The 57,546-nt window shown below is 42.4% G+C and carries 60 protein-coding genes (2 of these 60 only partly in view); 26 read left to right on the top strand and 34 right to left on the bottom strand.

Annotated elements, in window-relative coordinates; genetic code table 11:
* The 6 genes from DIU38_RS04965 to DIU38_RS04945 all read right to left on the bottom strand — a co-directional run.
* On the bottom strand, positions 1 to 356 hold the 5' portion of the coding sequence (locus DIU38_RS04965) for a VOC family protein (protein ID WP_112655756.1). It extends 70 nt beyond the left edge of the window; the window shows 356 of its 426 coding nt (coding positions 1-356); it begins with the start codon at positions 354 to 356; the stop codon falls past the left edge of the window.
* A 64-nt stretch (positions 357 to 420) separates the two neighbouring features.
* Positions 421 to 1,038: a pyridoxamine 5'-phosphate oxidase family protein gene (locus tag DIU38_RS04960; RefSeq protein ID WP_112655758.1), complete on the bottom strand. Its 618-nt coding sequence runs from the start codon at positions 1,036 to 1,038 to the stop codon at positions 421 to 423.
* Between the two features lie 90 nt (positions 1,039 to 1,128).
* Positions 1,129 to 1,668, bottom strand: a complete 540-nt coding sequence (locus DIU38_RS04955; protein WP_112655760.1) for a carboxymuconolactone decarboxylase family protein — start codon at positions 1,666 to 1,668, stop codon at positions 1,129 to 1,131.
* Positions 1,669 to 1,764: 96 nt separating this feature from the next.
* Positions 1,765 to 2,628 carry a helix-turn-helix domain-containing protein gene (locus DIU38_RS04950; protein ID WP_112655762.1) on the bottom strand — a complete coding sequence of 288 codons (864 nt, stop codon included), beginning with the start codon at positions 2,626 to 2,628 and terminating at the stop codon, positions 1,765 to 1,767.
* A gap of 34 nt (positions 2,629 to 2,662) precedes the next feature.
* Positions 2,663 to 2,845: a hypothetical protein gene (locus DIU38_RS33795; protein WP_243770810.1), complete on the bottom strand. Its 183-nt coding sequence runs from the start codon at positions 2,843 to 2,845 to the stop codon at positions 2,663 to 2,665.
* Positions 2,845 to 3,387 (bottom strand): DUF2071 domain-containing protein, encoded by a 543-nt coding sequence (locus DIU38_RS04945; protein ID WP_243770811.1) that lies wholly within the window; start codon positions 3,385 to 3,387, stop codon positions 2,845 to 2,847. The genes DIU38_RS33795 and DIU38_RS04945 overlap by 1 nt, the downstream gene beginning before the upstream one ends.
* A 190-nt stretch (positions 3,388 to 3,577) precedes the next feature.
* On the opposite strand from DIU38_RS04945, the gene DIU38_RS04940 reads away from it, so the two are divergent.
* On the top strand, positions 3,578 to 4,402 hold the full coding sequence (locus DIU38_RS04940; RefSeq protein WP_112655764.1) for a sterol desaturase family protein: 825 nt from the start codon (positions 3,578 to 3,580) through the stop codon (positions 4,400 to 4,402).
* Between the two features lie 14 nt (positions 4,403 to 4,416).
* Here DIU38_RS04940 and DIU38_RS04935 read toward each other — a convergent pair whose 3' ends face one another.
* From DIU38_RS04935 to fdhD, 12 genes are all read right to left on the bottom strand, one after another.
* Positions 4,417 to 4,860 (bottom strand): DUF7684 family protein, encoded by a 444-nt coding sequence (locus tag DIU38_RS04935; protein ID WP_112655766.1) that lies wholly within the window; start codon positions 4,858 to 4,860, stop codon positions 4,417 to 4,419.
* 22 nt (positions 4,861 to 4,882) lie between these two features.
* On the bottom strand, positions 4,883 to 5,323 hold the full coding sequence (locus DIU38_RS04930) for a DUF695 domain-containing protein (RefSeq protein WP_112655768.1): 441 nt from the start codon (positions 5,321 to 5,323) through the stop codon (positions 4,883 to 4,885).
* Positions 5,324 to 5,466: 143 nt separating this feature from the next.
* The gene (locus DIU38_RS04925) at positions 5,467 to 7,884 is read right to left on the bottom strand and encodes a glycoside hydrolase family 3 N-terminal domain-containing protein (RefSeq protein ID WP_112655770.1); all 2,418 of its coding nucleotides are present in this window, start codon (positions 7,882 to 7,884) and stop codon (positions 5,467 to 5,469) included.
* A 384-nt stretch (positions 7,885 to 8,268) separates the two neighbouring features.
* Positions 8,269 to 9,291, bottom strand: a complete 1,023-nt coding sequence (locus tag DIU38_RS04920; protein WP_112655772.1) for an alpha/beta hydrolase family protein — start codon at positions 9,289 to 9,291, stop codon at positions 8,269 to 8,271.
* A gap of 68 nt (positions 9,292 to 9,359) precedes the next feature.
* A complete protein-coding gene (locus tag DIU38_RS04915) occupies positions 9,360 to 9,929 on the bottom strand; it encodes a Crp/Fnr family transcriptional regulator (protein WP_112655774.1) in 570 nt (189 codons plus the stop codon).
* Between the two features lie 129 nt (positions 9,930 to 10,058).
* Entirely contained in the window at positions 10,059 to 10,574 is a 516-nt protein-coding gene (locus DIU38_RS04910; protein WP_112655776.1) for an O-acetyl-ADP-ribose deacetylase, read from the bottom strand.
* Between the two features lie 47 nt (positions 10,575 to 10,621).
* Complete coding sequence (locus DIU38_RS04905) at positions 10,622 to 11,350, bottom strand: esterase family protein (RefSeq protein ID WP_112655778.1); 729 nt, start codon at positions 11,348 to 11,350, stop codon at positions 10,622 to 10,624.
* Positions 11,351 to 11,393: 43 nt separating this feature from the next.
* Positions 11,394 to 11,999, bottom strand: coding sequence for a GDSL-type esterase/lipase family protein (locus DIU38_RS04900; protein ID WP_112655780.1), 606 nt, complete (start codon positions 11,997 to 11,999; stop codon positions 11,394 to 11,396).
* A gap of 108 nt (positions 12,000 to 12,107) precedes the next feature.
* Positions 12,108 to 12,422, bottom strand: coding sequence for a ferritin family protein (locus tag DIU38_RS04895; RefSeq protein ID WP_112655782.1), 315 nt, complete (start codon positions 12,420 to 12,422; stop codon positions 12,108 to 12,110).
* Positions 12,423 to 12,492: 70 nt separating this feature from the next.
* Positions 12,493 to 14,808, bottom strand: coding sequence for an FdhF/YdeP family oxidoreductase (locus DIU38_RS04890; RefSeq protein WP_112655784.1), 2,316 nt, complete (start codon positions 14,806 to 14,808; stop codon positions 12,493 to 12,495).
* Entirely contained in the window at positions 14,805 to 15,161 is a 357-nt protein-coding gene (locus DIU38_RS04885) for a DUF7009 family protein (protein WP_112655786.1), read from the bottom strand. Before DIU38_RS04885 ends, DIU38_RS04890 begins: the two co-directional genes overlap by 4 nt.
* Before the next feature lie 14 nt (positions 15,162 to 15,175).
* On the bottom strand, positions 15,176 to 16,057 hold the full coding sequence (fdhD, locus tag DIU38_RS04880) for a formate dehydrogenase accessory sulfurtransferase FdhD (protein WP_112655788.1): 882 nt from the start codon (positions 16,055 to 16,057) through the stop codon (positions 15,176 to 15,178).
* A 313-nt stretch (positions 16,058 to 16,370) separates the two neighbouring features.
* Between fdhD and DIU38_RS04875 the strand changes: the two genes are divergently transcribed.
* From DIU38_RS04875 to DIU38_RS04865, 3 genes are all read left to right on the top strand, one after another.
* Positions 16,371 to 16,613, top strand: coding sequence for a MoaD/ThiS family protein (locus DIU38_RS04875; RefSeq protein WP_090526447.1), 243 nt, complete (start codon positions 16,371 to 16,373; stop codon positions 16,611 to 16,613).
* 117 nt (positions 16,614 to 16,730) lie between these two features.
* Positions 16,731 to 17,165, top strand: a complete 435-nt coding sequence (locus DIU38_RS04870) for a GNAT family N-acetyltransferase (protein ID WP_112655790.1) — start codon at positions 16,731 to 16,733, stop codon at positions 17,163 to 17,165.
* A 12-nt stretch (positions 17,166 to 17,177) separates the two neighbouring features.
* Positions 17,178 to 17,597 carry a molybdenum cofactor biosynthesis protein MoaE gene (locus tag DIU38_RS04865; protein ID WP_091162201.1) on the top strand — a complete coding sequence of 140 codons (420 nt, stop codon included), beginning with the start codon at positions 17,178 to 17,180 and terminating at the stop codon, positions 17,595 to 17,597.
* Between the two features lie 167 nt (positions 17,598 to 17,764).
* Here DIU38_RS04865 and DIU38_RS04860 read toward each other — a convergent pair whose 3' ends face one another.
* From DIU38_RS04860 to moaA, 6 genes are all read right to left on the bottom strand, one after another.
* Complete coding sequence (locus DIU38_RS04860; RefSeq protein WP_146750296.1) at positions 17,765 to 18,187, bottom strand: hypothetical protein; 423 nt, start codon at positions 18,185 to 18,187, stop codon at positions 17,765 to 17,767.
* A gap of 10 nt (positions 18,188 to 18,197) precedes the next feature.
* Positions 18,198 to 19,256, bottom strand: a complete 1,059-nt coding sequence (locus DIU38_RS04855) for a HesA/MoeB/ThiF family protein (RefSeq protein WP_112655794.1) — start codon at positions 19,254 to 19,256, stop codon at positions 18,198 to 18,200.
* A complete protein-coding gene (locus DIU38_RS04850; RefSeq protein WP_208057581.1) occupies positions 19,231 to 20,442 on the bottom strand; it encodes an NTP transferase domain-containing protein in 1,212 nt (403 codons plus the stop codon). Before DIU38_RS04850 ends, DIU38_RS04855 begins: the two co-directional genes overlap by 26 nt.
* Positions 20,423 to 20,893, bottom strand: coding sequence for a cyclic pyranopterin monophosphate synthase MoaC (gene moaC / locus DIU38_RS04845; protein ID WP_112655796.1), 471 nt, complete (start codon positions 20,891 to 20,893; stop codon positions 20,423 to 20,425). Before moaC ends, DIU38_RS04850 begins: the two co-directional genes overlap by 20 nt.
* Positions 20,894 to 20,992: 99 nt before the next feature.
* Positions 20,993 to 22,198 (bottom strand): molybdopterin molybdotransferase MoeA, encoded by a 1,206-nt coding sequence (locus tag DIU38_RS04840; protein WP_208057583.1) that lies wholly within the window; start codon positions 22,196 to 22,198, stop codon positions 20,993 to 20,995.
* A gap of 17 nt (positions 22,199 to 22,215) precedes the next feature.
* Positions 22,216 to 23,205: a GTP 3',8-cyclase MoaA gene (gene moaA / locus DIU38_RS04835; RefSeq protein WP_112655800.1), complete on the bottom strand. Its 990-nt coding sequence runs from the start codon at positions 23,203 to 23,205 to the stop codon at positions 22,216 to 22,218.
* 435 nt (positions 23,206 to 23,640) lie between these two features.
* Between moaA and DIU38_RS04830 the strand changes: the two genes are divergently transcribed.
* Complete coding sequence (locus tag DIU38_RS04830) at positions 23,641 to 24,231, top strand: nucleotidyltransferase family protein (protein WP_112655802.1); 591 nt, start codon at positions 23,641 to 23,643, stop codon at positions 24,229 to 24,231.
* A 5-nt stretch (positions 24,232 to 24,236) separates the two neighbouring features.
* Here DIU38_RS04830 and DIU38_RS04825 read toward each other — a convergent pair whose 3' ends face one another.
* Complete coding sequence (locus tag DIU38_RS04825; protein ID WP_090526427.1) at positions 24,237 to 24,680, bottom strand: KTSC domain-containing protein; 444 nt, start codon at positions 24,678 to 24,680, stop codon at positions 24,237 to 24,239.
* A gap of 276 nt (positions 24,681 to 24,956) precedes the next feature.
* On the opposite strand from DIU38_RS04825, the gene DIU38_RS04820 reads away from it, so the two are divergent.
* From DIU38_RS04820 to DIU38_RS04805, 4 genes are all read left to right on the top strand, one after another.
* The gene (locus tag DIU38_RS04820; protein WP_112655804.1) at positions 24,957 to 25,682 is read left to right on the top strand and encodes an RluA family pseudouridine synthase; all 726 of its coding nucleotides are present in this window, start codon (positions 24,957 to 24,959) and stop codon (positions 25,680 to 25,682) included.
* A 20-nt stretch (positions 25,683 to 25,702) separates the two neighbouring features.
* Positions 25,703 to 25,930 (top strand): hypothetical protein, encoded by a 228-nt coding sequence (locus DIU38_RS04815; RefSeq protein ID WP_149354033.1) that lies wholly within the window; start codon positions 25,703 to 25,705, stop codon positions 25,928 to 25,930.
* Positions 25,931 to 26,066: 136 nt separating this feature from the next.
* Positions 26,067 to 27,215: a hypothetical protein gene (locus DIU38_RS04810; RefSeq protein ID WP_149354032.1), complete on the top strand. Its 1,149-nt coding sequence runs from the start codon at positions 26,067 to 26,069 to the stop codon at positions 27,213 to 27,215.
* 335 nt (positions 27,216 to 27,550) lie between these two features.
* On the top strand, positions 27,551 to 28,561 hold the full coding sequence (locus DIU38_RS04805) for a glutamine synthetase beta-grasp domain-containing protein (RefSeq protein WP_091162185.1): 1,011 nt from the start codon (positions 27,551 to 27,553) through the stop codon (positions 28,559 to 28,561).
* A 129-nt stretch (positions 28,562 to 28,690) separates the two neighbouring features.
* Here DIU38_RS04805 and DIU38_RS04800 read toward each other — a convergent pair whose 3' ends face one another.
* Positions 28,691 to 29,137 carry a gamma-glutamylcyclotransferase family protein gene (locus DIU38_RS04800; protein WP_112655808.1) on the bottom strand — a complete coding sequence of 149 codons (447 nt, stop codon included), beginning with the start codon at positions 29,135 to 29,137 and terminating at the stop codon, positions 28,691 to 28,693.
* Between the two features lie 116 nt (positions 29,138 to 29,253).
* Here DIU38_RS04800 and DIU38_RS04795 point away from each other — a divergent pair, with 116 nt between their 5' ends.
* The 11 genes from DIU38_RS04795 (at position 29,254) to arsB (ending at position 39,228) form a co-directional block, all read left to right on the top strand.
* Entirely contained in the window at positions 29,254 to 30,612 is a 1,359-nt protein-coding gene (locus DIU38_RS04795; RefSeq protein ID WP_112655810.1) for a glutamine synthetase family protein, read from the top strand.
* 167 nt (positions 30,613 to 30,779) lie between these two features.
* On the top strand, positions 30,780 to 31,817 hold the full coding sequence (locus tag DIU38_RS04790; RefSeq protein WP_090526410.1) for a hypothetical protein: 1,038 nt from the start codon (positions 30,780 to 30,782) through the stop codon (positions 31,815 to 31,817).
* A 50-nt stretch (positions 31,818 to 31,867) separates the two neighbouring features.
* Positions 31,868 to 32,737, top strand: coding sequence for an HAD-IIA family hydrolase (locus DIU38_RS04785; protein WP_091162176.1), 870 nt, complete (start codon positions 31,868 to 31,870; stop codon positions 32,735 to 32,737).
* A 263-nt stretch (positions 32,738 to 33,000) separates the two neighbouring features.
* Positions 33,001 to 34,053: a UDP-glucose--hexose-1-phosphate uridylyltransferase gene (locus tag DIU38_RS04780; RefSeq protein ID WP_112655812.1), complete on the top strand. Its 1,053-nt coding sequence runs from the start codon at positions 33,001 to 33,003 to the stop codon at positions 34,051 to 34,053.
* Between the two features lie 43 nt (positions 34,054 to 34,096).
* Complete coding sequence (locus DIU38_RS04775) at positions 34,097 to 35,263, top strand: aldose epimerase family protein (protein ID WP_112655814.1); 1,167 nt, start codon at positions 34,097 to 34,099, stop codon at positions 35,261 to 35,263.
* An 87-nt stretch (positions 35,264 to 35,350) separates the two neighbouring features.
* Complete coding sequence (locus DIU38_RS04770; protein ID WP_112655816.1) at positions 35,351 to 35,743, top strand: DUF7674 family protein; 393 nt, start codon at positions 35,351 to 35,353, stop codon at positions 35,741 to 35,743.
* Between the two features lie 112 nt (positions 35,744 to 35,855).
* The gene (locus DIU38_RS04765; RefSeq protein WP_112655818.1) at positions 35,856 to 36,341 is read left to right on the top strand and encodes a hypothetical protein; all 486 of its coding nucleotides are present in this window, start codon (positions 35,856 to 35,858) and stop codon (positions 36,339 to 36,341) included.
* A 154-nt stretch (positions 36,342 to 36,495) separates the two neighbouring features.
* Positions 36,496 to 36,825 carry an ArsR/SmtB family transcription factor gene (locus tag DIU38_RS04760; protein WP_090526397.1) on the top strand — a complete coding sequence of 110 codons (330 nt, stop codon included), beginning with the start codon at positions 36,496 to 36,498 and terminating at the stop codon, positions 36,823 to 36,825.
* Between the two features lie 40 nt (positions 36,826 to 36,865).
* Positions 36,866 to 37,708: an arsenite methyltransferase gene (locus DIU38_RS04755; RefSeq protein WP_112655820.1), complete on the top strand. Its 843-nt coding sequence runs from the start codon at positions 36,866 to 36,868 to the stop codon at positions 37,706 to 37,708.
* A 7-nt stretch (positions 37,709 to 37,715) separates the two neighbouring features.
* Positions 37,716 to 38,141, top strand: a complete 426-nt coding sequence (locus tag DIU38_RS04750) for an arsenate reductase ArsC (protein WP_112655872.1) — start codon at positions 37,716 to 37,718, stop codon at positions 38,139 to 38,141.
* Position 38,142: 1 nt separating this feature from the next.
* A complete protein-coding gene (gene arsB, locus DIU38_RS04745; RefSeq protein ID WP_112655822.1) occupies positions 38,143 to 39,228 on the top strand; it encodes an ACR3 family arsenite efflux transporter in 1,086 nt (361 codons plus the stop codon).
* Positions 39,229 to 39,308: 80 nt separating this feature from the next.
* Here arsB and DIU38_RS04740 read toward each other — a convergent pair whose 3' ends face one another.
* The 3 genes from DIU38_RS04740 to gatB all read right to left on the bottom strand — a co-directional run bounded on the left by DIU38_RS04740 (position 39,309) and on the right by gatB (position 42,720).
* Complete coding sequence (locus DIU38_RS04740) at positions 39,309 to 39,998, bottom strand: response regulator transcription factor (RefSeq protein ID WP_022831601.1); 690 nt, start codon at positions 39,996 to 39,998, stop codon at positions 39,309 to 39,311.
* Positions 39,999 to 40,104: 106 nt separating this feature from the next.
* Entirely contained in the window at positions 40,105 to 41,250 is a 1,146-nt protein-coding gene (locus DIU38_RS04735) for a TlpA disulfide reductase family protein (RefSeq protein WP_112655824.1), read from the bottom strand.
* Positions 41,251 to 42,720 carry an Asp-tRNA(Asn)/Glu-tRNA(Gln) amidotransferase subunit GatB gene (gene gatB, locus DIU38_RS04730; protein WP_112655826.1) on the bottom strand — a complete coding sequence of 490 codons (1,470 nt, stop codon included), beginning with the start codon at positions 42,718 to 42,720 and terminating at the stop codon, positions 41,251 to 41,253.
* Between the two features lie 285 nt (positions 42,721 to 43,005).
* On the opposite strand from gatB, the gene DIU38_RS04725 reads away from it, so the two are divergent.
* On the top strand, positions 43,006 to 43,518 hold the full coding sequence (locus DIU38_RS04725; protein WP_112655828.1) for a hypothetical protein: 513 nt from the start codon (positions 43,006 to 43,008) through the stop codon (positions 43,516 to 43,518).
* Positions 43,519 to 43,948: 430 nt separating this feature from the next.
* Here the strand turns inward: DIU38_RS04725 and alaS are convergent, their stop codons facing one another.
* Complete coding sequence (gene alaS, locus DIU38_RS04720; protein ID WP_112655830.1) at positions 43,949 to 46,639, bottom strand: alanine--tRNA ligase; 2,691 nt, start codon at positions 46,637 to 46,639, stop codon at positions 43,949 to 43,951.
* Between the two features lie 137 nt (positions 46,640 to 46,776).
* Here alaS and DIU38_RS04715 point away from each other — a divergent pair, with 137 nt between their 5' ends.
* Positions 46,777 to 46,977 carry a hypothetical protein gene (locus DIU38_RS04715; RefSeq protein WP_091162154.1) on the top strand — a complete coding sequence of 67 codons (201 nt, stop codon included), beginning with the start codon at positions 46,777 to 46,779 and terminating at the stop codon, positions 46,975 to 46,977.
* A 106-nt stretch (positions 46,978 to 47,083) separates the two neighbouring features.
* Here the strand turns inward: DIU38_RS04715 and DIU38_RS04710 are convergent, their stop codons facing one another.
* Both DIU38_RS04710 and DIU38_RS04705 read right to left on the bottom strand, forming a co-directional pair.
* Positions 47,084 to 49,324, bottom strand: a complete 2,241-nt coding sequence (locus DIU38_RS04710; RefSeq protein WP_112655832.1) for a DUF3857 domain-containing protein — start codon at positions 49,322 to 49,324, stop codon at positions 47,084 to 47,086.
* Positions 49,321 to 51,201, bottom strand: coding sequence for a transglutaminase-like domain-containing protein (locus DIU38_RS04705; protein ID WP_112655834.1), 1,881 nt, complete (start codon positions 51,199 to 51,201; stop codon positions 49,321 to 49,323). Before DIU38_RS04705 ends, DIU38_RS04710 begins: the two co-directional genes overlap by 4 nt.
* A gap of 102 nt (positions 51,202 to 51,303) precedes the next feature.
* Between DIU38_RS04705 and DIU38_RS04700 the strand changes: the two genes are divergently transcribed.
* From DIU38_RS04700 to DIU38_RS04685, 4 genes are all read left to right on the top strand, one after another.
* The gene (locus DIU38_RS04700) at positions 51,304 to 51,639 is read left to right on the top strand and encodes a MerR family transcriptional regulator (protein ID WP_112655836.1); all 336 of its coding nucleotides are present in this window, start codon (positions 51,304 to 51,306) and stop codon (positions 51,637 to 51,639) included.
* Positions 51,640 to 51,729: 90 nt separating this feature from the next.
* Complete coding sequence (locus DIU38_RS04695) at positions 51,730 to 53,832, top strand: ComEC/Rec2 family competence protein (RefSeq protein WP_112655838.1); 2,103 nt, start codon at positions 51,730 to 51,732, stop codon at positions 53,830 to 53,832.
* Between the two features lie 79 nt (positions 53,833 to 53,911).
* On the top strand, positions 53,912 to 54,556 hold the full coding sequence (locus DIU38_RS04690; protein ID WP_091162144.1) for a DUF4412 domain-containing protein: 645 nt from the start codon (positions 53,912 to 53,914) through the stop codon (positions 54,554 to 54,556).
* A 70-nt stretch (positions 54,557 to 54,626) separates the two neighbouring features.
* The gene (locus DIU38_RS04685) at positions 54,627 to 56,498 is read left to right on the top strand and encodes an LTA synthase family protein (protein ID WP_112655840.1); all 1,872 of its coding nucleotides are present in this window, start codon (positions 54,627 to 54,629) and stop codon (positions 56,496 to 56,498) included.
* Between the two features lie 112 nt (positions 56,499 to 56,610).
* On the opposite strand, the gene DIU38_RS04680 is transcribed toward DIU38_RS04685, so the two are convergent.
* On the bottom strand, positions 56,611 to 57,216 hold the full coding sequence (locus DIU38_RS04680) for a hypothetical protein (RefSeq protein ID WP_208057584.1): 606 nt from the start codon (positions 57,214 to 57,216) through the stop codon (positions 56,611 to 56,613).
* A 3-nt stretch (positions 57,217 to 57,219) separates the two neighbouring features.
* Positions 57,220 to 57,546 carry the 3' portion of an adenosylmethionine--8-amino-7-oxononanoate transaminase gene (bioA, locus tag DIU38_RS04675; RefSeq protein ID WP_112655842.1) on the bottom strand. Its footprint extends 939 nt past the window's final position, so only the last 327 of its 1,266 coding nucleotides appear in the window; the start codon falls outside the window, past its right edge; its stop codon occupies positions 57,220 to 57,222.

Here is a 57,546-nt window from a genome sequence, read left to right as displayed (position 1 = left end):
GGGAAACCATATTCCAATTCACTTAATATCGTTGCACCTTTACTTTTAGCAGTTCTGTAATGCTGTTCAACATCATCGACGTACACCAAAACCCCATTGATAATATAAGGTACAGCGCTCCATTTAGCAGCGATATCACAATTCTGGGCATGATGTACCGGGCTTTGATAATGGGACGTAGGCTCAGCCAGCATAACCAGGCTTTCGCCCATTTTGAGCTCTCCGTGAGCAAGGCGACCGGCTTCATCCGTCATCCGCATGTTTTGGGTAAATCCAAACACATTGCATAACCAGTTCATAGCCGCGATGCCATCTTCATAAGCAAGCATAGGGATTATTTGCTGGTTATTGTTCATCGGTTTACCTCTGGCTGTTGGCAGCACTAAAGGTAAACTATTGCGATCTATTTATCAAAGCCGCTTATTTTTCTTCCAGTTGCTTTTTTAGCTTAGCTATTTCATACTCCAATTTAAGCACATATTCATTTTGCGGGGCGAAGGCTTCTTTAATTTCATCAACGGTATACCGGGGAGTGATGTGCTGCGGACAATTCCAGTCGAATGCTTTAACATCGAAAATAAGCATTCTTTCAGGCGTATGTTTGTACTCAGCGGGATCAATCAGGTCAAATAATTCGGGATTGTCGGCAAGTTCAACAACACGGGCATCTGCATAGATCTTGAGCCTTGTTTTATGCGGATAATCCATCAAAAATAAAGACACCTGCGGATGTTCCATTACGTTACCAACCGAAATGTACTGTTTGTTGCCCCTGAAATCGACCACGCCAAGCGTATGGTTATCTATCACTTTAATAAAACCGGCCGGCCCTCCCCTGTGCTGAATATATGGATAGCCGTTTTCGCCTATACTGGCCATATAAAAGCTGTCGCGGCTTTCAATAAACATTTGTTCAGGTTCGGAAATGCCATCTTTATCAGCCATGAGGCTTTCCATACGGGCATAACTACTACGGCTGCCATATTTTTCCTGCAGCTTTTTAACACCATCGGTAAAAGCAAAACGTGCAAAGTTCATGATGTAAACAATTTAAAGATAAATACTTATGCCCGCCCTGCAGTGCAGGGCGGGCATAAGGGTGTAAACTATAATTATAAATCAGGGATATTATTTAACCAGTTCAGGAATAGCAGGCCAGTCAACAGGCACCTGGGTCAAGGCGTATACATAGTTGGTAATTGTTTTATCGCCCACTGCTACGGCTACGTCAATCAGGTTAGCTTGTGTATAACCGGCAGCGTAAAAGTTTTCAACCAGTTGATGATCGGCATGGCCTTTATTTTCGGTAATTGATTTAGCTACCTTAACTAAAGCATCAATTTTTGCATCGAACGAAGCTGAACCGCCACGGATCTCAACGATCTGGTCATCATTAAACCCATTCATTTTAGCAATGGCAGTGTGTGCAGCAGAACAATAAGCACAATCATTTACCTGGCTTACGATAAGGTTTACGGCTTCTTTTTCTTTAGCACGTAATGACGTTTTACCGTTTGAAAGGGTTATATAGTTAGCCAGCGCATGATCTGAAGTTGCAAAAACTGCAAACAGGTTTGGCACGCGGCCTACTACTTTTGTTAATGTATCAAATATAGCCTGATTTTCTGGAGTAACTTGTTCTCTTGTTGGAATTGCGAAAGTTTTCATTTTTGTAATGTTAATTTTTGTTGTTTTGAATTAACAATACAAAGGTGGCAACTTTAGCCCCCCTGCGGAATGGGCAAATTTCCCGGGTACTTGTAATTATTTCCCTTCGGCAACTAAAACCTTATTATTTCTGAAATCGGTTGGTGAAAATGAGGTGTGTTTTTTAAAGAAGTTGCTAAAATAAGCTGCGTCATCAAAACCCAATTCATAAGTAATTTCCTTGGCCGATTTATCAGTATAATACAACAGGCGCTTCGCCTCAATAATTAAACGCTCTTGTATCACCTGTAAAGGCGCCTTATGGTTATAAAGGGCAAACAGGTTGGAAAGCGTTTTAGGCGATTTATTTAACTGCTGCGCATAATAAGCCACGGTATGGTGTTCACGGTAATTATTCTCTACCAACAAATTAAACTTACGAATGGTACCAAATTTTTCATCGGCCAAAACTTCACGAGGCCCGCTGTGCGCCTTGGCAAGGCGGGTTACGATAATAATAAGCCGCTTCAGCAGCATCCTGAGCATATCTATCTGGATATTATCTGCCGTTTCAAACTCTTCTATAAAAATATCCAACAGGCGTTGCAGTTTAAACTGCATGGCTTCGTCAAGGGTAACAAAAACCTGGTCGGAGCTACCATAAAACAGGAAGCCCACGCAGCTTACTTCTTCGTCATGATCAACAATGCAATAAAAATCGCGGTTAAACTGCCAGGCTACTATATCTTCAGGCCGCTCAAAGCGGAACGACTGGTTAACCATTAACGGCAGAATGGTGTTGGGCAGAAAATCATAATCCACCTCATCAATGGTTACAATTTGCTTTTCGCCACGGTTCCAGGCTATGGTAAGGTATTTATGCTGACGATCGTGGGTAAAAAACATCCTGTCGAAATGCTTTTCATTGATAAGCAGCAGCAGATCGCCGCCTGTAGATTGTTCTGTAGCTGATAGTTTCATTTTGCGCAAACGCAAAGATATTTAAAAGTGATAATTAAGTATTTACAGCCATCGGTTTATCACATCCCGATGACCAAACGTGCTGAACATTGGTCATAAGTAAAGCATTGTCAAACTTGGCTGAACCCTTCGGAAAAATACTTTCATCTTCAAAAAAACTTGATTTAACAGCACTCACTTCAAGCGCCTGTACTTTCCAGTTATCGGTATATAACACTAACCCTTCATACTTATTGCCATCGGGTGAATATCCGGTTGCCCGGCCTTAAAGAAATCAGAAGCTACATCAAGCGTCCCGAATATCGAATCCGGATTGAGTTGATCAGCAACTTTTGCATCCACACTAATCACCGTTCCGTCCGAACCGGTGAAAGCCACGTGATATTGGTCGTCGTGCTCATTAACATCAAATTTGGCCTGGTGATGTCTGCCGGGGAATACCCTGCCACCTGCAATCGTATTAAATAAGGACGAGGTATCCCGTCGAGGTATATAAACTCCTTCTTTCAATTCCCCGTTTTCCTCCCATTGTACGGCTATTCGATGTGCGCCATTTTCCGAACCTACGCCTAAAAAAGCAGGCATACCTTTAGGGCGAACCTGCTTAAGCCTGATCAAACAGATCCCTGCTATAGCTTTGCCGTTAACAAGCTTGGGATTAAAGGGCGGCGGCACTATTTTTTTTGCTATGTCCGCATCCGCGGTAAAGTTCACCAATATGCGCCTGTCAATTATGCCGGTAATTTTCGGAATCTTCATATGATAAATTTATAATGATTTTTCAGCGTTCGGATAACCCAGGACAAATTATACTGTCAAATTTGCTCCTCTTCTATTCACAGTACATTAACAACCGCTTAACATACTTCATCAAACATTCATTCAAAAAAAAGATATTGCAATCTAATTGCCTTCTAATATCAAAGGCGATTACCCTACTAATTTAAGAATGGCGATTACCCAATTTCTCGACCGGCATCAGGATGCTGTGCAAGTTGCTTTATATGCTTTTATTATCTGCTCACTGTGGCTGATGGAAATTTGTATTGCCTCAGACATAATTTCCGTAAAAAAACGCTGGCAGCACAATAAAACCAACCTGCTGTTCATTTTCACCGCTCTCCCTATCCAGCTACTACTTACAACCATTGTTTTGATCATACTCGGTTGGACCAATACACATCATTGGGGATTGATCAATTACATACCCGGTCATCACAATAAGTGGGTTTATTACATCAGCCTTTTCATGCTGCTTGACCTTTGCGAATACGTTTATCACGTGGTAATGCACAAAATAGATCCCCTTTGGAAATTTCACCTCGTACATCACAGTGATCTTCACGTCGACGTTTCAACCACAGTACGTGAACATCCCGGCGAAACCTGTGTGCGCACCTGTTGCTTAATGCTTTGGGTATTTATTTGCGGCCCGACAATTGGCGTTTTGGTATTAAGGCAAACCTTTCAATCATTATTTAATATCCTGGCCCATACCGAGTTCAGGTTACCACAACGTGTTAACAAAATTATTGGCCTGATTTTTATAACGCCTAACCTGCACCATGTACACCATCATTATCAACTACCACATACCGACCGTAATTATGGTGATGTATTAAGCATCTGGGACAGGCTTTTTGGTACCTTTGGAGAACTTGAACAGGAAGATATCCGCTTTGGCATTGATACCCATATGGATAAAGAAAGAACCGGCAAGTTTGTGAACATTCTTAAAATACCATTTCAAAAGCTGGAACGGCCGCAAAAGTAAAAGCACTTAGCATTTTATTCCATTTCGTTCCACTTAGCAGCTATCTGAACCCAGTCTGGCTCTGCCTCCACCTCACGTGTGTCGAGCATCAACACATCTCCCGCATCAGTGGAACAATGCAGCGCATACCAAAGGGCATCGCCTAAGCCTTCGTTATGCCAGGTGGTCATGATATCCTCAATTGGTAAATGCCCTTCAAGCACACCTACCTTACGGAGAACGATTATTTCATCTATATAATCATGTAAAAGTTCGCCATAGCTACCAGTGCAACAGACATAATATACATCGTGATCTATCGCTTTACAGGCTATATCTTCAAAAGCTGCTTTGTCTTTTTTATCGATTCCAACAACCTGTACCCATTTTTCGCCGGGAATATTTTTCGCCCAATTCATATCCGGACTGTATGCCTGATAATACAGTTTCCGGTTATTGATTATTGCTACTTCATTCATAACCTGCTACCGAGAATTACACCTACTTCCCATCCTCTCCAAAATCTTCCATTACACCAAAATATTCTTCCCATTCCGGGTCGTCAATAACCGTGATATTAATCGGGAGTTCATCAAATTCGGATAAGGCATCGTTTAACCTGTCGCCAGCTTCCTCAATATCTGTGGTATACCAGGCCCACCAGCGTTCGTTTTCGCCGGTAAATACAAAGGCCAGTATACTTTGATGACCATCTTCAAGCAGATCGACTAAAGCATCCTCTACCTGTTCCATCAGCAACATTTCATCAGCCGAAGGCAACAATGACGGATCAAATGATTCATAGTTCCACGTTACATCCATCCGCTGCAGATAAACACCGGTTTCAAAAAAGTTTGATAAATTGGGTCTGTAGCGGACCAGCAACGGAATATCATCGTCGGATACGGCTTCAACCGATACCCAGGTATCGTCTAAGATCATAGGTTGTATTTTAGGCTGAAGTTATGAAAAAAATCGGGGAAGAAATACTTGAAATCATTGCAAACTAACGATATTCTTTAAAAACCGTTACAAAGCTTCAAACGCTTCGTAACGGTTGATATATTGACGTGTTTATAGTTGATTTATTGCACCTCAAATTCCTTCTTAAGTTTAATATCAACTGATGAACTACCTATCATAACCTCAAATTTACCGGGTTCTACAGTCCAGTTCATATTTTTATCAAGCAGGGCCAAATCATCAGGGTGCAGGGTAAACTGCACTGTTTTCTTCTCGCCGGGATTTAGCGTAATGCGATCAAAGCCACGCAGATCGTACTCGTAAGTAGTAACGCTGCTCACCTCATCCTTAAGGTAAAGCTGCACCACATCATCGCCTTTGCGCTGCCCGGTGTTGGTTACATCAACGCTAACCTGTATAAGTCCCTGAGAATTGCCTTTTTCGGGCGATACCTGCAGGTTGCTGTACTCAAATGTGGTGTAGCTTAACCCGTAACCATAAGGATACAAAGCTCCTTTCACACTGGTTTTGCCCCAGCTGTTCTGTCCGCCCTGCTCTGCCTGTGACGATGGTTTAAAAGGGAAGTTATATTCCAGTTGTCCTGTAGTTTTAGGGAACGTGATGGGTAACCTGCCGCCCGGATTATTATCGCCAAATAAGGTTTCGGCAATCACCTGCCCGCTTTGTACGCTCGGAAACCAAGCCTCTAAAATGGCCGGCACATATTTATTTTCCCAGTTGATGGTAAGCGGCTGCCCGTTGATCATCACCATTACCACAGGTTTTCCGGTAGCCTGCAAAGCCTGGATCAACTTCAATTGCCTGCCCGGCAGGTTTAAACCCGTACGCGATAAACTTTCGCCAACACGGTCAACATCCTCGCCTACCACAGCAATAACAATATCCGATTGTTTAGCCTGTGCAACTGCCGAATCAATACCGGCCTGCTCCTGGGCGGTTAGCGGTGTTTCAATAATTTCGCTCTCCGGCCAGGTAGCATCAATCATGTCACAGCCTTTAGCATAGCTTACTTTGGCATCGCTGCCTACGTAATTTTTAACACCGTCAAACACGGTAATAACCGGGTTGTGCGAGGGGCCGTACCTGCTCACAGCATAGTTAGTTTCCTTAGCCAGCGGACCAGTTACCAGGATATTAGGATATTTCTTTTTATCCAACGGCAGCAGATTGCCCGCATTTTTCAGCAATACCATCGACTCGCGGTTCATTTTCAGGCTCATGGCTTTATCTGCATCGGTGTGCACTATTTTATCGGCAGCTTTAGGATCTTTAACATAAGGGCTATCAAACAAACCTAACCTGAATTTCACTTTCAATACCTCGCCAACACGGGTATCAATGATCTTCATGGAGATGCGATTTTCTTTGATCAGCTCGCGCAAAGGCATAATAAAGGTTTGCGGCATAGTGAAATTAGTACGCACGTTAAGGCCAGCCTCAACAGCCTGCCTTACAGCTTCTTTGTAATCGGCAGCAACATGATGTTTTGAATAAAGAAACTCAACAGCCTCACTATCGCTTACCACATAGCCATTAAAGCCAAATTGCTGACGTAAAAGCTGCGTAAGGAAGTAATAGCTGCCAGTTATTGGAACGCCGTCCCAATCATTATAACTGCTCATTACCCCCATTGGATGCGCCTCCTGGATCACCCTGCGGAAGGGATACAAATATAGCTGGTGCATTTCGCGCGGAGCGACATGCGGATCGGTACGGGCACTGCCATCACGGCCTCCTTTAGGCACGCTGTACACAGCAAAGTGCTTAAGGGTTGACGCTACGCCGCCTTCCTGGATGCCCAGCACCATCTGCTTGCCCATTTCGGCAATGTGAAAAGGGTCTTCGCCATAACATTCAACCACACGGCCCCAGCGCTGATCGCGGGCGGGGTCAAGTATGGGGGCGTAAACATTGGTATACCCCAAAGCTTTGGCTTCGCGACCAACGGTTTTACCTGCCTGGTATACCAGTTCCTTATCAAAAGTACTGCCTATGGATATTGGCGCCGGCAATGGTGTGGCCCGGTCATGGTTAAGGCCGTGGATACCTTCGTTGGTAAAATCGACAGGGATGCCCAGGCGTGTTTCTTCAACAAACCATTTTTGAATGTTATTAATAGCCGATGCATGTTTACTAAACGGGTATGAATATTGTGTAGGCGCATCATCAGTATGCGAAGTAAGATTATTCAGTTCTTCATCAATATTGGCTATGCCATCTTTCCACACTTCATTTTTCCAGTTAGGAACAGGCATTTCGTCCTTTAACACACGCTTATAACCATAAAGGGTAGCCATTTGGCAGGTTTTCTCTTCAACGGTCATCTGGCTAATTAAATCGGCCACGCGTTTGTCGATTGGTTGTGAAGGATCTTCGAACACATCCATTTTACCGTTCTTGTTAAAATCTATCCAGCCTTTATGATAGATGTTCTTTTGCTGTGCAGAGGCTGCCAGGCTAAAGCTAATAGATAAAGCAGATGCCACAAATACCCGCGGCAGATAGTAGTTAATTCTCATGTGGTTATATTGGAGTTGGAACTTCAAATATATAAACCTGTGTGGGCGCAGCCATGCCCGGAGCTGTATATTTTAACTATATCGTTTGAGTGATGAGGTTTAAACCTGTCACTTGCATAATCACAACCTTTATTTAATACATTTAGTTCTTAAATGAGCTTAAAGCAACTTGTAGCCCTAATTTCACAGGCACTCATCCAGCCTGGCATTTGCGTACCTTCTAATTTTAAGGCTAATCATTTATGACATCTGCCGGAAAGGCCGCGAAAAGCTTTCATAGTATCGGCAGGAAAAAATTCTACGATTCAGATTTAACTATCAACTCCTGCACGATAAAAATGTTTTTAGCCTAATGATAAGGTTTTGTTAAATTTTACCGGCCGGCTAATACTTTAACGCCGTCTTAAAAAAGCCGACAGCCAAGCTGTCCACCTGTAAGTGAATGGCATGCCTGTTAACGGAAGGATCATCGGTAAAATATATCGGAGCTTCCTTTTTTACAGCGTCAATGGCCTCGCCAAGCATTACGTAATGGCCTACCTTACCGGGCAGTTCTGTATATTTTGATTTACCGATTAGCTGATGATAATGCCTGGCATTGGTTTTAACAGGGGCTATGCTATCGCTTTGTGAGCCTACAATATACAAGGCGCCTTTAATATCAGCTACCTGCTCTTTACGGATAAAGCCAAAGCCTAATGCGGGCGATATGGAAAAGAATGCTTTGATTCTTTGATCTTTTAGCGGGGGCACATGTTTGGAGTCGGCAATCATGGAACTATCGTCCAGTAATTTTACTAAGCCCGGAAATTCAGGGATCTCCAGCTCTTTGCGGCCTGTGGTTTTATAATAATTGCGGGCCTGTTCAAAATCGAGCTTTGCACCGGCAAGAGCGATCATGGTGTAGCCTCCAAATGAAAAACCGGTTGCCCCTATTTTTTGCTGATCGATAAGCGGGCCAACTTCGGGGTTATTTAGTAAGGATGTAAGAGCGAAGCTAATATCCAGCGGACGTTCCCATGGCTTAACAAATTCAAGGGGAATTTTATGATCATAGGTATTGCCGTAATGATCGACAGCAGCAACTATACAACCGCTGTTTGCTATGGACTGGGCCAGCCACTCCAAAGTTAACCGGCCGCCGCCCGTACCATGAGAGAGCAGGATAAGCGGCAGTTTATTTGCCGGAAGCTTGCCATTACGGACCGTTGGTTGCCTTAAAAAGGGCGAAAAATGTTTATCTGCAGGTTTTAACGTATCAGCAGTTGGGTACCAGATTTCAGTTACCACCGGACGGTTATTGCGGCTTTCATCTTTAAAATCGAGGGTGCGTTCGCCTAAGTTTTGGGCAATCGCAAGATGGCCTGATAGCAAAATTATAATAATGGTGAAGGCTTGTTTCCACATAATGTTTGGCGTTTATATCACAAAACAAGACATTTAATGAGTCAAAAAGATTGACAATAGTCAATAAATCACTTTTTTGATTTAAGGCGGCTCAGGGTCTCCTGCGAGATGCCAAGGTAATCGGCAACTATTTTATTGGGCAGCCTTTTGATAATTTCGGGCTGGGTTTGCATCAGGATATTGTAACGGGCTTTTGAATCCATAGTAATAAGGCTTTCTATCCGTTGAATTGATGCGATATAATCAAGCTCAAGACCCGTACGGTACATAGTTTCAAAACCGGGGATCTCCTGAAGGAGCAGATCGCGATCTGCATAGCTCAACACCAATAGTTCGGATGGCTCGGGGCTTTGAATAGATGCAACAGAGGGCTCTTTCAATATAAAGCTGGGAAATGCGGTCCCCATGCGCCCCTCAAAAATCAGGAACCGGGTTGATTCGTTGCCCTCATCATCTGTTAAAAACACGCGGAGGCATCCTTTTACCACAAAATATAAATGTTTTGCGATACTCCCCTTTTCAACCAGCACCTCGTTTCGTTTGGTAAAACGGGTTTTAAAACAATTAGCAATCAGCCGCTCATGTTCAGGCGAGAGGGTTAATTTACCTTCAAGATGTTTTTTTAAAGCAGGATGCATAGCGGCAATTTATACACTTAGCATCGGGTTGACAAATTACAGATTATTTTATCCTGTGAAGACTTACGAAGTTTTAGAAACTTCGTAAGTCTGGGTCTACAACATATAAGGGATAAGCACAGTCTGCTGCTAAGTAAGCAGCTTATTATACAAGCTGTAATTTTCGTTATCGAAGCAGACAAATATCACTTTCTCAACTACTTCGTTATCTGCCAAAAAATCTTTAACCGTTTTAACAGCGATTGCCGCAGCCCTGTCCTTTGGAAAATGATAAATGCCCGTACTAATATTAGGAAAAGCTATGATATGTACATCGTTTTCGGCGGCAAGCTTCAAACTATTTAGGTAAGCGGATTGCAACAGTTCATCCTCACCTTTTTTACCGCTATTATAAACAGGGCCAACCGTGTGGATCACGTATTTAGCAGGCAACTTACCGCCGGTTGTAATTACAGCCTGCCCGGTTTTGCAGCCGCCCTGCCGGGCTACTATCTTACGGCAATCTTCCAGGATCTCCGGTCCGCCGGCACGGTGGATAGCACCGTCGACACCGCCGCCGCCCATGAGCGATGTGTTTGCCGCGTTTACAATGGCACCAGCTTTAATTTTTGTGATATCGCCCTGTACCAGTTCAATAGTACCCATAACATTTTAGATTTACAGCTGATAACAAACAGGAAAGTGTTTTGCTTTTAGAAATACAGCTGCACCATTTTGCGCCAGTAACGGGCGCGGTGTGCTTCCTCATGCCAGATATACAAGCTGTTTTGGATACCTTTGCTGGCCAGTACGGTGCTTAGGTATTTATTATCTTCCAAAAATGCGTCCTCCTCGCCGACTGCCAGGATAATTTGAAGGCGTTTGATCTGGTCAATAATTTCGGGGCTATGCAGGTTATTTAAAAACTGGTTGGGCATGTTGAAATACACATTCTCATCGCGGTAGCCATCTAACAGGTCACGGAAATTGCCCATAGCCTGTGTAATGTCATAACGGCCGCTCATACCTACTACCTTCACAAATACCGACGGATGTTTAAACGCTATGTTAACCGCATGATAAGCCCCCATGCTGCAACCCGCCGAAATAATTGAACCGGCGGCGTTAAGTGTTTTCATCAACGGCACCACCTCCTGCAAAATATACTGTTCATAATGCAGGTGCCTTTCCATGCGATGGTAAGGATGACTGAACTCATTATAAAAGCTTTCCCGGTCGATGCTATCCACACAGTAGACCTGTAAATGACCGTCTTCAATTTTACTGCGTAAGGCTTCAATTACTTTCCAGTCTTCATAGTCATAAAACCGGGCTGTACGGGTGGGAAAAAATAAGACAGAGGCGCCCGCATGGCCAAAAACCAGCAATTCCATATTACGCTGAAGCGACGGACTGAACCACTTGTGGTACTCTCTTTTCATCTTTTAAACCGCTGAAAGATGACAAATGCGTGTAAACCCTATATTAAGCTAATTTGATACTTTGCGGCATTCGCTGTAAAACTGCGTTTTTCCACAAGGTGTAACCGGCGCTGCTCAAGTGCAAACCATCTTTATCATAATATTCTCGTATTGGTTTACCAGAAGCATCTATCATCTGATTAAATATATTGATGAACTGCCAGTTTTTATGGCGGTGTATTATCTCGTTTTCAATTAAGCTATTGGTGTACCTGTACTTTTCAACAATAGGCCAGCGGGCAAGGCTTGGCTTAAGCGATATATAATAGCAGGGAATATTACCAAAAAGCCGCTCAACCTCAACAGTGAGCTGCTTAAAAAATATAAAAACTTCCTCGGGATTGCGGCCATCGCCGAGATCATTATCGCCCGCATAAACTACAATGGATTCTGGGTTATAGGAATGCATTATACGTTCAAAAAACCATACGCAAGCAGCCAGTGTAGAACCGCCAAAGCCAAGGTTAACAGGTTGCATGTCATCAAAATCAGCATCAAGCGTATTCCACAAACGAATGGATGAGCTTCCATAAAAAATCACTCGCGGCACATAATCAAGCTTGGTTCGCTTAATTTCCAGCTGCTTCACATCCTCTTCGTACCAGATCATATTCTTTTATAGTAGGGCCGTATTAATTTAAGCGCTAAAGATAATACAATAGCCCCAACTTAATATAACGATGATAAAACAATGGTATTAAAAATGTAAAAATGACTATTATTCTGCCGCTTCTTCACCTTTGGTGCCCAGCTCAATAATATCACCCTCTTTAAAAAGAATAGCCTGCAGTGTAGTACGCCATACCGGTTTTTTGCGCAGCAAAAACTCCAGGTCCATACCAAAGTGCTTAAATTCCTCTTGCTGTGCGTTTTGCATAATGGCCTTGGCCTGGTTATCTTTTTCGACAGAAATCCGCTGTTCGTACCAGTTTATAGCCTCAGCCTCTTCGGTTAATGAAACTATCATTCGGGCAAAGGTGCGCGTTTCGTCGGATAGTTCATTTGCCGGCTCGTGATATTGATCAAATGACATAATACTTTTTTAAGGAGATAAGTATTATGTAAACGCTTTTGTTTTAAGGTGTAAGTATTTAGAATGGTTATTAACCCACGTGTTTCCTGATTTTGATATTAACCAGTTTGGATGTGGGCGTATTACTTTGTTCGGCAACGCTGTTGATAGGGACCAGCACATTGGCTTCGGGGTAATAGGTAGCTGTATTCCCTTCGGGAATGTTGTAGGGTACAACTACAAACAACCTCGCTACCCGCTCAACACCATCATCATAATTAAACAGATCAACTTTTTCCTCCGCTCTAAAACCGGCATTTTTCATGTCGTTTTCGTTCATCAAAATCACCCGGCGCTCGTTGTGAATGCCCCGGTAACGGTCGTCAAGGCCATATATGGTGGTGTTAAACTGATCATGGCTGCGGATAGTGGCCATATGATATTCATCAGCCGCAAGTTCATGCTTCGGCAACGGGGCGATATTGAAAGGCACAACAGCTCCATTTTTTTCGGTGATAAACTTACCCTCCCGCGCAGCATTGGGCAGGTAAAAACCACCTGGCAAACGTACCTTTTGGTTATAATCCTCACAGCCCGGAATAACCTTGGCTATCGCGTCGCGCACGGCATCATAGCTTTGTGAGTACTTATCCCAGTCGACAACGGCGCGATGACCTAATGTGGCTTTAGCGAGATTACAAATGATCTGGTTCTCGTTCATCAGATGTTCAGATACAGGCTTCAGCATCCCTTTTGACATCTGGACAACCCCCATAGAGTTTTCGCAGCTTATAAACTGCTCCTCGCCATTTACAACGTCTTTATCACTTCGTGATAGTGTTGGCAGGATCAAAGCTTCCTCACCATGAACCAGATGACTGCGGTTTAATTTGGTTGATACATGTACCGACAGCTTAAGTTTACGCATGGCCTGTGCTGTAAACAGGGTATCCGGTGTAGCCGAAAGGAAATTGCCGCCCATGGCAAAAAACACTTTAAGTTTGCCCTCGTCCATAGCTTTAATAGATGCAACAACATCATAGCCATGCCCCCGCGGCGGTTCAAAACCAAAAACTTCCTTGAGTTTATCCAACTGCTTCGGTTTTGGCTTATCCCAGATCATCATGGTACGGTTACCCTGTACATTGCTATGACCACGCACCGGACATAAACCGGCACCGGGTTTACCAATGGCGCCTTTAAGCATGGCCAGGTTCACAATTTCTTTTACGGTATCCACTCCGTTTTTATGCTGGGTGATGCCCATAGCCCAGCAAATGATGATGCGGCTTTTATTTTTTATCAGATCAACCGCCTGCTCAATTTCATTCACTGTTAAACCGGCGGCTTTAGCCAGGTCATCAATCTTGTATTGGTTCAGGCTGTCTAAAAAGGCAACGTAACCAGTAGTGTTCTTTTTAATAAATTCATGATCGAAGACACTGCCTGAATTTTCCCGCTCGGCTTCATATAGCAGTTTTTCCATGGCTTTTAGCAAAGCCATATCACCGTTTATTTTTACCTGCAGGTACAGATCGGCCAATTGCGTTTTGATACCTAAAATGCCTTTTACCGTTTGCGGGTTTTTAAAACCCATTAACCCAGCCTCATGCAAGGGGTTTACCGCAATGATCTTTGAGCCTTTCTGTTTAGCCTTTTCAAGCGCGCTAAGCATCCGGGGATGATTGGTACCAGGGTTTTGCCCCATGATAATGATTACATCGGTATCGTAAAAATCATTAAGGGTGACGGTCCCCTTGCCAATGCCAATGGTATCTGCAAGGCCAACACCGGTACTTTCATGGCACATATTGGAGCAATCGGGCATGTTATTGGTACCAAACTCGCGCACAAATAGCTGGTATGTAAATGAAGCCTCGTTACTGGTACGGCCGGATGTATAAAATGCAGCTTCATCAGGCGATGCCAAAGCGTTGAGCTCATCTGCTATCTTTTTAAAGGCAAAATCCCAGCTTACCGGGGCGTAGTGAGTGGCACCTTTAGCGAGGTAAACCGGCTGGGCGATACGCCCCTTCTTCCCTATCTCATAATCGTTAAGCTTGGCAAGATCCGCTACCGAATTTTCGGCGAAAAAATCTCCGGTGAGTTTTTTGGTAGTAGCTTCTTCGGCAAGGGCTTTGGCTCCATTTTCACAATATTCGGCAATGGCTGAACGGTCGTCATCCGGGTCGGGCCAGGCACAGCCAGAGCAATCAAAGCCGCTCTTTTTGTTCATATGAAACAAACCCTCCATACCTCTTGCCAAACCAGCTTCCTTTAATATATCAACCATAGCCACTGTTACAGCAGGGATACCCGCTGCCCAGTCTTTTGGATGTGTTATTTTCAGGTCGAGCAATTCCTCAGGATTCTCTGCTGCCGGTCCTTTTTCTGCTTGCTTGCTCATGGCTTTTTAGCTGCTAAGGGATTAGGATAATTATCGCTCTGATCTTCGGCGACTTCATCCAAACACGTAAAATCTTTTTCAACCAATAAATGCAAACTACCGTGTTTACCTTCATAACCTACTTTGTCATCGTCGGCAAAGCCGGAGGCCACTGCTTTTGGCACATATAGTGTTATGGCATTCTCCTTATAGGTTGCCGAAAGATGCTCATCATCAACCAGTCTCAAAGCGTAAATAAGCTGCTGGCTGCCAAAATCGACCGTTTCCTGAACACAACCTTCTTCGGCCAGTTTGGCTACATCGGTTTTAGTGAGCCTGTATCTTAGTGAATTACCTTTTATCCTTATTTTCATTGGTATCAATCAGTTTACGCCGATGGCACCGTTAGTACGGCCTCATCGGGGGCCATTACCCGGTGCGCGCCCGCGTAAATATTAAAGCGCTCATCGCGTAAAAAGCCAATTAGTGTAATATTAAATTCGTTTGCCAGTTCTATAGCCAGGCTTGACGGTGCACCTACTGCCGCAATAATACTGATGCCGGCCATCGCGGCCTTTTGAATAAGCTCAAAACTTGCCCTGCCGCTAAGTAACAATACTGTTTGCTGCAACGGCAACCAGTTATACATCATAGCAGCACCTATCAGCTTATCTAAAGCATTATGCCTGCCTACGTCTTCCCTCAATAATAACAGCTCCCCCAAAGGAGTAAACAAAGCCGATGCATGCAAACCACCCGTATCATCAAATACCCGCTGGTGCCCGCGCAAAATCTTCGGCAACTGATTAAGTACCAAACTATGGATCACATTGCCATCATCTGCCCCGGCGACAAAATTGCTTACTGTGCGAATAGCGCTGATAGAACCCTTTCCGCAAACACCGCAACTGCTGGTGGTATAAAAATTACGTTCAGTATTTTGGAGATGTGGTATCACACCTTGTTCAAGTGTTACCAGCATGGTATTCTCCTTGTTTTCGGCACAGGTTATAAAGCTGTGTTTAGCTGATTTTATCTCATCTGCATTTTTAATAATGCCTTCGGTAAAAAGGAAACCGGTTGCCAGTTCGGCATCATGACCGGGGGTACGCATAGTTACAGAGATATTACGTAGCTCTCTGCCCTCTGCAGGGCCATATTCCAGTTTAATTTCAAGTGGTTCTTCAATGGCTATGCTATCCTCCTCCCTTGCGCTTCGGTTAGCGTTAACTTTTACAACCGGGATATGAATAACTGATGGCGTAGACATACTCAAAGATACAATTTATGGCATAGTTTGTTTATGTAAGTTTACATGCAGAAGGCAAGTTTAAGTCCCTTCGTTTGAATTGTTTTTGAAGTAAGCGTCTGCAAAACAGCCGTTAACTTAGGCTGGCAAGGGGTTAACAGGGTTAACAGAAATTCGAACTTTTTTACACTATTTAATTGACAATCAATTAAATAGTGTAAAAAATAGTATTAACACATGTAAATCCCGGCAAGGTTAATGAACTTACATATGTTGATTTGTTAAATTTAAACCTGCTGCTCGTTTTGTAAGCTAATTTGAATATTTTTGAGATATGAAGATCAACATACTGGCTTTTGGAGTGGCTAAGGAGATATTTGGAAGCAGCGAAGTTAGCCTGGAAATGACCAACGATGCAACTATCTCCAATTTAAAATACCTGCTTGAGCAACAATACCCGCGTTTAAAGCAGCTTTCATCTTACATGCTGGCTGTTAACAACGAATATGCCCTGCCCGGTGATACCATTCACGAACGTGACGAAATTGCGATTATTCCGCCGGTAAGCGGGGGATAGATCAGTTTGCAGTTTTTAAGTAGCAGTGGCAGTAAACTTTTTCAGCGACAGTTTGCATTAGTATTTAATAACTGATCCTCAATTTCATTAATATTAAACAATCAACTTAATATAGCAATGGCCATCAGAAGCGCTACGCTTGCCGATCATACTGCAATATCAAACCTGCTAACGCAATTAGGCTATCCCGGCACTGAAGATTTTTTGCCGGAAAACCTTGAAAAGATGTTGCGACAATCTTCTTCGCAGGTTTTGGTCTATGAAGATGAAGGTGCGGTTGCAGGTTTTATCGCTATTGATTTTTTAACACAGCTGGTAGTTAAAGGTGATTTTATTCGCATCAGTTGTTTTTCTGTTGATGAAAGCACCCGAGGTAAAGGTATTGGCAAGTCGCTTGAGGATTATATTACCGAACTTGCCAAAGAATGTAATGCCGACAGGATAGAGGTACACTGCCATACACGCAGAACCGATGCCCACCGGTTTTATTACAGGCAGGGTTATACCGAATCGCCCAAATACCTCACGAAATCATTGGTAGATAAAATATAGATTTGCATTGCTATGAATACACAGATCCTCTTATCGGCCCAAACACTGGATATTCAATCGTGTATTGATTGGATCATGTCACCCGAATCCGGGGGGATAGACGTGTTTATTGGTACCGTTCGTAATGCAACCAAAGGGAAAAAAGTTTTAAGGCTCGATTTTGAAGCTTATGAGCCCATGGCTATCAGCGAGATGAACAAAATTGCCGCCCAGGCCTTTGAACGCTGGCCCATTCAAAAAATACTGATCCACCACCGTACCGGATTACTGCAGGTTGGCGAGGTGCCGGTTGTTATTGCAGTTTCAGCAGCGCACCGTGATGCTGCCTTTGACGCCTGCAGGTATATTATCGATACACTTAAACAAACCGTCCCTATTTGGAAAAAAGAAAGCTTTGAGGACGGCGATGTTTGGGTGGCAGCACATCCTTAGGATTTCGGATTTGGGATGTTCGATTTTGGATTTTTCATTTAAAAAAAAACTGTCGTAATAAGTAATATGCAGTCAAAGATGCAAAGCATTAAGAAAAAGCTTTGCGGCTTAGCGCCTTTGCGGGAAATAACCTGTGAATTATGTTTTATATAACAAGCCAATATTGATCATTCAATTTCTTCCAAAAAAGCATGATTTAAATTAAATAGAGTAAGTGTATCAAATGCTTTAGGAGATATTAGTAACCGGAAATCATCTCCTACAATAAAGTCGTCATTATTTTCAAAAGCACCATTAATTTTAGCCCAATAAAACTTCGGTAAATCTGTATTTGGATAAAAATCTTCAAACTCATTTGATCTGGAAATTAAAACATCGTCAAATCCGATTCCCTTCAAATTTCTAAATTCGATCTCTTTTTTCAACCTTTCTGTAATGATGTAACACGGAAACGATTCCAAAATATCATCACCTGACCATCCTGCAAATTCATAATGTAACTTATCAATAATTGGAGGGTGGACTTTTGTATTCATTACAGTCTCATTCCCTATTCCCCCCGCAACTTCAGGCTCTATGATCCTATACATATCCAATCTCCTATCCAACCTTGTACTCTTCCAATCCACCTTCCAACGAAAATATATCTGCATCGGGAATCATTTTGAGAATTAGTTTTACCGCCTCGTCGCTTCGTTTGCCCGATGAGCAGTAAAGGACTTTGGTATTAGGGCTGGTAAAATAGGCCAGGTACTCTTCTATTTCATCCAGCGGGATATGCGTACCCCCAATATCATAAGCTTCACGCTCCTGGATGGTACGCACGTCAATAAGTTCTATGGTATCATCAAAAAGGGTTCGTTTTTTTAGTTCATCAGCGTTGATGGTTGGAATGGTGATAGTTGTTTTTAACCTGCGGATATGCGTTTTTGTCACCGGACCAATTTTAAAGATACGGCTTTGCATGCTTTGTGCATCAAAGATCAGCACTTTCCCGGCCAATAATTCACCGGTTTTAGTGATGTACTTGATTACTTCATTGGCCTGCATACAGCCAATGATTCCGGCCAGTGTAGGTACTACTCCGCCTTCGGTACAATTAGGGATCTGGGTAGCATCTACCTCGGGAAACAGATCACGGTAATTGGGCGAATTAAGTCCTTTACCGTTGCTTACATTCCAAACGGCAACCTGCCCTTCAAACTGGTAAATAGCGCCGTAAACAAGTGGTTTACCGGCTAAAACACAGGCATCATTAAGCAGGTAACGGGTTTCAAAATTATCGGTACCATCCAGCACAATGTCGTAATTACTGATGACATCCATCACATTATCGGATGTTATTTTGGTGGTATGAGGCACGAGTTTAATACCCGGATTTTGGGCCTGCAGGCGTGTACAGGCCACTTCAGCCTTATTTTCGCCTTCATCGGCCGGCGTGTATAATACCTGGCGATGCAGGTTGCTTACCGATACCTGGTCAAAATCGGCAATACCTAATGTGCCAATTCCAGTTGATGCCAGGTATTGTGCAGCCGGGCAGCCCAACCCTCCTGCCCCAACAACCAGTACGCGGGCTTGCTGCAATAATTGCTGGGCTTCCTCGCCAAAACCGGGCAGTGCTATCTGGCAGTTATATCGTTGTAAATCCTGATTCATTAGTAGCAATTATTGTATGGTGGATCATTGATTTTACTTTCTCCAATTCTTCAGGCGTATTCACATTGGTCAGCGCCTCCTGTTGTGGGGCGTTTAACAATGTAATATCACTATTGATCAAAACCTTGCGCGGGCATGAATACCCTTGCGCCAAAAACGATAGCAGTACAGGGTAGCTTTTAGGCTCCCATATAGCTATCAAAGGTTCCGGGAAATCGGTTACCGGACTGTGATAAGCCGTAGCCACCGACGAACTGTTCCGCCAGGCAACTAAATTGCGAAGGGTAGCTTCATCCATCAAAGGCAAATCGCAGGCTATGATCAGCCAGGCGGTATCCGGCTGTTCGCGAAAAGCGGAAAGAATAGCCCCATAAGGTCCTAAACCAGTAAATGTATCCTCAATAACGGGATAAGCCGGGTCAATTTCCTGCTGCTGGCCGGGGCGACCGGAAATGTAAACCTCCCGGCAAAAGTTTTTAAGCAGATCGGCCATATAATACCGTTGCTGCTTGCCATGCCACCTGGCCGCACCTTTATCAAAACCCATTCGGGTACTTTTACCGCCGGCCAGTACCAGTCCATTTAAAACGGGTTTGGCTAACTTTAATGCGGCTTCAAAAAAGGCTACGATCTTTTCACGTTCATCTACTTTTAAAATTGGGATCTGATGCCAGTTGGGTATAACTTCCTGTATAAAGTCGGGAATTTCGCTTGCGTTATCGGCCAGCAGAAAAAGCTGAACATTATTGAGCTGACCTATCCTTTTTTGCAGAGACGCCTCTTTATTAACGTCGATAATAACTACCTGGGCCTTAGCCTGCTGGTGATTCCCATTAACTAATACCAGGTCGGCAGACGAGAATTGCTGTTTAAGCTGATAAGGATATACCGGGTTTTGATAGTTAAACTGCTGATAGTTTACCTGGTCGGTATAATCAAGCGAAGCGCCGGCCACCAATCTGCCGGGCAGCAAAGTAATATCATCATTATGTGACATATCCACATAAGCACATTTATAAACCGGCGAAAGCGAACGGATCACATCATCGGCCAATAATTTGATCACGGTACAGGGACCGCCCAAAATAGCCCACTCGTTACGGCCGAAGTTACCGGTTGAAGGGCGGGCCAGTTTAGCGTGTTTTTTATGTGTGCCCGATGGCTGGTTATGATCTTTTAAAGTCACGTTTACCTCCTGTTTTTGAGATCAGTTTGGTTTCTTTTATCACTATATCATGGCTCATGGCCTTACACATATCATAAATGGTAAGTGCCGCTATTGAAGCTCCTACCAACGCTTCCATTTCTACGCCTGTTTTGGCGGTGATGCTTGCAGTACAATCAACAACAACCTCTTGTTGTTCGTTGATATGTATGGCTACATTGCAATTATCCAAACCCAGCGGGTGGCAAAGCGGTATCAGATCGCCGGTTTTTTTTGCCGCCATAATACCTGCGATGATAGCTGTTTGAAAAACAGGCCCCTTTTTACTCTGCAATTCATTCCCCGCTAAAAGCTCAAATACTTGTGCAGGCAAAGCAACCACGCTGCGCGCGGTAGCAGTACGGTGTGTAACCTGCTTCTCAGTTACATCAACCATATTAGGATCGCCTTGTTTGTTTATGTGGGTTAACATCTTGAACCTTGATTTACTTGATTATAGGATTTAAGGATATTTGCATTTACAATTTACTTTTATTCAGTTTTCGATCTCTATCAGGGTAATCCCAAAATCCTACAAATCATGGTTGAATTTCCAAACCTTAAACACCTCTCCTGCTTTAAAATTATTCTTTTCAGGCGGAAGTTCTAAAAAAGCTTCGGTATCCGCTAAGTTAGCAAAATCGCCCGAACCATTTCCCTCAACAGGCGTAGCTATCAATTGGCCTTGCCCGTTACTTTGCAGCTTTACCTGCAAATAGTATTGTAATGCCGGCTGAAAGGTAAAATCTTTCCCTAATACCGCATATGTGGCGGCTTTTGCGGGCAAGCCCAGCACTGTATTAAGCCATGTTAAAAAGTAACGGTGCAGGCACATAAATGTGGCTACCGGGTTACCCGGAAAAGCAAACACCAATGCACCGTTATTATGCCTGCCAAACCAAAAGGGTTTGCCGGGCCGCTGGGCTACTTTATGAAACAACTTTTCAACCTTTAATTCCTCAAGCGCCCGGGGGATATAATCAAACTTCCCCATCGAAACACCACCGCTTAGCAGCAGCACATCATAGTTTTGTAAACAGTACTGGATCTTTTCTTCAGTAACCGCGGGCTCATCGGGGATATGCAAAATATCAGCATCGGTACCATGTTGTTTTAAAACGGCTTTTACCATATAGCTGTTTGATTTGCGGATCTGGTACGGCAGCGGCGTTTCATGCACATCAACTAATTCATCTCCTGACGAAACTATTATCACCCGCGGCATTTTTTTAACAAGCAGGTGGGCTTTACCTACTGATGCCGCCACACTAATGATAGCGGGACTTACCACCTGTCCTGCCGTTGATATAACATCATGTTGTTTTTTATCAAGGCCCTGCAAATGCAGGTTCTGCCCCTTTTTTATGTCGCGGGTGTGTACGCTCGCCGACCCGGCGATGATCTCCACATCCTCGTAACGGATTACTGTATCAACCGAAGCGGGCAACACAGCACCGGTCATGATCTCGATGCATTCCTCGGCGCTATTGATCTGAACCGGCTCCTCACCGGCTGCCTGGGTAGCTTTGATCCGGAAAATATTGATCCCGCTTTCAATAGCTTCATATCTTATAGCGATACCATCCATGGTTACCCGGTTAAAGGGCGGCAGATCACGGTCGGCCTTCAGTTCTTCGGCCAGGGCATAACCCAGAGCTTGTTCAAACGGTAGGCTTTGAGTACCATAATCCCTGATTTGTGCAAGCACCAGTTTTTCAGCTTCTTCAACCGTTGTCATATATATGTAGTTTAAAACTATCCGCCAATAGTGGCCATTGACTCGTGGATGCCTGTTTTGGCTACCCGTGCCCGCTCGGCTTCCCAGCCATCTGCCGGACGGTGGCTAAAAGCGGTTAACAAGGCATCCTCCAATACTTCATCAGAAGCTCCCGCGCGCATCAGATCTTTTAAATTGAGCACGCCATCATCATACAAACAGGTTTTTAACCCACCCTGAGGCGTTATGCGGATACGGTTACAGCTGCCGCAAAATGTACGCGAATAAGCGGCTATAATACCAATTGTACCTTTATGCCCCGGGACCTGATAATTGTATGAAGTGGAATAAGCCGGGTCATCCAGTTTCTTTATTTGCGGATATTTGCTTTTTATTTCATCTAAAATGCGAAGGTAATCCCAATGCAACCCGTCGTATACATGGCCATAGCCGTTAAAAGGCATTTCTTCTATAAACCTGACACTTACAGGCAGCTCTTTGGCCAATTCAACCAGCGGAATAATGTCCTGAATGTTCTTGCCATCCATCACCACAGCATTGATCTTTACTTCCATATCATGGCTCAGCATGGCATCTAAGGCTGTCATCACGCTGGCAAATTCGTCGCGGCGGGTAATAGTAAAAAAGCGGTTGGCATCCAGCGTATCCAGGCTCAGGTTTATTGACCGTACACCTATCTTTTTTAATTCGGGCACATAAGGAGCTGTAAGTACGCCGTTAGTTGTAAGGCCCAGCTCTTTCAAACCATCCAGCCTGGATATAGCTGTGAGCAAATGCATAATATCTTTGCGTACAAAGGGCTCGCCCCCGGTAATACGGATTTTTTCGATACCCATTTTTACAAGCAAACTGCAACTGCGCAGCATTTCCTCATAGGTCATGAGCTCGGCACGTGAAAGCCAGTTCAACCCATCCTCAGGCATACAGTAAAAACAGCGCAGGTTGCACCTGTCTGTCACCGCGAGGCGCATATAGCTGATCTTCCGTCCATGATTATCTTTTAACAAAATGTAGCCTTTTTATCCTGTAAATTTAATTAATTAACAGCCATTACACCTTTAAGTTTATGCATGGCAATTGTAAAAATAAGCATTACCCCGCTTGGAGATGTTTACGAAATGTATTTTTATTTCCTTCCTCAGTGATACATCCGGTCTTAAATAAAATTACCAAAGCGTAACCGAGTTATACTCGTTTCGCAATACACACATAAAGCACAAAAAATCAATTTGTTATAAATGAACAGATCTAATTAAAACTTTCATTAAATTATTACCGTATTAAGGCAAGCATCCGCCCCAAAGAATTTATAAAAAGGAAGCCCCCCTGAGCCTAAACAAACATAAAACGCAGGACCGGAAGCTACAAAATGGTAATGCATGATCATTAACCAGGCATTACAACAACAGTCATATCAACATCTAACGTAACAGTTATAAAAAATGACAGGGATTATTATTCTGGCAGCAGGCGCATCAAATCGTTTTGGCTCCCCTAAGCAAAACCAAATTTACCAGGGTAAAACCCTTTTACAGCGGGCGATTCAAACCGCGCTTACCTGCCTGAATTGCGAAAAAGTTATTGTGGTGTTAGGAGCCAATGAACAATTAATCCGTCCCAATATAGATGAACAAGCTGTAGGCGTTATTCACAATCCGCGTTGGGAAGATGGAATGGGCTCGTCAATAAAAGTTGGTGTAGCCGAAATTTTGAGGCTTGAACCCGGCATAACTTCAATTATCCTGATGCTTTGCGATCAGCCATTTGTTGATTCATTCCTGATATCACAATTAATGGAAAAAAAGGAAGTTAATGACTGCGGTATTATTGCCTGCGGCTATCGTGATGTTTTGGGCGCGCCCGCTTTGTTCGATATAAAATATTTCCCTGAACTACTTGGCATGCAGGGGGTAGAAGGTGCAAAAAAAATCATCGAAGCACATACCGATGACGTTTTTATACTCCCTTTTCCGCTGGGCGCAATTGACATTGACACCGCCGATGATTTAGAAAGGCTTAACCAGGTAGGATAAGATAATTAAGCCGAAGCAACCAGTTTATTTACGCTGCGATATACAAACTCGTTAAAAATATGCCTGCGGGCAAATCGGCCGGGCGAATCAGCATTGATCAGTTTGATATAAACCGCTTTGGGCACTCCAAAATATTCATATACATTACCATCAAGAAAAGTAACTTTCAGTACCTGTTGCTTATACTCAAAATCGGCAATGTTTGATAACGTTGTGGTAGCTGTATAATCGGGCAAAGTTTGAGCACGGGTTTCAGGGGCAATACTTACCAAAAAATGATAAGCTTCAATAATTGTTTTACTCTTCTCTTCTGCCTCTGCCCTGTTGTCGTCCTGAAACCTGTCGGGATGCCAGGTTTTCATCATGCTTTTATAAACCGAACGTAACTCGCTTAACTCTGCATTTTCGGTCACGTTCAGGAGTTTCCTGTAGTCGCCAATTTTTTTCATTGTTTATTTAATTCTTTTTTATTGTCGATGAAGGGATTACAGGCAAAAAAGCGCTCAGCACCACCATGAAAATAACGGCGCGAAGGTACGCTTTTTTAACGAGGAAAAACAGGAAGTTTTATTTATTGAACAATGATGCTATGGAGTAAATATTAGCTAAAACTTCTATTAACATTCAACTTAATTCCTTACCCTGTTTGCAGCTTTAATTTAGCAGCATAAATGAATAAAATACGGTGGCAGCTGTTTAAATTATAAACCGTATTTTTGCGGGCTATGAAGTTTCCAAAATTTGCCGATCTGATACTGTTTGAGAACGACGACGTTATTGTTGTAAACAAACCGCCTTTTATAAGTTCACTTGATGAACGGGGCGAAGGCAGCAGTGAGATCAGCATGTTAAGGCTGGCTAAGGCTTATTGGGACGATGCGCAGATCTGTCATCGCCTTGATAAAGAAACATCCGGCGCGCTTATTTTTGCAAAAAATCCCGAGGCTTACCGATCGATTTCCATTCAGTTCGAAAAGCGTAAAGTTAAAAAAGTATATCATGCGGTTATTGACGGCACACATACTTTTGATAACCTGCTTGTTGATTTGCCTATATTAAATGTCGGCAAGGGTAGTGTAACCATCAGCAGGCAGGAAGGCAAGCGTGCCGAAACCTGGTTTCAGTCGTTAAAATATTATAAACATTATACTTTGGTTGAATGTCGCCCGATTACAGGCCGTATGCACCAGATCAGGATCCACCTGGCTACACAAAGGGCCTCCATAGCCGGCGATGAGATGTATAAGGGCGAGCCTGTTTTTCTCTCCAAAATAAAGCGGAAATATCATTTAGGTAAAGATCAGGAAGAGCTGCCTATCATGAAGCGCTTTGCCCTGCATGCTTATGAAGTAACATTTCGTGTCAATCCCGAAACCGAAGTTACCATCCATGCTCCATATCCTAAAGACTTTGAAACGCTTTTGAAGCTGCTTGATAAGTTTGACAGTTAAAATTAAATGGTATAAAGTATTTGAAATTATCATACGCCAACGTATTTTTATGCTCCATGGCGCGTAGCTTAAAAAAATCCCTCTACTGTATTTTGCTGGTAATATCTGGTGTGAGCTATTCAAAAGCTGATCCTTATATATATCTTCCTGAAGACAGCCTTGTTCATTTTTTAAAGATCCAGAACAGGGACCTTCAGGATAAAAAACTGGTTAATTATATTAAGCTTCGCTTTCAGCAGGGCCCGTAAATACCATTCCACAGGGTAAAAATGAAGTTTATAAAGAGCTTGATAAATACGATGTGGGCGACAAGGAAGCTTTAAAATTCTTTATTGAAAGCATTATTCAGAAACGCTTTTTAAAACTCCCGAAGCTGAAACTGCTATGGTTAAAGCCATTAACCAGGCATCAAAGAATAAAGCCGATTTTTTGCTTTATTCATTTATTAGTCATCTTGCTTTTATTCAAACAGATAAAGGCAACCCCATAGGCGCTATATACAGTTACGGCCTGGCTCAAAAACAAGCTTTAAAACTTAACGATCCGCTATTGCAGGTATTCTTGAATATCAATATATCCGATCTGTATTACAAACTCAACCTGTATAGCCAGTCATTATATTACCTTAACCAGGCATTCCATATCAAGGAAGAAAATAAGATAAAGGACGACAGATTTTACACGATAATAAGCTATAACAAGGCCGAGAATTTTTTCAGGATGAAAAACATTGATTCGCTGCAGCGATGTCATGATGATTTAATGGGGCCAAACAACAAAAGTTATAAACTATTCAGCTATCAATATCGTACTGCCTATTATATATCGCTGTTAAAACATGATTATAACAAAGCTATAACACAAATCAAAAACCTTCAAAGGGACAAAAAATATGTACCTAACGATGTTGAGAAACAAAATCTGGCCGATGCTTTTTACCTAAACGGACAGCCGGATTCGGCAAGTTCTATAGCTAACCAGCTGCTCGCGCTTCCATATTCTGATAATCACCCTGAAATAAAGCATCATCTTTATCAATTGCTTGGAAAAATAGCCCGGGACAGGGGCGATTACAAACTGGCTGTCGAGAATTTTGACCTTGCATTGAAACAATCAGAAGAGAGCCTGAATAATACCACACAGGTGGGCAATGTATCGGCGCAAATAAAAATTGATAAAATTGAAACCTCGTTTACCGATACTGCCGAAAAATACAGACGCGAACGCCTTATTTTGATCCTCATCAGCATTACCACAGTTTTCATGTTTGCTGTTATTGCCCTGTTATATCGCAGCGCCAGGCAAAAACGGCACTATGAAAAATTATTATATGATACCAAAAAAAACGAGCTGGCTTTTATCAACTCGCATGAGGTACGTAAACATCTTACCAATATATTAGGCCTTGTTGAGCTGATGAGCGAAAGCAAGGACAAAAAAGAGGAGTTTTTACAGGTTGAAAAACATCTTTATGATTCGGCTACCAGGCTCGACGATGCTATTAAGAACATCTCAGAAAAATTAAGCGACTAAGCTCCTGTATAAATAATTTTTATCTCAGCCTTACCGGAAGAGGCCGTATATCTGCTTGTATTATATCTGCAGGGCTACCCCGTACACGCGTATTTGCATTATTGGTAAAAAACAACCCTTATTCATTTCCGAAAATATGAAATTGTTAAAAACACAGTTTTACAGACCCTTTTTTACAGGTTTACAGCTATAATTAACGTGTTATTGAAAAAAAATACAAAATTTCTTAATATTTGTAATGAATTTTGTAAAAATAATTTAAATTCGCCTTAATAATTATTGAGATTAATACAAAAACTATAATTAGAACCCCAACTTTACAAATTAATTAAAAAATGGCAACGAAACTCGAGTACATTTGGCTTGACGGCTATAAACCAACACAAAGCCTGCGTAGCAAAACAAAAATCGTTAAAGAATTTAGCGGAAAAGTAGAAGATTTAGATAACTGGAGCTTTGACGGTTCTTCAACTGAGCAGGCACCAGGTGGTTCATCTGATTGTATCTTAAAGCCAGTTTTTGTTGTTCCAGATCCGCAAAGAAAAAGCGCTTACTTAGTAATGTGCGAAGTATTAAGTGCTGATGGCAAACCACATGAATCAAACGGCCGTGCTACCATCGCTGATGATGATAATGATTTCTGGTTCGGTTTTGAGCAGGAATACTTCCTGTGGGATCCCGCAACAAACAAACCACTTGGTTTCCCTGCAGGTGGCTACCCTGGTCCGCAAGGCCCTTACTACTGTTCAGTAGGTGCAAACAACGCTTTCGGCCGCGAAATTGTTGAAGAACACTTAGACGTGTGTTTAGAAGCAGGCTTAAACGTTGAAGGTATCAACGCTGAGGTTGCTGCCGGCCAGTGGGAATTCCAGATCTTTGCTAAAGGTGCTAAAGAAGCTGGTGACCAGATCTGGGTTGCACGTTATTTATTGGAAAGAATTGGCGAAAAATACGGAGTTGCTGTTAACTGGCATTGCAAACCGCTTGGTCAATTAGACTGGAACGGTTCTGGTATGCATGCTAACTTCTCAAATACTACTTTACGTACTGCAAACAGCAAAGAAATTTTCACAGCTATCTGCGAGTCTTTCCGCCCTGCAGTTGCTGAGTGTATCGCTGTTTACGGTGCTGATAACGATCAGCGTTTAACCGGTAAACACGAAACAGCCTCTATCCATGACTTTAGCTATGGTGTATCTGACCGTGGTGCATCTATCCGTATCCCTCTGTATGCTGTTGATCACAACTGGAGCGGTTACCTGGAAGATCGTCGTCCTAACTCAGCTGCCGATCCATACAAAGTTGCTGCTGTGATCATCAAAACTGTAAAATCAGCTAAGATTTAATCCCCTAATAAATAGTTATTATTTTATCCCCCGGTTTATAAACCGGGGATTTTTTTTCTACAATCTGTTTGTCAACTACATATAGCTCTTCTATCAAAGCATTAGCTTTATAATATTAACATTCAACTTTTATTTAAATGGCTGTTTAGCAGCATTGTTTTGGGCAGAAGTATCTTTTAAATATTGGATATAGTCACCCGTGATAATCTCATTATAAGCAGCTACAGGTAAATTATAAAGGTACATCCAGCAATTTATATCTTCATTATCAGTAAAGATATCAACCAGCTCCCTGATATATTCGTGCGGATGATTGTACAATTCTCCTATTCCCTCATAATCATCAACTACTTTCAATATTGTTTCAGGATTATCCATCATAAAAATACTACCGTAAATGTAGCGTTCTTCAGTATTACCGATCACAGCGCCGGGATACTGGCCAATATCATAAAGTCGCCCTCTTATTCTTCCGTCACCTATAAATTTACAGTGTTTATTTAGATACGCTGCAAACTCATTACCGGGCTGCAGCAATGTGCCATACACAAATAAAAATTGACTTGTTGTTTCCATAAATAACTCAAACAAAGGTAAACGCTATTGCGTATTATACACGCACAGGCTATTTTTTTATAGTTTAAGCCATAATAGCTATCTTGCTGCACCTTAACCGGCCATACTTTTATACCATGAACACAGAAGAGATCAAAGCGTATATAGAACAGAATAACATCCAGAAAATAAAATTCGCCTTTGCCGATATTGATGGCATTTTGCGCGGTAAGGTGATCCACCCTAAAAAATTTATTGAAGGATTGCAAAGTGGTTATGGCTTTTGCGATGTGGTATTTGGCTGGGATAGCAGCGATGTTTGTTATGATAACGTACAGTTAACCGGCTGGCAAAGCGGTTACCCGGATAAACTTTGCCGTATTGACCTGTCGACCCTGCGTAATGTGCCCTGGCAGGATGATATCCCCTTTTTTTTAGCTGATTTCAGCAAACCCGACGGCAACGACTTGCCGGCCTGTCCGCGTAGCCTGCTCAAACATATTAAAGCGCAATGTGATGAGATGGGCTATCACGCCGAATTTGCTCAGGAGTTTGAATGGTTCAATTTTAAAGAGACGCCGCAAACCCTTGCCGATAAAAAATTCACCAATATTGAACCGCTTACGCCGGGCATGTTCGGCTATTCTATATTGCGTACATCAGAAAACAGTGACTTTTATTATGATCTGTTTAATCTGCTTACCAAATTCAATATCCCTATTGAGGGCCTGCATACAGAAACTGGCCCGGGAGTATATGAAGCTGCCATACTTCATGATGAAGTTTTAGCTGCCGCAGATAAAGCAACGCTGTTTAAAACCGCAGTTAAAGAGATAGCCTATAAACACGGTATAATGGCATCGTTCATGGCCAAATGGACTGAAACGTTGCCCGGCTGCAGTGGCCATATCCATCAAAGCCTGTGGACTAAAGACCAATCAAAAAACCTGTTTTACGACGCTAACGACGTAAACAAAATGAGCGACCTGCATAAGCATTACCTTGCAGGCCAGCTATACTGCATGCCTCACCTGCTGCCTATGTACGCGCCAACCATAAACAGCTACAAACGCCTTGTTGAAGGCGCCTGGGCGCCCACCACCATAACATGGGGTGTTGAAAACCGCACTACCGCGCTACGTGTTATCAATACCACCGAAAACTATACCCGCCTGGAAACCCGCATCCCGGGCTCGGATACTAACCCATACCTGGCCATGGCTGCAGCACTGGCTTCGGGTCTGTACGGTATTAAAAACAAGCTTGAACTAAATATTAAGCCAACAACAGGCAATGGTTACCAGGACAAAACTAATGGTGTACTATGGCCAAACCTGCATGCAGCCGCAACAGCCATGCAAAACTCCGATATTGCCAAAGAGCTCTTCGGCGAAGGCTTTGTTGATCACTTTACCCAAACCCGGCTGTGGGAATACCGCCAGTTTGCCAAAAGCGTAACCGACTGGGAGTTGAAAAGGTATTTTGAGATTATCTGAACCGGAAGGATGTCTGAACTCGAATTAAACGAATTTTGGGAATGAGTAGAATTAATATTCTGTTTAATTTTTTAATTCGAAAAATTCGGGTTCAGACAATATATTTACACCCTTAATTATAAACCGAATGCTGCCAATGGCGTAACTTTGCCGGCAGATACATACAAATGGACTATTCTTTTATTATCCGCAAGGCCTGGGAAGGGTATGACGCGTCAAAAACCATCCGCGATATTGAAGATATCAGCGCTATGGTTTCAACCAATCACGTGTACCGCATTACGTTTGATGACGATGATATTATCATAGCCAAACTCTCATACTTTGGCAAGTTCGAACATTTTAAGGAGGACCACCGCATTATTCAAACGCTGGCAATTAACCTGCTTTACCCGTTTGAGAATTTCCTGGCCCGTTCTTTACAAAAAAATAACCGCGTTTACATCTATCATCATAAACACGGCAAAACGGATGCCTGGGTGGTTTTCTATAACCCTACACGTATTTTACAGCGCCTGCCACGCCGGTTAGAAGAAAACCATATTAAAAAGCTTGGTCAGCAGGTTGGCAAATTCCATAAAGCATGCTCCAGGGTAAAAAATGTGTTGCCTAAATCGTCAAAGACTTTACGCACCGATATCTGGGCGTTGCAGCAACAAATCGAGAGCAACCCAAAACAATTTGGCACCGGTATGCAGGCCGACTTTTTAAAATACCACTGCGAAACCTTTTTGAAAAACCGTTCCAAATACAATATGAGCTCGTTCGAGATCATTCCTGTATTTATCGACTGGAATATCGGCAACTTTTCGGTAACACCTGATCTTGAGCTTTACTCGCGCTGGGATTATGATTGGTTCAGGATGAGTTACCGTTTGCTCGATTTTTATTTCTTCAGTCGCGTAGTTTCTGATATCGGCGACCGTACCGTTTTCAGCTACGTGATCAACACCATGATGGAAGACCGATTCATCATTTTTTTAAAAGAATACCATAAAGTCAACCCGCTTACTGCCGATGAGATCCGCTTTTTAAAAGAAGCTTATCGTTTTTTTATCCTGAATTACGTAATTAAAGATGGCAAGCACTTTTTTAGCGAACAATATGCCAAAAAACTACAGGCTGAAGCTTTTGACATCTATTTACCATCGGTAGACAGGGATTTTGATGCCGAAAAGATCATTGAGGCCTTAAAATTAAAATAGGTTAGCTATCTTTCGGGCTGATTTTATAAAAAGCCCTAAAACAGATAAGCATGACCAGGATAGACAACTTTAAATCCATAATTGATAAATACGAAGTTGTTTTTTTTGATGCTTTTGGGGTTCTGAAAAACTATGGCGGCCTGCTTCCGAGTATTGAGCGCACCTTTTCTTACCTGGCAGAACAAGGTAAGGAGTATTACATTGTAACCAATGATGCTTCACGAAGCCCGGTGCAATTAGCGGAATCCTATACCACTAAAGGATTGACCGCCATAACACCCGACAGGATTATATCATCGGGTATGCTTACCAAAGAATATCTTGACCTGAAGGTGAACGACGGTATCGTAGCCTATTTAGGCACACCCGATTCTGCCCATTACATTGATAGCTCGGGGCTGCATACATTGCCTATCAGCGAAGTAAACGAAAGCAATATTGACAGGGTTAACGCGCTGGTGTTTTTAGATGACGAAGGTTTTGACTGGGGACGTGACCTGAACAAATCAGTTAACCTCATGCGTAAGCGCACCATTCCGGCCATTGTAGCCAATACCGATCATGCCTATCCCCTAACCAAGCATGATGTATCTATAGCTATAGGCGGCTTAGCCAGTATGATAGAAAAAATTGTGGGTAAAGAGTTTATTCGTTTCGGTAAACCTGATTCGCAAATGTTCATGTTTGCCTACGATCTGCTCCGCGAGCGCAGGCCGATCAGTAAAAGAGATATTGTAATGGTAGGTGATACCCTGCAAACAGACATTCTGGGCGGTAATAAATTTGGTTTGGATACCGTACTGGTGCTATCCGGTAATACCCAGGCCAAAGACGCCGAAAACCGCATCACCGCCACCGGCATTGTGCCAACTTATATCTGCGATTCGGCAGTGGTGGAGGCCGGTGGATTGGGATTTTAAACTTCCAAAGCATGTTGTTGCGCGGCAACCGCAAGGAAGCATAGCCGCCTGCATAGAATGTTGTTGCTTCGTCGTTCCTACCTGTATGACATTCAATCCCCCCTTCTTTCTACAAATCCTATCAATCTTTCTACCGTAACTATTTATTTAGAAAAATTTGTTTTAAATGTATGATTTACATTTATTTTTATCAACTTTGAAATCGCTAAGGTATAACTGTCTACCTTACATGTATAAGCCAATTATTACCTGAATTTAAACTAATGGACACAAATTTTGATCTTAAAGAGCACCCTCACAGTAGGTTAAACATTTTAACAGGCGACTGGATCCTGGTATCGCCGCATCGTACAAAACGTCCGTGGCAAGGCAAAGTTGAGGCTACACAAGCCGACGACCGCCCGCAGTATGATCCGGCCTGTTACCTGTGCCCCACAAACAAAAGGGCCGATGGTAGCGAAAACCCTGATTATAAAGGAAGCTTTGTGTTTACCAATGACTATTCATCGTTGTTACTGAATACACCCGATGGCGGTTTAAATGAAGATGAACTACTGGTAGCTAACAGTCAGAAAGGCATTTGCCGGGTAATCAGTTTCTCGCCGAGGCATGACCTCACCCTACCCCAGATGACCACCAAAGAGATCAGCAAAGTGGTAGACGTATGGCAATCGGAATTTGAAGACCTGGCTTCTTATCCGTGGATCAAACACATCCAGATCTTTGAAAACAAGGGCGATATCATGGGTTGCAGCAACCCGCATCCACATGGGCAAATCTGGGCGCAAAACAGCCTGCCCGTTGAAGTAGCCAAAGAAACCCAGCAGCAAAAGCTTCATTTTGAGCAAAAAGGAACAAGCCTTTTAGCCGATTACCTCGCATTGGAACTTAGAAAGCATGACCGCATAGTTTTTGAGAATGAACATTTTGTTGTGCTTGTGCCATTTTGGGCAGTTTGGCCGTACGAAACAATGATTGTAAGCAAAAGGCATGTAACAAGCATTTTATACTTTACCGAGCAGGAAAAACATGCCCTCGCCGATGCTATCAGGAGGCTCACCATCAGGTATGATAACATGTTTGAAACATCGTTTCCTTATTCGGCAGGTATGCACCAATCACCAGTTAACTCAGGCGATCATCCCTACTGGCACTGGCATATGCATTTTTACCCGCCGCTGTTGCGTTCGGCCACGGTTAAAAAGTTTATGGTAGGTTATGAGATGCTGGCCAATCCGCAACGCGATATCACAGCAGAGTTTGCTGCTGAAAAATTGCGTGGGTTAAGTGAGATCCATTATAAAACGAGGGAATAATGAAAAAACGCTATTTTTAAACCAAACTATAACCAACCTATTTATGAGAAAATTAATTAAGGGTATTTATTTAACAATTTTACCTGCTTGTAGCCTATATTTGGCTGCCTGTAATCAAAATTCAACCTCACAGAAAAACACTACTATGGCGGATAGCACCCAAACCACTGCATCAGCATTCGAAAAAACAATCGATGGTAAACAAACCCATTTATTTACACTTAAAAACAAAAACGGCGTTATTGCCACCATCACCAATTATGGCGGCCGTGTGGTAAGTCTGTTAGTGCCCGACAAAAACGGCAAGTTAACCGATGTTGTTTTAGGTTTTGATGATGTGGAAGGTTTTGAAAAATCAACCGAACGTTATTATGGCGCTACCATTGGCCGTTACGGCAACCGTATTGCCAAGGGCCATTTTAAAATAGATGGTAAAGATTATCAATCGTCAATTAACAATATGCCCAATATGCTGCACGGTGGCAAACATGGTTTTCAAGAAGTGGTATGGGATGGTAAAATGATCGATTCATCTACCGTAGAGCTTACCTATCTTTCAAAAGATATGGAAGAAGGTTTCCCCGGTAATCTTAATGTTAAAGTAATTTACAGCCTTACCGACGATAATTCATTTAAATGCCAGTATGAAGCTACTACCGATAAAAAAACGGTTGTTAACCTTACTAACCACGCGTTCTTTAACCTCAATGGCGAAGGCAGCGGTACAATCCTCAATCATTTGGTACAGATAGATGCCGATAATTATTTACCGGTTGATGCAGGCTTGATCCCTACCGGGAAACTTGAAAAAGTTGCCGGCACTCCGTTCGATTTCACTAAGCCCCAAACCATTGGCAAACGTATTAATGAAGATAACGTCCAGTTAAAAGACGGCAAAGGTTACGATCACAACTTTGTGCTGAACAAACATGACATGAGCACTCCGATAGCAACTGTAGTTGGTGATAAGAGTGGCATTAAAATGGAAGTATTTACCGAAGAGCCGGGCCTACAATTTTACAGCGGTAACTTTATGCAGGCTAAAAACGCGATGAAACGCGGTATTAAAGATGAGTACCGTACTTCGTTTGCTATGGAAACCCAGCATTTTCCTGATTCACCAAATCAGCCGCAATTCCCTTCTACGGAATTGAAACCCGGCGATACCTATAAAACGCAATCGCTTTATAAGTTTTCGGTAGTAAAATAATTGAACGCCTTTTTTATACAAAAGTCCTGCCCAACGGCGGGACTTTTTGCTTTATATTAGTTCCTGATATAACCATAGATTTACAAAATGAGTGCCTGGCGAAAAAGGGCAATTGAATGCCTCCCTGCTTTAAAGAGAGAATTTGAAGACCCCGAAACGTCTATTTACGGCGTTTTTATGGAATTATTACATGCGACTATTGCTGCACATCGCGATAATGACACCATGCAGCTCAAAAAGAATTATGATTTTGCCGAATGGTGTTTCAGGCAAAAATCTGAAAACCTGTGGAATGCCGCCGGAGTATTATTTTATGAACATCTGGGTGATAAGACCGAAACACTTCAGGCCATACATCTATGGGTTAAACTGGATATCTATATAGAGATACGATCACTCTTGAAGCAGAGAGTTGGCGAGGCTACTTTAAAAATAATAGACGGGTTATATGGGTTGAGTAATGCCAGGTTTAAAGGGTGATCTCAATGGCTTCGATGTTTAATGTTTGTTAAGCAGATTTAAAACAAACCTAAACTTTTTGAGGTTAACAGGTTAATTAATAACAATTTGTTTACCTATCTATAAAAACATCATGAGTGATCAATCAGCCCAACCTGAAGAAAAGGGATTTTTCGAGAAGGTTAAAGAAACAATTGAAAGCCTTTGGGAAGGCACAAAAGATACAGCCGAAGACGTAAAAGAAGCAGCCGAAGAAAAAATAGAGGATATCAAGGAAAAAGTAACCGCTAAAAATACCTCTGCCACCAAAAAAGCAGCGCCAACTAAAACCGCAGCGGCTAAAAAAGCTAACGCGGTCACCTCCAAAGCAAAAAAAGCAGTTTCTGAAGTAAAAGCCAAAGCCGAAACCAAGGCTAAAGCTATTACCGCCAAAGCAAAAGATGAAGCAGCAACCGCTAAAAAAGCTGTGGCTGATGTAAAAGCAAAGGCTGCAACAAAGGCAAAAACTATTACTACTAAAGCCAAAACCGAAGCCACGGAAGCTAAGAAGGCCGTAGCATCGAAAACTGCTAAAGCAGCTACCAGCGTTAAAAAGAAAGCGGCAGCTACAGCTAAGTAAGATTGCTAATTTTCAGACCTGCGAAGTTTTAGAAACTTCGCAGGTCTTCCTCTCCTCTTTCCGAATTTACTTCATCAGCCAACATCCAGCCGAAAATTAAATTGCAAAAAACTATTGACAGCAATTTAATTAATCGTAATATTGCAATATAGTTATGGGAATCACTAAAACAGAAATATTTACCGACGAGCAGAACAAACTGGCTGTGCAGCTTAAAGCTATCGCTCATCCGGCCCGTATTGCCATCCTGCAGCTTATTATTGAAGCTAAAGCCTGTATTTGCGGCGATCTGTCATCCGAACTGGGGCTTGCCCAACCCACCGTATCCCAGCATCTTAAAGAATTAAAGAATGCAGGCCTTATACAGGGTACTATTGAAGGTGTAAGTGTTTGCTACTGCATTGAACCCGAAGCTTGGCAAAACCTGAATGATGAGTTAAATAAACTATTCTCATCGTACAAAGACTTCAATAATTGCTGTTAAAATTTTTTGGTCACATTAATCGTAATATTGCAATACACAAATGAAAACAAACGAGGAATTAAAAGAATTGGTAAAGCTGAAATACAGCGAAATTGCCTTACAGGATAAGGATACCAATCAATCATCATGCTGCGGGGCTGGCGGATGTTCAACCGAGGTTTACAATATCATGAGCGAAGATTATACCAAATTGCAGGGTTACAATGCCGATGCCGATCTTGGTTTAGGCTGCGGTTTGCCTACGCAATTCGCCCAAATTAAAAAGGGTGATACGGTAATTGACCTTGGCAGCGGTGCAGGTAATGATTGCTTTATAGCCCGTTCCGAAACCGGCGAGACCGGCAAGGTAATAGGGATTGATTTTACAGAAGCTATGATCAGCAAGGCCCGCGAAAACGCGGACAAACTTGGTTTTAATAATGTGGAGTTTCGCTTGGGCGATATCGAGCATATGCCGGTAACTGCCAACGCGGCCGATGTAATTGTAAGCAACTGTGTGTTAAACCTGGTGCCTGATAAAAACGCTGTCATTAAAGACATTTACCGCGTATTGAAACCCGGGGGCCACTTTAGCATTTCGGATATTGTATTGACAGGCAGCCTGCCCGAAAAGATCAGGACAGCCGCCGAAATGTATGCAGGCTGCGTATCAGGGGCCATTCAAAAAAAGGAATACCTTGAGCTCATCAGCAAAAATGGCTTTGTCAATATCATTGTGCAAAAAGAAAAAGCCATTATTATTCCTGGCGATATTTTAAGCAATTACCTATCGGCAGATGAAATTAACGAATTTAAAAACGGCAATGGCGCTATTGTAAGCGTCACCGTGTATGCCGAAAAACCCGAAACAAAAGTATGCTGCGAACCAGGCTGCTGCCAATAAAACAATTATGAAAAATATATTAGTATTGTGCACAGGCAATAGTTGCCGTAGTCAGATAGCCGAGGGATATTTAAAGCATTTTGCGGGCAGTAAAGCAAACGTATATAGTGCAGGTATTGAAACACATGGCGTAAACCCCAAAGCCATTAAAACCATGGCCGAGGATGATATTGATATTTCCAACCATACCTCAAACCATGTGGATGAATACGCCAACATTGCTTTTGATTATTTAATAACCGTTTGCGATAATGCTAACGAAGCCTGCCCTTACTTTCCGGGGGATGTGAAACGTTTTCATTACAACTTCCCGGATCCGGCCAAAGCCCGCGGCACCGAAGATGAAGTGATGGGCGAATTCAGAAAAGTACGTGAACAGATCAAAGCGTACACCCGACAATTTGTAGAACAGCATTTAACCGAAGCGCAATAATATGTCTGCCAATAATTGCACTCCGGCTGTTGAACGAAAACGGCTCGGTTTTATTGATCGTTATCTCACCATCTGGATTTTCCTGGCTATGGCTATAGGCGTTGTAACAGGGTATTTTATACCCTCATCGTCCGATTTTATCAATTCGTTTTCGAGCGGGACTACTAATATTCCGTTGGCGATCGGCCTCATATTAATGATGTACCCGCCGCTTGCCAAAGTAAAATATGAACAGATGGGCAGGGTATTTAAAGATGTAAAGATATTAAGTGCCTCGCTTGTTTTAAACTGGATAATAGGCCCTATCCTAATGTTCGTTTTAGCTGTCGTTTTCCTGCGCGGTTACCCCGAATATATGACAGGGCTGATACTAATTGGGCTTGCCCGTTGTATTGCCATGGTTGTAGTATGGAATGAACTTGCCGATGGCAGCCGCGAATATGCCGCCGGTTTGATAGCCCTGAACAGCATTTTTCAGGTACTTTTATATAGCGTATATGCTTACATTTTTATAACCGTACTGCCGCCGGTGCTTGGCTTTAAAAGTCTCCAGGTACATATTACCATGCTCCAGATTGCCAAAAGCGTGGGTATCTATCTCGGTATTCCTTTTGCCGCCGGTATTATTAGTCGTTATACATTGATCAAACTAATGGGCGAGGGTTGGTTTCAGCAAAAATTTGTTCCTTTTATTTCGCCCATAACCCTTATTGCGCTGTTGTTTACCATTATACTGATGTTTAGCCTCAAGGGTAGGCTTATAGTGCAAATCCCTATGGATGTGGTTCACATTGCTGTACCGCTGGTATTTTACTTTGCAATTATGTTCCTGCTTAGTTTCTACATCGGCAAATACTTTGGTGCCGATTACTCAAAAAGTACCTCCATTGCGTTTACAGCAACCGGCAATAATTTTGAGCTGGCTATCGCGGTATCTATTGGTGTATTTGGTATTAACTCGGGGCAAGCCTTTGCAGGAGTAATCGGCCCGCTGGTTGAGGTTCCGGCACTGATAGCGCTGGTTAACGTGGCATTTTGGCTTCGAAGAAAATACTATCGTAATGAAGTTATAGCCAAAGGGGACTAATTACAATGCCATCCCACAAAAAAAAGCGATTGGGGACAACCCAATCGCTTTTTTAATAACTCCCTTCAGGGCCGGGGGGCTTAAGCTTCAAACTTATAACCCACACCCTTCACAGTAGCAACGCAATCGTCGCCCAGTTTTTCGCGTAGTTTACGGATGTGTACGTCGATGGTACGGTTGGTAACCACTACCGAATCTTCCCAGATGTTTTTAAGGATGACCTCACGGGTATAAACTTTGCCGGGTTTTGAAGCCAGCAGGTACAACAGCTCAAATTCTTTTTTGGCCAATACTACTTTAACACCGTTTTTATAAACCAGGTAAGCTTCACGGTCGATAACCAGGTCGCCTATTTCCAGTTTATTATCAATTACGTCTTCGGCAGGGGCATTACGACGAAGTATGGCGTTTATGCGGCTAACCAGCGCACGTGGCTTTATAGGTTTTGCAATGTAATCATCGGCACCTACGTTAAAACCGGCAATTTCCGAATACTCTTCGCTCCGGGCTGTTAAAAACACCATAAAGGTATTTTTAAACTCGGGCATGGTGCGCATAATGCGGCATGCCTCTATCCCATCCATTTTAGGCATCATGATGTCAAGTACTATCAAATCAGGCAAGGCTTTCTTCGCCTCGGCAACAGCTTCCTGGCCGTTACGTGCTAAAAACACCTGGTAACCTTCCTTTTTGAGGTTATACTCAATCAGTTCTAAAATATCCGGTTCATCATCAACAATAAGTATTTTCTGTTTTGCGGTGCTGCTCATGTTGCGTTAATTTTTTTGTATAAAAGTATACGCTTTACAACAGCTAATGGTTAAGCCAATATTAACAAATTGTTAAACGTTACCTTATATTAACCCTAAGTTGAGGCTATTTAAATGTTTTATTTAAAAAAGCTTCAAGATCGGCGCCTGTAATATTCTTGGCAACAATATTTCCCTGTGGATCGATGATGAAATTTGAAGGAATAGCTTCAATATGGTAAAGCCTTTCTGTAGGACCTTCAAAACCGTTTAAATCCGAGCCATGGGCCCAGGCAAGCTTATCATCGCTGATAGCTTTTTGCCACGGTGCTTTGTCCTTATCAAGGGAAACACCTAAGATGTTAAAGCCTTTACCTTTAAAGGCATTGTACTGTTTAACCACATTAGGATTTTCCTGGCGGCAAGGCTGGCACCATGAAGCCCAAAAATCAATCATTACATATTTGCCTTTGTAATCAGACAAATTAATTGGTTTGCCATCAATACCGTTAACGGTAAACTCGGGCGCTTTATGACCAAGAGAGATCGGCTTAGCCTTATCCATTTGCGCGATAAACTTTTGTACCGTAGGGTTATCTTTAAAATCGCCCCTGATTTCATCGGCAAATTTAATAAGCTGGGCTTCGTATTTAGTAGGATCGAGCGTGGTAGCTGCATAAAAGCCGGCAAGCGATTTTTTGTTATCGTTCACAAATTTTAAAACCGCCTCGCCGCCTTCATTCACATTCTTTAAAAATATAGGCATGTATATTTTCAGCAGCGAATCGTTCCGCTCACCGCGAGATTTTTCCTGGTATTCGGCAAAAAGCTTGGCATTTTTATCGCCGTAAAGATTACTGATGCGGTTAAACTCCTTTATCTTGTCCGAATCATCAGAACCCTTGATAGTATACTCATGGTTTTTATTGTTATTGTCTGTTTCAAACTCAATATCATCGCCATTTTTAGCAATAAAATCGTACAGGTTTTCGCCCTGCATTTCGCCACCCTGCGGACCAGTATTGCCTACCCGAAGTTTAAACAGGTTTGGGTAAAGCGCCACATGTTTAAACTCAAACTTACCGCCCTCGCCTAACGAAGTAGAATCAACAACCTTTAAGCCCGAGCTATCGGCCTCAATCAAATAAACAGCTTTAAGGTTACCCGGATTTTTGATAGTTCCCGAAACACTAAATTGCGATTCGTTTTTACAAGAGTACATGCCCGCGCTAAGCAATAACAACGCGCCGGCAGCCAGATTTTTAACTTTCATTTACTTAGCTTCTAATTCCTTTATCAATAGCTGGTTAGTTTTCTGCGGGTCGATCTTCCCTTTTGAGCTTTTCATGATCTCGCCCATAAACAGGCCCAAAACGCCCTTTTTCCCCTTTTGGTATTCCTTAACCTTATCAGGATATTTGGCGATGGCATCCTTTATAAAACGGGTTACATCATCACCATCGGCACTGATCAGCAGGTTAAGTTCCTTAGCCAGATCATCCGGTTTTTTGCCGGGTTCTTTGATCATAGCAGGAAATAATTTGTGCGAAGCTACAGAATTATTTATCACCCCGGTGTCAATTAGTTTGATGAGGGCGGCAAGGTTTTGCGGCGTAACAGCAAAGTTACCAATGGTTTGGTTATGATCATTCAGGTATGAGCGTACAGCACCCATCAGCCAGTTAGCAGCAGCTTTATAATGATCGGTATATTTTATCAGCGATTCAAAATAAAAAGCGGTGTCCCTATCAGCAGTGATAACCGACGCGTCATAAGTGGTTAAGCCTAATTGCTCGGTGTACTTATGATACAACTGACCGGGTAGCGCGGGCAAGCTTTTACGGACGTTTTCCACATACTCATTGGTAAGCTTCAAAGGCGGCAGGTCCGGCTCGGGGAAATAGCGGTAATCGTTGGCCATTTCTTTTGAACGGAGCACTGAAGTTTCACCTGTATCGGCATTAAAGTTCAGCGTATTTTGATCGATGTGGCCGCCTGCTTCAATAATGTTTACCTGGCGAGCAAACTCATGCTCAATAGCACGCTGCACGTTACGGATGGAGTTAAGGTTTTTCACCTCGCAACGGTTACCATAGGCAGTTGCACCTTTAAGCCGCACCGAAATATTAGCGTCGCAGCGCATGCTGCCCTCTTCCATGTTACCATCGCAAATATCAAGATAGCGGAGAATTTTACGCATTTCGGTCAGGAACTGGCCAGCCTCTTCGGCGCTGCGCATATCTGGTTCAGATACGATCTCCACCAGCGGTACACCGGCGCGGTTCAGGTCGATCAGTGAATCGGCATGATGCTGATCATGCATACTTTTCCCGGCATCCTCTTCCATGTGAATGTGGTGCAGGGCTATGTTCTTTTCAGTGCCATCGGCCAGTTTCACGGGCACATAACCGTTAAGGCAAATAGGTGCCTGGTCCTGGCTAATCTGGTAGCCTTTAGGCAGATCGGCATAAAAATAATTTTTACGGGCGAAGCTGTTATTCAGGTTGATAGTACAATTACAGGCCAGGCCCATTTTAACGGCATATTCAACCGCTTTTTTATTAATAAAGGGCAAAGTGCCTGGATGCCCCAGCGATACCGCGCTAACATGGCGGTTAGGTTCGGCACCAAAGGCAGCCGAATCTGCCGAGAATATCTTACTTGATGTAGATAACTGTGCGTGTACTTCGAGGCCTATCACCAACTCGTACTTTTCAGCTACCCCGTCTGCGAGAACTGTCATAAAAATAAAAATTCAGCTATGATTTTACTGATGTATAAAAGTCAAATATATAAAGATTAATACAGTAACAACACCATTTTGCTTTTAAAACAACGGTAAAAGTGCAATTATATAGTTGTAAGGTAGGGGTTATAGAGATTATACCCCGTGATTGGAGGTCAGTTGATGAAAATATTCAAATCAAACATACCTGTCATCAGCATGATTAAACTTTCTGTATCCGCCGCCGTCTGTTTATTTGTCAGACACATAAATTGAATAAGTGTTCATATTTAGACAGACACCATGAAAAAATTAATTTTAGGAATGCTTGCAGGATGTTTTTTACTTGCAGCTTCGGTTACCAGGACAAATGCACAGGTAAGTGTAAATTTAAACGTTGGCTTATGGAACCCGCCCGCCGAATATGCCGGTATTAATTATTACTACTTACCAGATGTAGAAAGCTACTATTATGTCCCTACTCATCAATATGTTTATTTGGATGGCGGAAACTGGGTTTGGAGGCGATCATTGCCGTCACGCTATGCCAGCTACAACATTGCAACAGGTTACAAAGTGGCCGTAAACCGCCCAAGAGCGTATACCTATTTTACACACGACCGTGATGCCTATGCCCGCTACCGCGGTACAAAGAATGTTATAGTACGTGACAACTACCGCACCAGGGTGGTAAACCGCACACATGTGGTTAACCGTACCAGGGTAGTAAACCATTACCAAAAGCCACATAAAACCGTAGTAAAACGTACCCGCGTAGTTGAACACCATGGACAAAAAAAAGGTCACCACCATTAATATACAACAATACTTTTCCCAAAAAAGTATATAAATAAAAACGACAGCTTCAGTAGAGGCGGTCGTTTTTTTATTTTATTAAACTCGTCATTGCGAGGAACGAAGCAATCCCAACGTTACAGAGGTACTTGCTTAGCCGCTCAACTCATTAGGGATTGCTTCGTTCCTTATAATGACGTGATTGTAAGTTATTGACTATTAAGTGTATTTTTTTGATCAGTTTTATAACGTGGGCGTTGCCTGCGGCCCGGGCTTTCCGTTACAAGTCCTCGCTTTTCCTGCCACAATCCTAACGCGCGCTGTGGGCTTTACACTGCAATCCCTAACGCGGCCCCCGCGCACCATCGCTAAAATATGTTTCACATGTCATCACGGCTTTTTTTCAGGGCTTCCCTGATGGTTACTCACAATGACGTGATGGAGGGGTTATTTACCCTACAAAACTCCGGGCTTTCACCAGTACATTATCCAACCCGCTTACATCACTGCCACCCGCGGTAGCGAAAAACGGCTGACCGCCGCCACCGCCTTTAACTTCTTTAGCCAGCTCTTTTACGATGTTACCGGCATGCAGGCCTTTTTCCTTCACCAGGTTTTCCGCAATCATTACAGTAATGCTTGGTTTGCCATCGAAATCAGCAACCAGCACCAGGAACAGGTTCGATACGATATCCTTAAGCTGGTAAGCCAGGTTCTTAACCGCGTCGGCGTTAGGCAGGGCAACTTTTTGGGCGATGAAATTGATATCACCAATAGCTTCGGCTTTTTGGGCCAGCTCGGTTTTTAAGCCTGATGATTTTTCAAGGATCGATTTTTCGATCTCCTTTTTCAGTTTAGCGTTTTCGTCCAGCAAGCCCTCAATGCTTTTTGAAAGGTCTTTTGGATTTTTAAGCAGTTCTTTTAACTGGTTAACCAAAGCGTTTTGTGTAACGATATATTTTTCGGCAGCAACACCGGTAATAGCTTCAATACGGCGAACACCGGCAGCTACAGCACTTTCGGCTATAATTTTGAAGAAACCAATTTGCCCGGTAGCTTTCACATGTGTACCGCCGCAAAGCTCTTTACTAAAGTTGTCATCAAAAGTAATTACACGCACATACTCGCCATATTTTTCACCGAACAAAGCGGTTACGCCACTGGTAATAGCTTCGGCATACAATACGCTGCGCTCTTCTTTAAGCGGAATATTTTCGCGCACCTTCTGGTTAACAATAGCCTCGATCTGCGCCAATTCCTCATCGGTAACTTTAGCGAAGTGTGAAAAATCAAACCTTAAGTAATCAGCATTCACCAATGAACCTTTTTGGTTTACGTGCGTGCCAAGTACCTGTTTCATGGCAGCATGCAGCAAGTGCGTAGCCGAGTGGTTGCTGTTGGTTTGGCTGCGTAAGGCCGGATCAACAATAGCTGTTAAAGCATCGGCAATATCCTGCGGAAGTTTATCTGTGAAATGAACTATCAGGCCGTTCTCTTTTTTGGTATCCGTAACGAGGATGATCTCGCCATCAGGGAAAACCAGTTCGCCCTTATCGCCTACCTGGCCACCACTCTCCGCATAGAAAGGCGTTTTATCCAATACCAGCTGGTATTGTTCTTTGCCCTTAGCCGTTACCTTGCGATATTTTACAATGTGGGCAATGGTTTCGGTTTCGTCATAACCGGTAAACTCTACCGATTCATCGTCTTTTAAAACGATCCAATCGCCGGTATCGATGGCGGTTGCAGCGCGGGAGCGGGTCTTTTGTTCTTGGAGTGCTTGATTAAAGCCATCAATATCTACGGTCCAACCTATTTCCCTTGCAAGCAACTCGGTTAAGTCAATAGGGAAGCCATAAGTATCTGATAATTCAAAAGCAAATTCTCCCTTCAATTCATGGCGCAAAGTTTGAAAAACATCTGCCTCTGCGTACAACATGGCACTATTTGAAGTACTTGAGTAAGTTGTAAATTCTTCAAATTTCTTTATTCCGGCTGCCAATGTTCTTAAGAAAGAAACCTCTTCTTCCAAAACCACCTTCTGCACAAAATCTTTTTGAGAATACAATTCATCAAATACACCTTTAAACTGATCTGCCAATAAAGGTACCAGTTGATTCAGGAAAGGCTCTTTAAACTCCAAATACTGATATGAATACCGTACAGCCCTACGTAAGATCCTACGGATCACATACCCAGCTTTGTTATTAGATGGTAACTGCCCATCTGCAATAGCAAAGCTTATAGCGCGGATATGATCGGCCAATACGCGCATAGCCACAGCATCATTCCAATCGGTATCACCCGGTTTAGCAGCACTGTTGTATTTCTTACCCGATTTTTCGGCAATGAACTGGATCATCGGTTGAAAAACATCGGTGTCATAGTTAGATGTTTTACCCTGTAATACACGTACCAGACGCTCAAAACCCATCCCGGTATCCACATGTTTGTTGGGCAACGGTTGCAATACACCACCTTTAAGGCGGTTAAACTGCATAAACACGTCGTTCCAGATTTCGATAACCTGGTCATGGTCGGCATTTACCAATGCAGCACCACTTATTTCCGCACGCTCATTATCCGGGCGGCTGTCAAAGTGAATTTCCGAGCATGGGCCGCATGGGCCTGTTTCGCCCATTTCCCAAAAGTTATCTTTTTTGTTACCACGGAGGATGTGATCTTCTGCTACATATTGTTTCCACAATTCGTAGGTTTCAGTATCAGCTTCGAGGCCTTCCTTTTCGTCACCTTCAAAATAGGTAACGTACAGGCGGTCTTTAGGCAGCTTGTACACCTCGGTAAGCAGCTCCCAGCTCCAGGCAATGGCTTCTTTTTTAAAGTAGTCGCCAAAGCTCCAGTTGCCCAGCATTTCAAACATGGTATGGTGATAGGTATCGATACCCACCTCTTCCAAATCGTTGTGCTTGCCGGACACTCGTAAACAACGCTGCGTGTCCGCCACGCGCGGGGCCTTGGGTGCTGCCTCGCCTAAAAATATATCTTTAAACTGGTTCATCCCCGCGTTGGTGAACATCAGGGTTGGATCGTTTTTAATTACAATTGGTGCCGAAGGAACGATGGTGTGTCCCTTTGAAACAAAAAAATCAAGAAAAGCCTGTCGTATTTCGGTAGCAGTCATAGGAAGCAAAGATAGGATTTTCAATTATTTCGGATATCGGATTTTCGATTTCGGATTTATTTATTGATTATAGCTGATTTACCCTCCCATTCATCGATACAATTAAACAATTTATCATATTTGGTGTAAATTTGTTTATGGAAACTTTAAGAGTTGATATTCAAAACGAACAGGAGAAACGAGTGCTCCTGGCTTTTCTCGATAGTTTGGACTATAATTACCGCATAGATAATGAAAGTGATGCCGTGCTTGAACAACAAGCTAAGGACATGGCCAGCCGCAAAGCCGATTTTTTAGCAGGCAAAGCCTCCTCCCTACCCTGGAGCGAAACCAAATAGCCATACGATACAGATTTAGCGGGCATAAAAAATAATTGCTGGTGCAATTATAGAGACTATTGAAAAAGAGTCCGGATGTTGTATCCGGACTCTTTTTCAACAGTTATTAACTTTTTTTCTCAAATAGTATTTTCTGCGCGTTGAATCCCGCTGAAGCGTCAATCACCTCGCTAAGGAGCGGCCAGTTTTCCGCTTTTTCAAAATTATTATTGTAAACACGTGTTATCACAATAGTTACAACATTACCGTTAAGGGTTGCTTCTGACGAAAACGAACCGGTTTTATTAGTCTTTTTTGCTGCTATTTCCTCCAGGCCTTTGGCTGTATATCCCTGTGGCACAGCAATGTTTATGGTGTATTTAAAACTACGGGAACATGGCATATACACGTCATAAGTGCGTTTTCGTTCTTTTTCTTCCAGTTTGTAAAACGATCCTGCAAGTTTACCGGCGTCAATAATATAATTATTGCCCGCTTTTTTTACCAGATTATCCAATACAAATGATTCCGAGTACTGAAAAACCGGACTGCTGTTATCAAGAGCGGCATTAATAATTTTACAATCTGTAACCTGGGTTGGCTCCTGCTCGTACTGGGTTTTTATTTCAGACGTAAATTTCTTTACTGACTTTGACTCATCATCAGAAAATGCGTAGCTGAAATCATCACGCAGTTTTTTTGTTTCCGGGTTTTCTGCCAGTCGTTTTTCCAGCTTTTCACTCTTAGATAATTCCATAAGGATGTTATCAATATCAACTACGGGCAGTAAACGTAACTGATCATCATGCCTCATCAAACCTGTTTGTTTAACCAGCCTCTGTATCTTTATCTTTTGCATATTGGCCGGCAAAAGCGATACCTTAATGTCTTCATTTATATTATTAACAGCGGCTTGCATTACGGGCAAAACTGCTGTACCTTCAGTAAACGAATATTTGGTTGAACTTTCCCGCTTAGGAGTAAGCACAATCACTTTTTCACCCTGAAAGCGTTGAGGTATCTCATTAAAATGGGTTGCGGCGTCATCAAAAAACATATATAGCGGCTTTGTATCGTTTATGCGGATGCAGGCGTCAAAATCACTGTAATTAAAGATATTATCGAGTGTATTAGCATTACGCGAACAAACCAACAATACGTCATGATCAATTTTCAGATCATTTAAAGCCATGCTCATAACAACCGTATTAAACTTTGAGGACATACGACGATAATTGATTTCATCAACTTTGCCAACATCATCCTTACTATAACTACCAAAAACCATTCCCTTCCTGATATTGTAAAGCACCTTCATAGCGCTATCAAGCGGTACAGCTTTAATGTTCTTTTTGCCGTCGAAATATTTTTTTAAACGGTCAACAACATCGCTGAAGTAAGGAATGTTCCGTTCGGTAAAAGTGCCTTCAAAAATTGCCTTATTGGCCTGCAACCTATCAGCAGCGCTTTCACCTGCTTTACCACCCGAAACAAACTTTACAAAACCCATGGTGTGTGAACTGCTGATTTCGATATAAGGGAACTGACGAAACTTGGAAGTCCAAAATTCACTGGAATACTTGGCTTGATCTCTGACCTTCAAACTGTATATCTGGTCGCCTGCTGCATTCGTACTTATATTAAACTGCGGGGCGCCATTTGCACAAATATGCTTTACATTATCTTTTTTTGAATATTGAAAATCGTAGCTGCTGTATAAAACAGGATACTCGCCGGCCAATACAAAAACCATATCGTTATCAACAAAATTATCGGTACTTGCATTTTCGTTTACGTCGACAGTGCTCACGTAATAATCAAGTATATCACCAACCTGCAAATCGGATATGGCAAGTTTACTCACCTGATCTTTCTTTTCATTTTTTATCAGAACTTCTTCGCTTGTGTTTACCACAACTTCTTTGCCGCTTGGCTTAATGATCTTAGCCCCAATGTAGGTGTCATGTGTCATGGAAAATTTAGCGCTCAAAATATGTACGCTTTCATCAAGACGTTTTTGGTAAGATATAGTTGAAAAATCTTCAAGTGCGGATTTGTCGTTTATCTTAACCCGTTCGTGAAAAGTGGTAAGCTTGAGTGCCCGAGTTGTTGACGACGCCGTGATGATCATAAATTTAAATTTATTGGTCAGCGATCTTTGCATGCTGTATGATTTGGCAAAAACCACGGCGCTTTCATTACTTAAATTAACAGGCACCTTTGTAGTTGCAAATTCAGGCACGGTTGTCCCCCAAACCTCCTTCTGAATTTCGGCTGCTTTTTCCGCGTAGGTTTGGTTATTGTTTTGCGCACCCGCGGTCATAGCAAACAGAGGAAAGAAAAATAATAAACGTAATGTTTTTTTCATTGTGATACAGGTTTTATAACTAAATTTTCGTTGTAAGCTTTATTCAAGAGTTCAATATCCTGGTTCCATTGCGCAAAATTTGCCTTTGTAAGCAGCGTGTTCTTTATGAGCAACGTTTTTTTATAAGTGATTTTTCCGGGCGAACTGATGTAAGTGATATAAAACTCATACCCCGGCCTGGATATGTTAACGCCGGGCGGTATGCTTGCAGCTTTATAACCTGGCGGCAGCGTGAGTTCGGTCTCGGTTGCAATCTGGTCTTTTCTTGAAAACCAGTAATCATTTTTTTGCTTATCAATAGCTATGACAGCACCCGAAAGCTCTTTACGGTTATCCAGATCAATATAATACTCTTTACCAAAGGCAGATATTCCACTTTTACGATCAACATCATACCCGGCATTTAAATCTTTATCGGGATTGCTTATACTACTTAAAACAAGGTTATTGATGGCATAATCGGTATTACCTGCAGCAAGATAATGTTTCATAACATCTTCAACATTTTCATGCTTAATGCTATTTATTCCAGCTAATACTGCTTCTTTATCCTCTCCTTTCCAAACGTTGCTCACTTTACCGGCAAGGCTTGCGCCATTTATATAGAGTTTGCTTATTTCGCTGCTTACATTTTGCTGAGGTTGCGCGTATGGTATTTTACCGAGAATATACTTATCACCATCTTCCATTAAAACCTGTCTGCCTTGTATCCTTTCAGCATATTCATTAATACCTATATAGGTTTCAGTAGCGTCAAGATAGTAGATTTTGCCTTTATAAGGCAACCCGCAAATCATATGATTATCAACTGCCATTGAGGGTGTTTGATAATCATAAGCAATATGTTTTGTACCCAGCCAGCAAAGCCGGGCATCAAAGCCTGCAGATACAAGCAGGGCTTTGGTCAGGTTGGCCATTCCCTTACAATCACCATATTTTTTTCTTAGCACCTCGTCGGCTTTTTCAGGTTTAAAACCTGCTATGCCATCTTCAAATGCTATATATCTGATGTTGTCCTGAACATAATAAAATATGGCTTTTATTTTATCTAAATCATTAGTTAACCCTGCAGTAAGCTCATTACTTTTAGTACGCAACAGCGCGGGGTCGCCGGCCACATCCTTTACTAACTCGTGGTACCATGCATAAAGATCGGCAAGAGTATTGAAATAAGTAAATTGTTTACTCCCTACAATCGCCGATTTACACATGATGAGCAAATGCGGATATACGTAGGTTGGGCCCGGACCATGCAATTCCTTTTTCATTGCGGGGATATTAGTAAACTTATATGTTATAATATCGGCATCATTGCTGCTGTTATAAACGGTACTTTTTTTTATATTAAAGGCATTAAAATTAAACTCCTTAATATCCACCTTCATCCAGCGCGGAATTTCGATACTAACTTCGCCTTGTTGGACCGGCAGGTTATCAGCAAAATAAATATTGGTAAAATAGCGGGGATCATTAACGGTTTCTTCAAAAGTAACATTGCCAATACTTCCTTTTTTTGCCAGATCGAGCGTAAAGTAACACAACCGTTCGTCCGAATAAAAAATATCATTATTGCTGTAATAAGTATACTCAGGTTTAAAACCGCGGGGAGTGCGGCCGTCAACTTTGCAGGTTATATTATCAATAGAGATATTGTTGTTGTAAAATTCAGATACCGTGTAATTAACCTGGTAAGCACTACTGGTGTAGATATTATTAAGTTTCTGGATGATTTCTACACGGTTATCTTTGCTGTTCCAATTAAACCGAAACTCATTTTTCAAGGAGGTTATGGTTACAGCCGAATCAACTTCGAGGGCACTTAACCGCATAGTACATAACACACACAGCGTGTATGTTATCAATAGTTTAATAGTCATAAGGTTATTAGAGCCATAAATATATAATTATATGGATCAGATTCAAAGAAAATTCCGAAATCGAAATTCCCAATTCCGAAATCAAATAGATACATTTGTATTATGCCGTATAAAGAACGTGAGATAAGCAAGATGTACTACACCATGGGCGAGGTATCGGCCATGTTTGATGTTAATCAGTCGCTTATACGTTTTTATGAAAAAGAGTTTGATGTTCTGCAACCTAAGAAAAACAAAAAAGGCAACCGGTATTTCACCCCCGAAGACATTGAAAACTTCAAGATCATCTTCCACCTTATCCGTGATAAGGGCTACACTTTAAACGGAGCAAAAGAACATCTTAAAAACAACATGGGCGATACCAGGGATAACCAGCGTGTTATCGATTCGCTCGAAAATCTCAAAAAATTCCTGCTTGAGGTACGTGACCAGTTGTAATCTTCCGCATAAAAACTATCTTTATTTCTAAAATACCGTCGGGTTAACCTATAACCATGCTGTCACCTGCTATAACAATCCGTAAGATATATGATCGCTAACCACAAGGGCGAGATCCCGGTTGTTATTTTACTGATTCCTTTTTTATTGGGTATAAGCGTTGGGATCAATTTAAGGTCTGTCGCTTATTTAATGCCCTTGGCTATTGGGTTTGCCAGTCTGCTGATATTATTTCTGCTGCTCAATTTTTATTACAGTCGCTTTAAAGTTTACAAAAAACGATGGCTTGGCGGAATCATCATTCACTTATTATTGTTTCTTGCTGGCTGGATAGCTGTCATCAACAATAACGAACTCAATAATCCCGGTCATTTTTCAAAGCTGCCCGCGCAACGGCTGCTTGTACGCATTAATAATGAGCCGCAAATAAAAAACGGGCTGATCCGTTTTACGGCCAACGTTGTAGCGAACATCAATCAAAAACATTCCCTCCCGGCAACCGGGACGCTGATGATCACCATAAAAGATAGTGCTGCGGTGCACCTGGCTTATGGCGATGAACTGTTGGTCCCCGGTAAATACACTGCTATCGACCCGCCTTTTAACCCTGCCGAGTTTAACTACAAAAAATACCTGGCGCACCAAAACATTTATTATCAGGAGTTTTTATACCCAAGCCAATATCGCCTGGTGCAATCACACGCCGGTAATACGTTCATGGCAAACGCGCTGGCGCTAAGGCGGCACATGGTTAAAAAGCTAAAAAACCAAATGCACGATCCAAACGCTACAGCCGTAACCTCCACCTTAATATTAGGTTATAAAGCTGATTTGAGCGAAGATGTGTTGCAGGCCTATTCCAAAACCGGCACCATTCATGTGTTATCGGTTTCCGGTGCTCATGTGGCTATCATTTGGGCTTTGCTGGCGTTTATGCTGAATTTCCTAAACAGGTTCGGGCCTGGCAGGGTGATCAAAGCGATCATCATTATTCCTATCATCTGGTATTATGCTATGTTAACCGGTTTTTCACCCGCGGTTTGTCGGGCAGCTGTCATGATCAGCACGGTTATCATCGGGAAAACCTACAACCGGTACATCAACAATTTAAATATTCTGGCTATATCGGCTTTTATATTATTACTTTATAACCCTTTGCTGATAACGGATGTAGGTTTCCAATTGTCATACCTCGCGGTTGCCGGGCTGGTAGTTTTACAACCTGTGGTTTATAAATGGTTTACTTTTTCTAATAAATGGATCGACAAACTATGGGCTTTGCGTTCGGTATCAATAGCTGCACAGGTTATTACGTTCCCGCTGAGCGCTTTTTATTTTCACCAGTTCCCGGTTTATTTTTTGTTTAGCAACCTGTTCATTATCATTCCCACAGCTGTTATTATGTATAGCGGGATCTTTTACCTGCTATTGCCGCAAATCCCCTTTATATCTGCCGGCCTTGCCTGGCTCCTTGAGAAAACCATTATGTTTATGAACCTTGTACTGGCATGGGTTGAGCATTTGCCGTTTGCAAGCATCAACAAAATATGGCTTACCACAACCGAGTACCTGTTGCTTTACGCTATCATCATATGCGTTTTTTTCTTTTTGTACGATAGAAAAATATGGCTGCTGAGAGCAGGTATTGCATTGATATTTTTGTTAGCTGCAAGTATCAGCATAAAAAGATACCGTTCATACCGTACAAACAGCATCACCTTTTTAAACCTGCGCAAAAACATCGGGATCATCTTTAAAAACGGTAACCGTGCTATTGTACTAACTAACCTCACTGATACCGACAAAAACTACCATTATTCTATCCAACCCTATCTTGATAGTTGTAAAATAAACGACATCGCTTTGTATCAACCTAATCAGGATATCCGATCTGGCTTTTTACGAAAACAGGATAATTTTATTCAATTTCGAAATCGGTCGATAGCTGTTGTGAACAAAGATTATGCGGATACCATATCCGCGATAAAACAAAAAATCGACTACCTATACATAACCGGGAACCCTAAAATTCCGCTTGCTATTATTAATAAAAATCACGAATATCATAATATAATTATTGATGCCACCAATGCCCCTAAAACCGTACAATTTATTGCTGATCAGGCACGTGCCCTGCATGGCAATTATGTAATATTAAAACGTAACAAATCGTTCATAACGGCATCTAATTGAAAAACATATTAAACTACTTATCTAAAAATTTGTCTTTTAATTATTAAAAATTAATTTGGCATTAAATCAAACTCAAAACATGAACATTAAAATTTTCAATGTTGCCTTAGGCCTTGCCCTTACCGCAACAGCTATCAGCGCAAACGCTCAAAAAGCTTACAAAGAGGGCGTGGTAACTATTTCAACGGCTATGCAGGGGCAACAGGTTGAAGCTAAAAGTTATTTCCGCGCCGATTCGGCCGCTATGCAATTTACTACAGGGCCCGCTACCATAAAAATATTAACCGATGCCGATGGTAAATCATTAGTTGTAATGGTTGATGTACCTGTTGCGTCTATCAAGAAAGCTGCGGTTGCTACTCCTGATGAGGTTGACCAGGCTATGGCTTCATTACCAACTCTTACCTTTGCTCCCGGTACCGAAACTAAAGTTATTTCGGGTTTTAACTGCAAAAAAGTGGTAGCTACAGATGCAAAAGCCAACAAAACTTATGATATCTGGGTAACTAATGATGTTACTGTACCTGTAACTGCTATTGCTAAATACTACCGTGCTGTTGGTGGTTTCCCGGTACAATACACCTCATTTTCACAAGGTCAAAGCACCGAGGTTACTGTTAAAAGTATTACCGAACAAAAAAACCCTGCCGGTACATTCGGGATCCCTGCTGATTTTGAAAAGATCACCCTGGATGACCTGAAAGCTATGAGCGGCGGCAGATAATCGAATATTTCATTAACAATTCATTAAAGGTTCCTTAACATTGTGGCAAAATACTATTTTTGTTACCCCAATGTTAAAGAACCTTTTTAGCTTTTTCAGATTCTTCATCTTTTGGATCGCTTTTTTCGCAATTACGAGAGCGACATTTGAGATCTATTTTCTGCACAAGCTGGATCACGCCCGCATCGGGGAAATCCTTCAAACGTTTTTCTGGGGCTTAAGGCTTGACGTATCGGCAACAGCCTATATCTGTATCATTCCCATCCTTGTATTTGCCATCAACTGGTTTATCCCAAAGGTTAGAATAAAACCCATCTGGCTAAAAGTATATGTTTGGTTTTGCTTGTTCTGCATTTCATTGAATACGGTACTTAACTTTAATATTTTCCGTGAATGGGGCACCAAAGTTAGTTTCAGGGTATTTACTTCGTTTTATCACGCACCTTCAGAAGCAATCGCATCAAGTGGATCATCGCCGGTTGGTAAATGTATTTTTATTGGGATTGCCTTACTGGCCACCGGTATAATGCTATCTCATCTCATCATCAATTATCAGTTTAAAAAGCCTGATGTCCGGCCAAGCCTTAAAGTTTCGCTTACCACACTGCTGCTTTTTGTAAACTTTGTGATGATGCGCGGCGGTTTGCAAGCTAAGCCGGTAAACCAGAACTCTGCTTATTTCTCGGAAAAGCAAATCCTCAACCAGAGTGCCCTCAACACCGAGTGGAACCTGTTTAATAATGTATTTGAAAATTTGCGCCCGCTTTACAACCCCTATCTATACGACCGCCCGGATGAGGCTGCAAAAACCGTTGAAGAATTATATAATGTTAAAAGCAATTCAACGGAACAAATCCTGACTATCAGCCGCCCAAACATTGTAATCATCCAAATGGAAAGCTATACAGCCGACGTGATAGAATCATTAGGAGGAGATAAAGGCGTAGCGCCAAACTTTGAAAAGTTCATTAAAAACGGACTGTTCTTTAACAACATTTATGCCTCAGGCGATCGTACCGACAAGGGTATTGTAGCCCTCCTGAGTGGCTTCCCGTCACAGGCAACCCGTACCATAATCAGCGATACGCTTAAACATAAAAAACTTCCGGCTTTATCTGCATCGTTTAAAGATGCAGGCTATGAAACCGCTTATTTTTATGGTGGCAAAAGTAATTATATGAATTTTGATAAGTTCATGACTTCACATAATATCGATCATACTATCGACGAGGCCAGCTTTGATAACAGCCATATAAAAACACAATGGGGTGTTTATGACGATGACCTGCTTACCCGAAACCTGCAATATTTGGCCCGTCAAAAACAGCCGTTCTTTAACTATGTACAAACATCATCCAATCATGAGCCTTTTGTACTACCTGTTAAGCACCATTTTAATGATGACGCTGATGTAAGTAATAAATTCAGAAGTACAGCCTATTTTACCGATTCATGCCTGAACGCTTATTTTGATCAGGCCAGAAAACAACCCTGGTATAAAAACACACTGTTTATCCTGGTGGCCGATCACGGTCACCGCCTGCCCCGTAATACAGCCGAGGCTTACGACCCGGCTAAATACCATATACCTCTTTTGTTTTTCGGCGATGTGATCAAGCCCGAATATCGTGGTAAAAAAAACAGTAAACTGGGCGGACAAACAGACCTCGCAGCTACCCTGCTGGCTCAGTTAGGTATGCCACATACTCAGTTTAAGTGGTCGAAAGATCTCTTGAATCCCAATAGTAAAGAGTTTGCTTTTTTTGATTGGGATAACGGGTTCGGCTTTATGCAGCCGGGGCAGGCTGTTTCATATGATAACGCCGGCCGCACCATGATCTATAACAGCAAACCAAATGCTGATAAAAATGCTACTGAAGCGGCGCTTGCTTGTGGTAAAGCCTATTTGCAGCAGGTGTTTACGGAGTATATGGGGTATTAAGGTTTATTCATGTCATTGCGAGGAGGAACGACGAAGCAATCTCGTAGCTATACAGAGCCGCTCAGCTTCAGTGAGATTGCCGCGCTACGCTCAATGACATATTTTTTATTCCTTACAAAGCCAATTCTTTACCCAACTGCTCAACCCATTGATTAAACAGTTTGGTTTCAAATTCAACAGCTTTTTGAGCGTGCAGTTCCCATTCTGGCGAGAAATGCTGCAGTTGGTTGATCATCTCTTCCAAGTGGCCTTCTTCCTCTAAAATGATCGATTTTACGTTTACTTTGCTACCTGCTTCGTCAAGGGCATCCTGGTAAATTGGATAAAGTTCATCGGCACGTACCTCAATAGCGTAGGTAACCAACAGGTAAGCTGCAAAACGGAGCTCAGCGCCTTTCAGGTTCAGCTCACTTTTTAAATAACGGCAAACATCCACATCCAACTGATTTAAATAATACTTGCTTGAGCCCGGGGCCAGCAGGTATTCGGCAGCATAGGTTGGTAACGTTACACCGGTTTTTTCCAGTTGCTTTTTAAGATAGAAGGCATGACGGTGCTCTTCGGCAGCGTGCTTTAATATAATGTAAGTAACCGTAAGCGGGTCTTCACTGGCCGAAATCTTGCGTGCGCCGGTATTTTCCATTAACGATAATGTGTTTAACCAGCGTGAATGAAGTTCGTTATCGGCTATTATAGTAGGTAGTATTTTGTTCAACATAATTTATAATTCTTCAAGAGCCTGCTCAATTTTGCTGTAAACATAACTGAGTTGCTCATTAGTAATGCAATATGGCGGTAAAATATAAATAACGTTTCCCAGGGGGCGCAATATGATCCCCGCGGATAAAAAATAATGGTACAGCTTATCCCTGAGCGAACTGAAGTATGAGGTATTATCGCCGGTTTCCCACTCCATGGCCAGTATAGTGCCTGTTTGCCTCACGGTTTTTATTTTAGGGTGATTGCGGATCTTATCGGCAAAGGTAGTATGAGCGGCTTTGATCCTGGCAATGTTCTCTGCCGTTTCGGGTTGTTGAAACAGATCCAG

The organism is Mucilaginibacter metallidurans, from assembly GCF_003286435.2.
GTDB classification, from domain to species: Bacteria; Bacteroidota; Bacteroidia; order Sphingobacteriales; family Sphingobacteriaceae; genus Mucilaginibacter; species Mucilaginibacter gossypii.
Note: the sequence above shows the minus strand (reverse complement) of the source record. Positions and strands in the feature narration are given on the sequence as shown.

Coding starts and splice junctions, on each gene's coding strand:
- DIU38_RS04930 (WP_112655768.1), bottom strand. CDS start 5,323: ATGATCTTAGACGATACCTGGGTATCGGTTGAAGCCGTATCCGACGAT.
- moaC (WP_112655796.1), bottom strand. CDS start 20,893: ATGTTAACCCACATAAACAAACAAGGCGATCCTAATATGGTTGATGTA.
- DIU38_RS04830 (WP_112655802.1), top strand. CDS start 23,641: ATGACAGGGATTATTATTCTGGCAGCAGGCGCATCAAATCGTTTTGGC.
- DIU38_RS04900 (WP_112655780.1), bottom strand. CDS start 11,999: ATGATCTGGTACGAAGAGGATGTGAAGCAGCTGGAAATTAAGCGAACC.
- DIU38_RS04820 (WP_112655804.1), top strand. CDS start 24,957: ATGAAGTTTCCAAAATTTGCCGATCTGATACTGTTTGAGAACGACGAC.
- DIU38_RS04905 (WP_112655778.1), bottom strand. CDS start 11,350: ATGAAAAGAGAGTACCACAAGTGGTTCAGTCCGTCGCTTCAGCGTAAT.
- DIU38_RS04940 (WP_112655764.1), top strand. CDS start 3,578: ATGGCGATTACCCAATTTCTCGACCGGCATCAGGATGCTGTGCAAGTT.
- fdhD (WP_112655788.1), bottom strand. CDS start 16,057: ATGTCTACGCCATCAGTTATTCATATCCCGGTTGTAAAAGTTAACGCT.
- gatB (WP_112655826.1), bottom strand. CDS start 42,720: ATGACAGTTCTCGCAGACGGGGTAGCTGAAAAGTACGAGTTGGTGATA.
- DIU38_RS04935 (WP_112655766.1), bottom strand. CDS start 4,860: ATGAATGAAGTAGCAATAATCAATAACCGGAAACTGTATTATCAGGCA.
- DIU38_RS04910 (WP_112655776.1), bottom strand. CDS start 10,574: ATGGGTACTATTGAACTGGTACAGGGCGATATCACAAAAATTAAAGCT.
- DIU38_RS04800 (WP_112655808.1), bottom strand. CDS start 29,137: ATGGAAACAACAAGTCAATTTTTATTTGTGTATGGCACATTGCTGCAG.
- DIU38_RS04870 (WP_112655790.1), top strand. CDS start 16,731: ATGGCCATCAGAAGCGCTACGCTTGCCGATCATACTGCAATATCAAAC.
- DIU38_RS04705 (WP_112655834.1), bottom strand. CDS start 51,201: ATGACTATTAAACTATTGATAACATACACGCTGTGTGTGTTATGTACT.
- DIU38_RS04955 (WP_112655760.1), bottom strand. CDS start 1,668: ATGAAAACTTTCGCAATTCCAACAAGAGAACAAGTTACTCCAGAAAAT.
- DIU38_RS04695 (WP_112655838.1), top strand. CDS start 51,730: ATGATCGCTAACCACAAGGGCGAGATCCCGGTTGTTATTTTACTGATT.
- DIU38_RS04710 (WP_112655832.1), bottom strand. CDS start 49,324: ATGAAAAAAACATTACGTTTATTATTTTTCTTTCCTCTGTTTGCTATG.
- DIU38_RS04765 (WP_112655818.1), top strand. CDS start 35,856: ATGAGTGATCAATCAGCCCAACCTGAAGAAAAGGGATTTTTCGAGAAG.
- DIU38_RS04825 (WP_090526427.1), bottom strand. CDS start 24,680: ATGAAAAAAATTGGCGACTACAGGAAACTCCTGAACGTGACCGAAAAT.
- DIU38_RS04890 (WP_112655784.1), bottom strand. CDS start 14,808: ATGAGCAAGCAAGCAGAAAAAGGACCGGCAGCAGAGAATCCTGAGGAA.
- DIU38_RS04775 (WP_112655814.1), top strand. CDS start 34,097: ATGAGAAAATTAATTAAGGGTATTTATTTAACAATTTTACCTGCTTGT.
- DIU38_RS04780 (WP_112655812.1), top strand. CDS start 33,001: ATGGACACAAATTTTGATCTTAAAGAGCACCCTCACAGTAGGTTAAAC.
- DIU38_RS04895 (WP_112655782.1), bottom strand. CDS start 12,422: ATGTCATTTGATCAATATCACGAGCCGGCAAATGAACTATCCGACGAA.
- DIU38_RS04685 (WP_112655840.1), top strand. CDS start 54,627: ATGTTAAAGAACCTTTTTAGCTTTTTCAGATTCTTCATCTTTTGGATC.
- DIU38_RS04700 (WP_112655836.1), top strand. CDS start 51,304: ATGCCGTATAAAGAACGTGAGATAAGCAAGATGTACTACACCATGGGC.
- DIU38_RS04785 (WP_091162176.1), top strand. CDS start 31,868: ATGACCAGGATAGACAACTTTAAATCCATAATTGATAAATACGAAGTT.
- DIU38_RS04740 (WP_022831601.1), bottom strand. CDS start 39,998: ATGAGCAGCACCGCAAAACAGAAAATACTTATTGTTGATGATGAACCG.
- DIU38_RS04760 (WP_090526397.1), top strand. CDS start 36,496: ATGGGAATCACTAAAACAGAAATATTTACCGACGAGCAGAACAAACTG.
- DIU38_RS04750 (WP_112655872.1), top strand. CDS start 37,716: ATGAAAAATATATTAGTATTGTGCACAGGCAATAGTTGCCGTAGTCAG.
- DIU38_RS04690 (WP_091162144.1), top strand. CDS start 53,912: ATGAACATTAAAATTTTCAATGTTGCCTTAGGCCTTGCCCTTACCGCA.
- DIU38_RS04840 (WP_208057583.1), bottom strand. CDS start 22,198: ATGACAACGGTTGAAGAAGCTGAAAAACTGGTGCTTGCACAAATCAGG.
- arsB (WP_112655822.1), top strand. CDS start 38,143: ATGTCTGCCAATAATTGCACTCCGGCTGTTGAACGAAAACGGCTCGGT.
- DIU38_RS04885 (WP_112655786.1), bottom strand. CDS start 15,161: ATGAAAATAAGGATAAAAGGTAATTCACTAAGATACAGGCTCACTAAA.
- DIU38_RS04925 (WP_112655770.1), bottom strand. CDS start 7,884: ATGAGAATTAACTACTATCTGCCGCGGGTATTTGTGGCATCTGCTTTA.
- DIU38_RS04915 (WP_112655774.1), bottom strand. CDS start 9,929: ATGCATCCTGCTTTAAAAAAACATCTTGAAGGTAAATTAACCCTCTCG.
- DIU38_RS04950 (WP_112655762.1), bottom strand. CDS start 2,628: ATGAAACTATCAGCTACAGAACAATCTACAGGCGGCGATCTGCTGCTG.
- DIU38_RS04715 (WP_091162154.1), top strand. CDS start 46,777: ATGGAAACTTTAAGAGTTGATATTCAAAACGAACAGGAGAAACGAGTG.
- DIU38_RS04875 (WP_090526447.1), top strand. CDS start 16,371: ATGAAGATCAACATACTGGCTTTTGGAGTGGCTAAGGAGATATTTGGA.
- DIU38_RS04945 (WP_243770811.1), bottom strand. CDS start 3,387: ATGAAGATTCCGAAAATTACCGGCATAATTGACAGGCGCATATTGGTG.
- DIU38_RS04805 (WP_091162185.1), top strand. CDS start 27,551: ATGGCAACGAAACTCGAGTACATTTGGCTTGACGGCTATAAACCAACA.
- DIU38_RS04735 (WP_112655824.1), bottom strand. CDS start 41,250: ATGAAAGTTAAAAATCTGGCTGCCGGCGCGTTGTTATTGCTTAGCGCG.
- DIU38_RS04865 (WP_091162201.1), top strand. CDS start 17,178: ATGAATACACAGATCCTCTTATCGGCCCAAACACTGGATATTCAATCG.
- DIU38_RS04960 (WP_112655758.1), bottom strand. CDS start 1,038: ATGAACTTTGCACGTTTTGCTTTTACCGATGGTGTTAAAAAGCTGCAG.
- DIU38_RS04680 (WP_208057584.1), bottom strand. CDS start 57,216: ATGTTGAACAAAATACTACCTACTATAATAGCCGATAACGAACTTCAT.
- DIU38_RS04860 (WP_146750296.1), bottom strand. CDS start 18,187: ATGTATAGGATCATAGAGCCTGAAGTTGCGGGGGGAATAGGGAATGAG.
- DIU38_RS04795 (WP_112655810.1), top strand. CDS start 29,254: ATGAACACAGAAGAGATCAAAGCGTATATAGAACAGAATAACATCCAG.
- DIU38_RS04755 (WP_112655820.1), top strand. CDS start 36,866: ATGAAAACAAACGAGGAATTAAAAGAATTGGTAAAGCTGAAATACAGC.
- DIU38_RS04920 (WP_112655772.1), bottom strand. CDS start 9,291: ATGTGGAAACAAGCCTTCACCATTATTATAATTTTGCTATCAGGCCAT.
- DIU38_RS04810 (WP_149354032.1), top strand. CDS start 26,067: ATGGTTAAAGCCATTAACCAGGCATCAAAGAATAAAGCCGATTTTTTG.
- DIU38_RS04770 (WP_112655816.1), top strand. CDS start 35,351: ATGAGTGCCTGGCGAAAAAGGGCAATTGAATGCCTCCCTGCTTTAAAG.
- alaS (WP_112655830.1), bottom strand. CDS start 46,639: ATGACTGCTACCGAAATACGACAGGCTTTTCTTGATTTTTTTGTTTCA.
- DIU38_RS04855 (WP_112655794.1), bottom strand. CDS start 19,256: ATGAATCAGGATTTACAACGATATAACTGCCAGATAGCACTGCCCGGT.
- DIU38_RS04725 (WP_112655828.1), top strand. CDS start 43,006: ATGAAAAAATTAATTTTAGGAATGCTTGCAGGATGTTTTTTACTTGCA.
- DIU38_RS04790 (WP_090526410.1), top strand. CDS start 30,780: ATGGACTATTCTTTTATTATCCGCAAGGCCTGGGAAGGGTATGACGCG.